This window comes from Cellulophaga sp. L1A9 (assembly GCF_009797025.1).
Classification (GTDB): domain Bacteria; phylum Bacteroidota; class Bacteroidia; order Flavobacteriales; family Flavobacteriaceae; genus Cellulophaga.
This window is the reverse complement of the sequence record NZ_CP047027.1, coordinates 3,402,616-3,460,286: the sequence shown is the minus strand read 5'-3', so window position 1 is coordinate 3,460,286 and position 57,671 is coordinate 3,402,616. Positions and strand designations below refer to the sequence as shown.

Below are 57,671 nucleotides of genomic sequence, written 5' to 3'. Positions count from 1 at the left end.
CTTTTAAAACAAGGCATCTCAAAAGAAACCTTAATTAAAGATATCCTTTCGGGATTAATTGTAGGGATTGTTGCGCTACCATTGGCTATTGCCTTTGCTATTGCCTCTGGTGTTTCTCCTGAAAAAGGAATCTTAACTGCAATTATAGCAGGTATCATTATTTCTACATTTGGAGGTAGCAGGGTACAAATAGGTGGGCCAACAGGTGCTTTTATTGTAATTGTTTATGGTATTGTGCAACAATACGGAACAGATGGCTTAACCATTGCTACTTTTATGGCTGGTTTTATCATTATTGGTTTTGGATTGGCACGGCTTGGAAATTTACTCAAATACATCCCTTATTCTCTTATTGTAGGTTTTACAAGTGGTATTGCCCTTATTATTTTTTCTACTCAAATCAATGATTTTTTTGGCCTCCATATCGCTAAAGTTCCCGCTGATTTTATAGCTAAATGGATGGTATATTTTAGCAATTTTGACCGTATAAACTGGTATGCTATTGCTATTGCTATCGCCACTATATTTATTACACTTTATTTCCAAAAATTAGTTAAAAAGGTCCCTGGATCTATCGTTGCCATATTATTATCTACTCTAGCTGTGGTATTGTTTGATATTCCTGTAGATACTATTGAAAGTAATTTTGGGACAATTCCTAATAAATTAGGGCTTCCTCATATTCCAGAGGTTAATTTCGAGACGATTAAAGCACTTATTCAACCGGCATTTGCCATTGCCATATTAGGGAGTATCGAGTCTCTCCTTTCTGCTGTAGTTTCAGATTCTATGATTGGAGGAAAACACCGTACAAATATGGAATTGGTAGCACAAGGAGCGGCAAATATAATGTCATCTCTCTTCGGTGGAATTCCCGCTACAGGCGCTATAGCGAGAACTGCAACCAATGTAAAAAATGGAGGACGAACACCTATTGCAGGGATCGTTCATGCTTTAGTGCTATTAGCTATTATGCTTTTATTTGCTCCCTATGCAAAATTAATACCTATGCCATGTCTTGCTGGGATTTTAATGGTTGTAGCCTACCACATGAGTGAGTGGAAACAATTTAAATCTATTCTAAAAGGCAATAGAATGGATGTCATTATTTTATTAACCACGTTCTTTCTTACGGTAATCTTTGATTTGGTTATTGCCATAGAAATTGGAATCGTATTATCCAGTTTTATGTTTATGAAAAGAATGAGTGAATCTGTTAAGATTAAAGGATTTTCATCCGAAATTGGTAGTGATGAACATCTTTTTGACGAAGAAATGCTAGATATCCCTAAGGGAGTTATTTTATATGAAATTAACGGACCTCTATTTTTTGGAGCAGCCAGACAATTTCAAGAAACCATTACCAATACACATTTTCAGCCTAAAGTAATTATTATAAGAATGCGCTACGTTCCATTAATAGATGCTACAGGATACCAGAGCATTAAAGAAATAATAAAAACCTATAAGGCACGGAAAATAAAAGTTATAATTTCCGGTATTGGAAAAGACTTGAGAAAAGATTTTGAAAAAAACGAGGTTTTTTTATGTATAGAAAGCGATCTTGTTGTTGAAGATATACATACCGCCATTAAAAAAGCTAAAGAAAATTTATAAGGAATTACATAAAATAAAAAGAGCAGGAAGGCTATATCATAAATAATAGTCTTCCTGCCTTATTTATTCATTATATTTTTTAAATAACACAGCGGCACAATGGCCTCCGAATCCAAAATTGTTACTCAAAGCATACTCCACAGTTTTACTTGTTTTCGCTCCAAGTGTCACCTTAAAATCTGGAGTGATTGCAGCATCCATTACTTTTGTATTCATGGTGGGTGGAATCAAATCTGTATGTATTGAGAGGCAAGTCGCTATTGCTTCAATGGCACCAGTACCCCCCAAGAGATGTCCTGTCATAGACTTTGTTCCGCTAATAGTAATAGTGTCCAAACTATCCTTAAAGAGCGTTTCAATGGCTTTTGCTTCCGATAAATCTCCAGGACCTGTAGAAGTAGCATGTGCATTAATATAAGTCACTTCTTTTGGTAAAATTCCGCCTTCTCTCAACGCTTCTTTCATAGCCAGATATGCACCTATTCCTTCAGGATGGGTATTGGTAATATGGTAAGCATCGGCCGTCTCCCCGCCACCAATAATTTCGGCGTATATTTTGGCATCTCGCTTTAGTGCGCTTTCCAAACTCTCTACCACTAATGCACCTGCACCCTCACCAAGAACAAAACCATCACGGGTCTTGTCAAATGGTCTAGATGCCGTTTTATAATTTTCATTGTTCGTAGATAAGGCTTTCATAGCATTAAACCCGCCAACGGCTGACTGGTTGATAGGCGCTTCGGAACCACCAGATATAATTATATCTGCTTTTCCCCATCTAATATAATTAAATGCCTGAATTAGGCCATTAGTCGAAGAAGAACAAGCGGTAACTGTACAAGTATTTACACCTCGTAAACCATATTTAATAGAAAGAGAACCCGCTAAACTATTAGCTATGATTTTAGTAATAAAAAAAGGATTAAATCTTGGATTAAATTGATCTTGACTAAATGCTATGATATCTTTCTCTATGGTTTCAAAGCCACCTATCCCACTTGAAAAAATGACGCCAATTCTATCGGTATCCAATTTCTCAAAACATAAATTAGCATCTTTTATCGCTTCATCTGCGGCTATCTGGCCATATTGATTAAATCGGTCTAATTTTCGACTTTGTTTTTTATCAAAATAATTTAAAGCATCATAATCCTTTAGCTCACAGGCAAAATCTGTTTTAAATTTTGTGGTATCAAATCGGGAAATTTTACCAGCTCCCGACACCCCATTAAGTAAATTATTCCAATAGCTTTTTACATCATTTCCTATAGGAGTGATAGCGCCTACTCCCGTTATTACTACTCGCCTCATCTTAAAATATTTTATAGATTATTAAATAGTCATCTCAACCTTTTGTTTGTAATGACCATCAACCAATTTTAATTTTATTTCACTGAAAACGCTTATGGTCCGTTCAACATCTTTTAAAGTATGTTCTGCGGTTGGAATTAATCGTAATATAATCATCCCTTTTGGTACCACAGGATACACAACCATAGAGCAAAAAATATGGTGATTTTCACGTAAATCACTCACCAAGGCTGTGGCTTCATCAATGGTTCCATTTAAATATACTGGAGTAATCGGCGAATTTGTATTGCCTATATCAAATCCTGCATTAGTTAATCCTTTTTGTAAGGCTTCTGTGGTTCGCCATAAACGTTCTCTTAATAGAGGTCGTGTACGTATTAATTCAAGTCGTTTTAAAGCCCCAAAAACCATAGGCATAGGCAATGCTTTCGCAAATATTTGAGACCGCATATTATATTTAAAGAACATAATTGCTTCTTTAGTACTTGCCATAAATGCGCCTATTCCCGCAAATGATTTCGCAAAGGTGCCAAAGTAAAAATCAATGCCGTCCTGCACACCTTGCGCTTCACCTGTTCCTGCACCTGTTTTTCCCATACAGCCAATGCCATGTGCATCATCTACCAATAATGAAAAGTTATACGTATCTTTTAAAGCTATAATTTCTTTAAGTTTCCCTTGATCACCACGCATGCCAAAAACTCCTTCGGTAATCACTAAAATTGCCCCATTGGTTTTTTCTACTATTTTTTGAGCACGACGTAATTGTTTTTCACAATCTTCAATATCGTTATGTTTAAAAACAAAACGTTTTCCCATATGCAACCGTGCACCATCAAGAATACAAGCATGAGATTCTGCATCATATACAATAACATCATTTCTATCTACCAAACTATCAATTATAGATACCATCCCTTGATACCCATAGTTTAAAAGGAAAGCATCTTCTTTACCTACGAACTCAGAAATTTCAGCTTCAAATTTTTCGTGGAGCTTTGTATTACCACTCATCATTCTCGCTCCCATAGGATAGGCTAGTCCATAACGTCTTGAACCTTCGTTATCGGCTATTCTTACTTCTGGATGGTTTGCTAAGCCTAGATAATTATTTAGACTCCATACTAATTTCTCTTCACCATTAAACATCATTTTATTACTTATTTCCCCTTCAAGTCTTGGGTACGCATAATACCCATGAGCATAGTGTGCATGTTCACCTAATGGGCCAAGTCGTGTTTGTAGTTTCTCAAGTATATTCATAAATTATATTTAAAAATTAATCGGAATGTTCTTATGTTATTTGATTTCAAATAAATGGGTAATCATGGCTTTTTAATAGCTAGTAATTAATCAAAACTTCTTTTCCCAAAAGTTAAGTTTACCGTCAAAAGCTGTTAGTTCTAAATCAAAACCTTCAGGAATTTCTAACCAATCACTCCAATACGTAACAAGGCGTGTTCCTACAGGAGTTTTTTTTAATTGATTTTTCACGTATTCTGAATACGTAAAATATAATTTTTCTTTAAGAGGTATCGCTGTATCAATGGCAAAAAAATTTCCCATATTTTCATAAAAAGAATTATAAAAATAAAAGGAATCATACTGCGAAAAAGAGATTTTTGTAATGTTAGAATGAATAAATTCCACATTTTTTATGTGATGTGTTTTCGCAATTCTTTGAGACAGCTTTACAAGTCCCTCTCTTTGTTCCACACCATAAAAAAGACCATGTGTGGAAGCAGCGCCTACCAAACAAAATTTTCCTGCCCCAGAGCCAATATCTAAAATTTTACACTTTGGTTTAACGACCAAATAATCGGCGGCCAATTTGGCTACTTCCACTGGTGTCCAATGACATTCAGAAAGCTTTTTTATGGGTAGAGGATAAAGCGTATTGAAAAGAGTATCTTCTATATCAATTTTTAATTGTAAATTTTTGAATATCATTTTGTCAACTGTATATACTCTTCAAAAGTTAATAAGGAAACAGTATCTATTTTTGCGGTTAAAATAGCAAACCAGTATTTATAAGGAGCCGTATTCACGTATGCGGTATACTTCTGTAAGCCGCTATTTTTCTCAATAATTTTACAATCAAAGGGAGCAATTAAATGAAACGTATCATTGGTTCCATAAACAACACCCCAAGTAGCTCCTTTTTTTAGAACGTTTTTATTCTTACTTAGTTCAATAATATCAATAACACCTATTTCTTTTTGACCAAAATCGGTTATCCCCACACAAAAATCATATAACCCTATCTTCTGTAACCAAAGATGATGTTTTGTATAATAGATATTTTTAGGAACCTGCATCATCGTTTCTATATTTTTGAAATAGTTTTTAGATCTAGGTAATTGATATTACTTTCGTTGGCTATTCTTTATTTTTTTTTGTGTTTTCGGACATAGAACGTCGCTATAGGTACAGTAAACACAGCAATCATTTGTATTATTTATTCCAAAAACAGTATTACAAGAAACACACTTACTATTAATATGCTTGCCTATCTGTGGCATTTTTTGCTTGTATTTAGAACCGCAAACAGGGCAGTTCAGAACAGCTTCTCTATTAATTTTTGACATTTTATATCCTTTAATTTTTTGTAACTATGTGCGGTATTCTAGAGCGGATTTCGTAGTTTACAAAAGATTGATACAATAGTTTATTTGTGGAGTACAAAAGTAGTCGACATAAAAACAACCCTGGTTGACTGAAGTCTTGATCAAAATTGATTTAAATCAATTTTCAGATTAAAAAGTAAATTAAGATTTAACTTTGTTGCTCATTTATGATAGCTAAATTCACATTCAATAGTCAATATATTTTAAGCGAATTACCTTCACAGGATAGGGATTTCCTTGAAAATATAATGGTTGATAAAAAGTATCGTAAAAACCAGCCTATATTTACGGAAGGTACATTGCCCTCTGGTATATTCTACTTACAGAAAGGTAAAGTCAAAAAATACAAAATGGATAATGATGGGAGAGAACAAATCATATACATTTATAATGCTGGCGAGTTTTTTGGTTATTCTTCGGTATTAAGTGAAAGTAGTTACGGAGATACAACAGTTGCCATAGAAAACGCTTTAATCTCATTTATAACCATAAATGATTTCAATGAAATATTAAAAGACTCTTCTTCATTTTCTCGATTATTATTAAAAAGCTTGAGCCATGAATTCAGTGTGTTAGCAAATCTTATGGCCGTTTTATCTCAACGTACTGTAAGGGAGCGTGTAGCTCTTAATCTACTAATCTTACACGACAAATATAAAGTTGATGATATGCCTAATACATACATTTCACTTTCTAGATCTGATTTAGCAAATATGGCTGGAACAGTAGTTGAAACTTTAGCTCGTGTACTTCATGATTTTAAACACGATAAACTCATTGCTACAAACGGACGTAAAATTCAGTTGCTAAATATTGAAAGCCTTGTTCAAGTGGCCAACTTTTATTGAGAAACTTCTTTTTTTTCTTAAAAAAAACCACATTAGAAGACAGCTATCTTTCATAGCGAATATAGTGCTGCTGATACTGTTTAATGTTTTTTACAAAGCAAATAGTTCAAAGCGTACTGATCGCTGGTGCCTAACTTCCCTTTTTTTTAGTATGACCTAAATCATATTTTTTGATAAATCATTGCAATACTTTTATAGCTTAATCACTGCAAAAAATCAAACCTACTAATACGTTGCACTATAGGTGATCTAAATTAAAATACGTTCTAATGAAAAATTTACATAACATCCTTAATGAGATTACTCAGCTCACAACCAATATTGAAACTAATTACCCAGAACTCTATCGCTCCTTGGATGAGAACCCGATGACCTTACCGAACAATGCTCATCCCCATATGGACAAAATAGTCATGCAGGAATATTTAGAAAGCCTTAAAGAGTTATTAGAACATTACATAGAAGAAGAAAAAACAAAAAATAACTAGTTTTAAAATCAAGATTATGGGTGAGATTGCTACGTCAAAAAGACAAATTACTTTATATTATAATCCAGAATCCACGCGAGGTAAACAAACCTTAGCCTACGCCAAATCTGAAGGCTTACAAATTCAAGAAGTAGATATCTTGAAAACAAAATTAACGGGCACACAATTAGTAGAACTTGCCGATCGTTTACATCTAAAGGTTGCTGATCTTGTAAATCAAGATCATACGGCCTATAAAAAACTCTTTGAGCACCATACTTTTTCTACAGATGATTGGATAAAAATGATCCAACACAATCCTGAAATTATGATGGAACCTATTGCTCTACGTGGCAATAAAACTATTTTTATAGAAACTCCCAGCGATATCATCAAGATATAAGAAAATAGTTTTAACGGTTCTGGAAATTAAAAATTTACTGGTACACATCAGGAATACATGTATCCTTATTAAGTTGAGTCTCTGGTTTGCATACATAACAATAGGTATTTAAAATACACCTGAAAAATGCTACCAAAAACATAACAGAGACTGGACACTGTGGAAATTACTTTTAAAAATGACTATCAAAAATATACCTCAAGAATCTGCAGCTCCTGGAGCACCGGGAATGGAATCTAAATGGAGCTCTAGCACCAAATCAGGTATTGGCAAGGCTCTAAATGCATCTTCTAATGTGACGTTAACTATTAGCCACGGTATTCTCAATGAAGCTTATTACCCACAAGAAGATATTGCATGTATGCGCGATATGGGATTCATTATCACGGATGGGCATGAATTTTTTTCTGAAGAGAAAAGGGATACAAGACAGACCATCTCCACTATTGAAAATGGCATTCCTGCGTATAAAATCATTAATTATGACACCTTTGATAAGTATCAGATAACCAAAGAAATTGTTGTGGATCCTTTTAGAAATAGCATTCTACAGCACGTAACTTTTGAACAAAAAGACAAGAATTTACCCTTAAAACTCTTCGCACTACTTGCCCCTCATCTGAACAATGAGGGGGCTAACAATACGGCTTGGCTGGGTGAATATAAAGGTGTCCCCATGTTATTTGCTAGAAATGGAGATATCGCTTTAGCCATGGCTTGTTCTGCAAAATTGCTAAAACGCTCCGCTGGATATGTAGGCACATCCGACGGGTGGACTGATATTCGGCAACACGGAATTATGAGGTGGGAGTTTGACCATGCCAAAGATGGAAATGTTGCATTAACAGGAGAAATTGATCTGTCTGATCAAGATTTTGTACTGGCGTTAAGCTTTGGAAGAACACATTTAGAAGCTGCCAACCACGCAAGAGCAAGTCTTTTAGACGGTTTTGAGACCGCAAAAAAAAGATATATTGAGGAATGGAAAAACTGGCAGGAATCGCTCTACAAACTACCTGCTCAGAATTTTATGATTAGCGCAGCGATGCTTCGGATGCATGAGGCTAAAAACTTTCCCGGTGGTATTATTGCCAGCCTTTCAATTCCTTGGGGAGAAACCAAGGGTGATGCGGATAAAAGTGGGTATCATGTCGTTTGGCCACGAGATTTGGTAGAGAGCGCAGGCGGATTTCATGCCCTAAAAACAAAAGCAGACGTTTCTCGTATCGTAAATTATTTAATGTCTACTCAAAATTCAGATGGCAGTTGGCCACAAAACATGTGGCTACATGGAGAACCCAACTGGAACGGCCTACAAATGGATCAGATTGCCCTACCAGTACTGGAAATGCTCAAAGGTTACTTACGGAATACCATAGGCGAACATCGGATGGCCAGATACTGGCCTTTAGCTAAAAAAGCCATCACATTTCTATTAGTAAATGGCCCATTTACACAACAAGACCGCTGGGAAGAAGAAAGTGGTTTTTCTCCCTTTACCATCGCCGCAGAAATAGCAGCTTTGCTAGCTGGTGCAAAACTGGCCGAAATTAATGGAGAAAATGACTTCGCTATATATTGTCGCGAAACAGCTGATTGTTGGAATGAAACTATAGAATTACGCACCTATGTAACGAATACACCCTTGGCAAGAGAAATTGGCGTGGAGGGTTATTACATCCGTATAAATCCATTTACTGATGTGCCTGCATCCGAACTTGGCGAAAGGACAATGGAATTAAAGAATCATCATTATGGAAAAGGAACAGTAAAAATTAATGAACTGATAAGTGTAGATACTTTAGCTCTAGTGCGCTTTGGGCTTCGTGACCCTAATGATCCAAAGATACTAAATACCATAAAGGTCATTGATGCGCAATTAAAAGTAAATACTCCCCATGGCCCTTGTTGGTACCGTTACAATAATGATGGCTATGGAGAACATGAAAATGGGGATCCATATGATGGCACAGGAATAGGGCGGCCATGGCCCTTGCTTTCTGGAGAAAGGGGACATTATGAAATAGCCGCAGGAAATATTGAATATGCCAATACGCTTTTACAGGCTATGGATGGCTTTGCAAACAACGGCCTTTTACCCGAACAGATTTGGGATACTCATGACATTCCCGAAAAAGGACTGTACTTTGGAGAACATACGGGGTCTGCAATGCCACTTACCTGGGCGCATGCAGAATATATAAAACTCTGCGTCTCCATACAGGATAAAAAAGTGTTTGACATGCCCGACCAGACACAGGAACGTTACCTCTTACAAAGGAAGGAATCAGAATTTCAAATATGGCGATTTGACAACGGAATAAAGATCATTCCCAAAGGAAAAACTTTGAGAATTGAGACCTTTGCCCCATGCACTATTCATTGGACGGACAACGATTGGAAAACAAAAGCTATTAAAGAATCTAAGAGTCTAAATATTGGCGTATTTGTAACAGATATTAAACCTGAAAATAAAGCGTCTAGCTCATTACAATTTACATTTTACTGGAAAGAAACGGCCAAATGGGAAGGAAAAAACTATTTGGTTAACATTACAAATAGTTAATTTTAAAATATTCTTAGCTTATCTAAATAAGCATTCTATTTCGTTAAAAATAGGTTTTAAAATAAACAGACAGCAGTAGTTATTATTTTTCTACTCCTGCCTGTATTGTGGAAACAATTAAAATAAACATAAAATATTAAACTCTTTTATGATGATTTAATATTTTGCCTTTAGCGTTGGTGTGAACTCTTATTTTCTTACCGTGGTTTTCTAGGATAACTCTATAGCGTTTTTTCGCTTTGCTATTTCCTAACTGAACCATGTCGTAAGAATCTTTTTCAAATTTCCATTCAGGATATTCTTTTGCAATAGCTTTACTTACGGCATAAGGTAGTGCTACATTTTTTAAATGCTCTGTAGTTTTAATAAGGTTACCATCACTATCATAGGTAGCCGTAAGTTCTTTTCCATGCTCTTTCAGAACTATTTGAAAAGTGTCGTAATCTGCATTAGAATCTATATTTGGGTTGATGTAAACATCTCCCTCTACATATTCTAAAGGTAACGCAAGGTACTCCACAATTAAGAAATCAGGAAAATCTTCTTCTACTGCGCTTACTACTAACTCTGGTACTTCTTCTACTTTTATTTTTGCTCGATAAAGCATGTCTTGTGCATAGGTTTGGAAGGCAAACCCTACCAGTACTATACTTAAAATTGTTGTTTTCATGGTTTTAAATTTTAAAATATTAATTTCAGTTAAAATAACATTGTTTAATACTTGTTTATGCTGATACACTTTCTCCTGAATGAACATGGACCTCTGTAGCAGATGAACCAGACATTATTTTCTTTGCGTGCTCCATATCTTCAGCAGTACCATGGGCAATTACTAAAAACTTATCTGCCTTTAAAGCCGTCTCATAGCGGATAACACTATCTTTTGGTATTCCAATCCCAACTAAAGCTGCACCTAAGGCAGACAAACCTCCAACAATGAGGGCTCCCTCCAGACCTCCAATCAATGAGGAAACAATAGGACCTGCCAGCATCACAGGACCAAGACCCGGTATTAGAAAAAATCCAGCTCCAAAAATAAGCCCCCAAATTCCTCCCCAAAAAGCACCAGCGGATCCCCAACTTTTCATTCTATCATCCGTATTATAGAACCCTATAACCTTGTCTTCTTCATGATAATCCTTACCAATGATCGATAATTTTTTCATATCAAAACCTGAATCTTGTAATTCCTTAACTACTTTTTCGGCTTCGTTATGTGATTCGCATATTGCGACAGTAACTCCATTTTTCATATTTATAAGTATTACTAGTTAAACTTAAATTCTTAGTAAAATTATAAATAGCCCATTTCGTGCTGTGCTACTTTTGTAACAGTTCTTATAAAATGCTTTGATTTTAATAATCAATTAATAGAAATAAGGTGATTACGCTGGGATGTTCAAAATGAAAACAAATTGATGATACAAAATCTGATCTTTAGAACGTAAGCCCCTTAGTCTACAAGGGATGACATCTTGTAAGTTAAAATGTAATTCTTGAAATTTCAAGTGCGGATTGCTATTCTGATAGTCTTTTCAGAAGACAGATTTTTTGTTAAACGTTTTCTTTTTTATTAATTATTCACGAAAAAAAATAGCCATAGAGTGCAACAAAAGTAGCACTGCCTTTCCTTTAACTTGCCTAATTTTAGTTGGGCATTAAGTCGTAGTTTGAAGAAATAATACAATTTATAAAATTCATTAGAGCACCAAGACTTAATAAAATTCAATTTACTAATTATTAAATAGTACTATTATGATTCATGGAATAAATGAGCGCGACCAGCTAGCAAGATTGCACGATCGCCACAAAAGACTATCACTTGACATATATGATCATTTAAATGCTCAAGAGGAAACAGAAATGTTAGAAGCTCACAAAGAGCTAAAGAAAACAGAAAAAGAATTGGAAGACTTACAGAAAAAATTATTTACCCATACCTAGAGGCTAGAGTTAATAAATACATTATTTAAAAAAGCGTTCTATTTACGTCTTTACTATTTTCTTATTCGTTTCTGATTTTAAACTAGACAAAGCATTGGCTTGATATTTCACCCAAAATAGCGGACGAATAGTTTAGTACTAATTACTTTGTTAACCGAACAATTACTTTCTCTAAGGTTAATCCTTGTATAATAATAGAAAATATCACCACTAAATAAGTAACAGGCACAATATAATCCCATGAAACTTCTTTCGGCAGGGATAGCGCCATTGCTATAGAAATACCACCTCTTAGTCCGCCCCAAGTCATTATCAACGATGTTTTTGCATCAAATGGTATCCATTTTTTCATTAATACAACCAGAGCCCCTACCGACAAAAAGCGAGATAATAACACAACAAACGCAGCCAATACACCTACAATTATAAGCTGGCGTGTAAACGGAATCAATACAATTTCTAAACCAATGAGTACGAATAGAATAGCGTTAGATAGAATATCAATCAACTCCCAAAATTTATCTACATAATCTACGGTATTTTCTTTTTTCTCTTGGCGATAGGTTTTATTTCCTAAAATAAGTCCCGCTACAACCATACTAATAGGCCCTGAAACCCCAATCTTTCCTGCCAAGGCATAGCCCCCCATTACCATACCTAGGGTAATAAGCACTTCCGTTTCGTAAGAGCTAATTTTTGAAATTGCTCTATGCGTAACACGGCCTAAAACATAACCAAACAATAAACCTCCACCAATTTCAATCAGGAAATTTTCTGCGATACCTAGCGGATCAACACCGTCTAAGTTACCTGTACTTGCAAATTGTAATAAAGTTAAGAAAACAACGACCCCTACTCCATCATTAAAAAGGCTTTCGCCAACTATGGTAGTTTCCATGGATTTTTTAATACCAATTTTCTTTAAAATGCCCATAACTGATATGGGATCTGTAGGAGAAATTAAGGCTCCAAATAGTAAACAATGTATCAATGGTAAGGGCATTCCTATTCGTTCTAACACCCAGAAAAAAATACCTCCAACTAAGGCCGTAGAAATTAACACACCTAAGCTAGAAAAAGCAACTATTTTCCACTTTTGTGATTTCAGTTCATTGAAATTTACGTGTATTGCTCCTGCAAAGAGCATAAAACTCAATAAGCCTTCCATCAACAATTTTTTAAAATCTATTGTTCCTACAATATTTTTTTCAAATTTGATTAAATCTGGAAATAGTTTTGATAACCCAAGTATTCCAATAGAAAAAAGAATGGAAATAATCATGGTGCCTATCGTAGTTTGTAATTTTAAGATCCGAGAATTGAGATAGGCAAAAAGGGAAACCAGTACCATGAGTATACTAATAATCGTAAATAAATCCATGTATTAAATCAATATAATAACATTCATACTAGACGAATTAAACTCCTTATTTAAATAGAGTTCTTAATGTTTTTTCGTTTTACTTAAAAAGTAAGAGTCCCACCAATGAACAGCGGTATTCAATTAAACTATTTTTTAAAACCAAAAGTAGTCCAACAGCACTAAATTCAACTATTATTACACATAATAATATAAATCATCCAGGTGTAAGGAAAGCTGGATGATTATGCAACTTTCCTTGCCCATGAACATACCAAGGAGAATTTCTTAGGATTTTTTAACTAGGCAAGAACCAAGCAATTATCCTTACTAGTTATTGTAGTGTTTTATTCCTTGTTACGCTACACTACCTTTTAATCATATGGTAATTACCTTTGTATTGTTGTTATGATTTATATATTTTCAAAATGTTTTTTGACAAAAGCATCTTTTTCGTTATCCGTCATTTTATCTGCTGCTGCGACATCTATTTTTATATCTTTAAAATGTGAATCTTTATTTAAGTAATTGTGCAATTCTACTTTTGCATTTGTTGGTCCAAATAAAAGCACATGCTTATATTTCAAAATTTCTGCTCCAATTTTTTCATAATATTCTTCCTGCATTTGTTGCCTCTTATTATGCATAAGACTTTCACTTTTAATCAAGGCATCTTCCTTTATTTCTGTAGTAAATTTTGAAACAATTAAGCTGCCTTTATTTTTTGAATTTAAATCAATTAGGTGTGCCGTTGAATGATCCATCCAAATTCCCAAGTTGTTATTTGTTTTCATAAGTATAAATTTTTAATATTTTTTACTTTTTTCAAGAATGCTGTCTACAGCGGTTTTTATTTTATGAATAGCACCTGTTAATGCTTGGTCTATAGTCTCTGATTGATTGGTAACAGCAATGGGTTGCCTCCCCTCAAGTCTAGCTTCTATTAAACATGAAATATCATTGAATCCGTCCTTCTTCCCATTTTCATCTTTAAAATGAACTTCTATTCTAGTAATATGAGATTCGAACCTTTTTAAGGCTTCTTCAATTTGAGAAGTGAAAAAATCTTCAGTTCTTTTTTCTCCAGAAATATTCTTGTCTGTGTTTATTTGAATTATCATTTATTATAGTTTTATAAAATTATTATTCTTATGTTTTTATGATACCATTTAAAGCATCTAAATATTCTTTGAGCTCCTTGTTAGTTATCTCTTTTTTTTCCATTGTTTGAGAAACTTCAAAGTATTTTATTCCTGTATTTAATTAATTCTAGATATTTCTCATGAGTTATTATGATTGTAAAACGAATCTTCTCGTTAAGACTATGTTGATATTCCATTTCCTCTATATGATTAAAAAAATTAAAGCATTTTCAATTTTAAACTGCCTCTAATAAGTACATAGTAAAATGACCAGACCAAGCGTGTTGTTTAATTTCTGATTTTTTTTTGAGGAGAACATTACTATGATTCGCAACTGAATATTACTCGGCTCTCTGATAATTTACATCTTGTTGACACGCTACTTCTGTTAAATGATTTTTTACAGCAGTCCATAAATAGCATAATGCTCTTGTGTGATATTTAGTACATTTCAAATTATGTCTATGGAACTTTTTTAAATAGTTATTTCCGTGTTCTTCCTTATTTGATGCGTTTTATTAATTGTTCATGTATAGTATAGGGCTTGAATGTTCAAACATCGCCAATATTGTCTTAAAAGAAATAACTTCTATTAAATTAGCTTAAAGCTTAACGCCTCTTTTAACCCTAGGTTTACCTATGTTTTTTTATTTAGAGACCTAGCTGGAGTATGGTCTGAACACTGCAGGTGCAACAGACAGCTGCTTAGAATGATATGGCTTTTTATAGGCTATTTAAATTTACATCTAACACCACATAAACTTATTTAGAAGTATCACCACTATATCCGTTACTTTTAAATGTAAGCAAAAATTCCGCAGCTATAACGATTCCTATCAACTAGATAAACCATACGGCTGTTTATATGACCTTCCAGAGAATAATATGCGCTCTACTTTACAGCTTTTTTATTACTCAACTTTTGTAGGCACCACCAGCAATGGTATTTTGGTATGCTTTACAATTTTCACAGCCGTACTGCCTAGCAACACATTCTCTAAGGAGCTTTGACTGTGCGTTCCTATTACCAACAAATCCATTTTATTCTCATCTAAGTATTCTAAAATAGCTACACCTGCTTCACCTTCTAAAACGGCTGTTTTTATCTTTCCTCCTCCTAAATGAGTTGCTGAATCTGACAGAAAATTTGATGCGCCCTCCATAAGTTCTTTTACCAATACTACAGAACCCGTATTGAAAGGACTAGTATAGCCCAAAAATGGCGAATAATCAATAGAATAATAAGGCGCATCCGAAATAACATGCACTAAAAAAATTTCAGCATTTAAGGCCTTAGCGTACTCATATCCTATTTTCCCTACTTTTTCCGCCGATGGATTATAATCTAAAGCAATACATATCCTTTTCATATTTTTTATTTTAAATAAATAGTAAACACCTTGTATTTTAAAAGGCAATTGATAAGTGTGATAAATTGCCTTTTAAGTTTTCACCAATAGGCAGCTATAAACGTTAATAGCAATTGGATGATTAAGAAACTTTGGAATCTTTCGCAAAAAAATTTGACCCACTCATTATTAAAAAGATCAACAATTTTTTTAAATTGAATTGCCTGATAACAATTTAAATTCTAAATGCGTAAGACCAAAAATAGCTACTCAAATAAGTATAAAACCATTATAAAATACTTATTAAATTATAGACTTAAATTATTTCTATGGCATCAACCTCTTCCTTTTATTTCAGTGAGCTGTAGGTCATACTTTAACAACCAATCCTTTATTTTTTTGGCAGAATCTTCATCGGTCATTGATGAATAATAATCTCCATCCGGAAGTTCTATCCATAAAGTTAACAATATTCCACTCTCTGAATAATTAGGAGAAAATCGAGTATGTAAGGTAACAGATTTATTATCTAACATTGGAAGAAGTACATGTTCACTCTCAAACTCTACATTGCCTTCTTTGGCAAAAACCAAATAAGTCTTGCCTTTATGTGATTCAATAAATTTCTGCCATTGATAATAGACATTGCTTTCATTCTGGCCAATTATATTGGCGGTAAAACTAGTTGCCATTTTATTATCAGGCATGCTCTGCTCCGTAATTTCGTAACTGTTTTGGGCGTGCCCCATGAACATGCAAAAAAGCATTAGCGTACCTACTAAAGATATTTTCATGATTCTTTCATTTTGTATTTATAATTTACCGCCTTGGGAGAGAACCTTTCAAGGTGTCCTCTTTCTAAAAAGAATGATACTTAAATTTTTGTCCGCCTACAGAAGCCTTTGCCATAAGTCCTGATTTAGGTACCGCAAAAACCGCAACACCTTCTTTATATTTAGCGTTTGCCGCTACACCAGATTTAAGAACTACTGCGGAAACTTGGGCTGAAAATTCAAATTTTCCTTCTTCAAAGGCGTTCACGTCTTCTTCTGTTTCAAAAAAGATAATTTCGATAATAGATTGACCTCCAGCTTGGAAACCAACATCCAATTTTTTAAGGTCGGCCATACCTTTCGCCTTGCCATTTTGATAAAGCACACCATTGCCTGATGCACCACCTATGATAAACCCACCTTCACCAACATTCGGAAATATGACATATCCAGCCGATTTTTCAAAAAAAGTATGAATTCCATCATCTGCCTTTATCAATTCCTTTTTAGCTTTGACGGCATCTTTTATAATTTTCTCATCTTTTCTTGTTTGAGCAGACATCATAAACATCATACTCAACATAAATACCAGTGTAATTGATTTCATTTTTTTTTAATTTAAAGTGTTATTAATCTTGTCTTTAGGATGAAGAACAGTTCCTATACCTTACGTTTTTAAAACTATTATAGTAGAAAAGACTTTTATTAATTTACACCATAAAAGTAAAAGATGTTGTACTCGTAAAGTGCTACTTTAGTAGCACTTGTTCACTAATTTATAACGCTGTTTGAGAGCCTAATTAAAATCTCTCGTTAATCCAATAAAACTGTGGTTATCATTATTAAGCAATCTCTTAACATCAAAAAATAGCTCCATTTTAAGGTGATTAAAACTCCTATCTCTAATTCGCTTCAATACGTCCCATGGTACCAATGATAATCCTTAACTCAAAAGATTTTTTAACAGCTGACCCATTCGTATATATCAATTTAAGGACATCCTCTCCAGTTCCCACCGTTTTAAATTCAAACGTGAATTCTGTGCTTATATCGTTATCATTTCTAACGATTGGTTCTGTAAGTTTAATATGGTTATTTTTTGAGACAATACTCCATTCATATTCTGATTGAACTGGCTCTTTTAGCTTGATGGTAAACACATCATCTTCACTCAATTCAATAGTACTACCATTGTCATTATTTGTAATTGATCGCTCACAACCTATAGCTACAAGACCAATTAAAAGGAATAAAAAAAAGCTTCTTTTTGGCATCACATAATTTAACTTAACTTAAATTGACCATCTGGTCTCAAATTGGAAAACCATGACGTTGCTGATATTTTTTCTCTAGAAGATATCGATACACTTTTTTCTTTAATTTTCGAACTTGCCTTTTTAGTTGGTTTAACATTTTGGCTAGCTTTTGGTGTCTTTCTAAGTATAAATCAGCGTTTGTTTTCGTATCACTCATAATAAAATTAGAGAGGTGTTTTTCATGTTTTACTAGTTTATCAATAAAGTCTCGACTCAATTGATCCAAGACGATACTGATTGTATGAGCTATATCTCTATGAAGTTGTTTTGCCAAATTGGTATGGTCTTCCTTGCGTTGTATTAATTCTTCAAGTACACGAAACTCATCCAAATAGAATTCTACTTCATGTATCCATTCCACGGTTTCAAAATGTAGCATGCCAATTTTGGGCTTCATCATATTACAACTGTTTATATCTATTACACTATTCTGAAATTGAAGTTAAGGAATTAAGCAAACTAAAACTGTAACTTAAGTAGCAGAAGACTACTATTCCCAATACATTTCTTCATATATAGCAGTGTCTCTTTTTTTCAGGTGTTCGCTTGTTTTTTTAGTATACTCTTTAACTCTTTTCTCCCATGCCTTGTATTCTTGATCTAATTTTTGTCCTTCTCTAAGCAAGGAATCTCCTTCTTTTTTAACCTCTACCTTCATCTTTCCTTCTTCTTTTTTTAAAGTAGAAAACGAGTGATAAAAATTTCTTTTTGTTTTATGACTTATAGTTTCATTTGAAGCTGCCAAAACATACGTATCCTCTGTAGAAAGATAATTATGTGCTATATTTATTTCGGCATTGGCTATAGTTTCTCTAAGTACATTTGTTGGTATCTTTTCACCATTCTTCAAATCAACCTCAATCCTATTCAGCACATCAATAGCTTTCTCGAGGTTAACTTTATAAAGACCAGTAACATTCATGCCCTCCATTTGTAATGCAACTAGACCCTTTTTTAATTGTACTGCTGCATCTTTTAAATTTTGCTTGTCTATACTAGCCAAAGCCTTAGAAAAATTTTCATCTGATTCATTTGGAAGCCTATGAACTATAGAACCTTCAATTATGCTTTCCACATCCTTTTTATGCTCTCTTTGACAACCAAACACAATTAGAATTAAAGACAGAATTATTCCAGATTTTATAGTTTTCATCTTATGAATTTTTAGAATTTATTTCAATTAAAAGTGATCTACTGTACGAGATCTCTACTATTACTTGGGTAGCATAAACTTACTATTTAACAAATACCTACGCTTTCTTTTCTCCATCAACACTGTAACGTGCTTTATACTCTTTATTTCCTAAACGTATTAAAAATTCATAAAAAACTTCTTCAGATTTTTTTAAAATAAAAATACCCTGGATCAAGTTTCTTGGATAATCCATATTAAACTTTTGTTGAATAATTTTAGGAACTTTACCTAATGGTAGATAAGTATGAGTCTCCATCCATAGTCCATTTTTTGTAAACAAAGCAGTATGTTCCTTTTTCTCCCAAAAAAAGGCTGCCTCCCAAATAGCATTATCCTTAAGTTGCCAAGTAGTATATAATGCTTTAGGATATTTTAACTCAAAAGATTCAAGTATTATCTTTCGCGGCAAATCCTGTTTGGATTCAATTGCGGCATAAAGTAGGTCTGCCAAACTATGTTTTAGACTTCTTTTCAACTTAAAAATATTTAGAATGATCGTAAACGTGAGGTAACACTAAAGCTCATTTCTCGTTTGATATAATGTATATCCTAAGGTAACCCTGTAGAGTCCCATAATAAAAAAGGAAAAGCTAACCGTGTAGATTAGCGTCAATTCACCAAAAAACGGATTGACCATTATGGTAATAGCAAACAATAAGGTAAATAGTGCGGCAACGAATGTCCACCAATTACTTTCATTAGATCTCTTTTTTAATTCACTATAAAAAAAAAATAATTGGAAGGATCTGAAAATAAGCCATATTCCTAGAAGTATTGGTAAAAGTTCCAGAGTTATCCATTCATGCAATAGTAAAATAAGCCCAAAAACCAAATCTATAAAGGCACCTGTAAGTTTTAGTGAAAATTTAGAAGATGCTTTTCGTATGCTTAATGCGTTGATTACTTCTACTAGCCCTGTAAATAACATCAGGAAGCTGAACACGAAAGTTAGCGACAGATAGGTTTCTATAGGCGTATCTAAAAACCAAAGAGCGCTGAAGATAAATATGATTCCTAATAGAATTTGTAACCACCAATATTTAGGATTATGAGAAGATTGTTCTGTTCTTGTAAAAACTTGTGTAGCCATTATTGTTTGTTTTAGGATGAACATTTAATGTATTACGCAACGTAAAATTAAATGTCAATAGCCACTAAGTCTGCTACCAAAGTAGCAGTTAAGACAATATAATTGCAAAAACTCATTTTTAAGAAATAAATCTTATGGCTCTAGTAATCGTATCGATTAAAAAATTCACCTCTTTTACGAGTCTCTTTTGATGCTAAGAAAAAAAATGAAAAATGAAAAAAACTTAAAAAATATATTTCTCTTCTGCAATGGAAACTAATAACAAGCGATTCTGAATATCTATATGTTTACGTCGTACAGAAATAGCTCCACATTTTTTTAATTGTTGAATATGTCTATTCACCACAGGCCTTGTGGTTCCAATCAAACGAGCAATTTCATCATTGGGAAGATTGTTTATAGTTTCCAATTTCTGACTTTCATCATTCATATACATTAAAAGCAGGCCCGAAAGTCGCACAAGGGTACTATGCAATGAAATGTCAGTAGCTACCTCCTCTAGCCTACGCATTCTCTTCGCCATATAATGCATTAATGTATTCACCATATTTGGGAGCGATACGATCCACGTACGAATCGTTTCTACATCAATTTTTAGAATTTCAAGTTCATCCATAGCTTCCCAATTAATATCGTGAGACTCTTCATCCATCAATTGGAGTACATCAAAAACATCTCCTTTTTTCAAGATAAAAATAGTATGCTCTCTACCACTATTGGGGTTAACTTTATATCCTTTAAGTCTTCCTGACACTATAAAATGAAAGGAATTTTTAAAATCGGAGCTATTTTTAAGTGTATTTAAACTCCACTTCTCAGGAACCATATGAGCCAATAGTGTTTTCAAGGAATTACATTGTACATCTAGAAAAAAAGAAGATGCTTTAAGTGATTCCAAATATCGTACAAAGTGAGTGTTCTCTGGGCTCATAACTAGGATTTTGAAATTATTTAATCAAAACTATGTTGTTTAAATTATGGATTCCCTGATATAGATCAGGTTCCTAAAATATTGTTATTTTTTTCTCAATTCTTTGATTGTTTTCTTGCTTCTCATCTTAAGCAGATATTATTTTTTTTCATTATCCAAAGTACGTTTCAACAAGGTCGCATATATAGGTGCATTGCCCAGCATTGTCGTACAAACGGATGCCGTTACCGCAGTAAAAATTAAAGGCAATATCAACTCATAATTTGCGGTCATTTCAACCGATAGTGCTAAACCTGTAAGTGGCGCCCTGATGGTTGAAGCAAAAATACCTGCCATACCGGCAACACCAAAAATAGCAGGATCAGGAACAAGGTCTGGAAAAAAATATTGTGCGATACCTCCAAAGAGCATCCCTAAAATTATTCCTAAGGTTATCAAAGGAGTAAAAATACCTCCAGGTACTCCTGAGCCGTAGCTAAGAATAGAAAGAATAAAACGCACAAGAAATAACCCAACAAGAAATTTCAAGGTAAAAGAATTATTATAAACATGTGTTATAGTCGTGTACCCTGCTCCAATCATATCTTCTGAATACATCCCTACCGCAGTAACAATCAAGGCCATACAGAAAGCAATAGTGACATAACTTACCTTCCAATTTTTAAATAAATCTAGCGCTTTAATTAATAGCTTATTAAACATAATTCCTACAACGCTAAGCACGAGTCCCAACAATACAAACAACCATATACCGGACAATTCTTCAAAAGTAAAAATTGTTGTTTTAAGGATAGGACCACTACCCACCAATAACCGCACTACCATATCGGCAGAACCTGCACCAATCATAAGCGCCGCCACTGAATAAAAATTGAATTTAAAATGCCCGTTCATCTCTTCAATAACGAAAATGATTCCTGCAAAAGGCGCGTTAAAAGCACTTGCTAAGCCCGATGCTGCACCTGCGGAAATTAAAGGATTATCTTCTTCTAAGGGTTGCTTAAAAATATCATCGGCCATTTTGCCCAAATTAGCACCTATCTGAACGGTTGGTCCTTCACGCCCCAATAACAATCCACTGCTTAGAGAAAATAGGGAAGCGATGAATTTAACAGGTAAAACCTTGCGCCATCTAATTGGTCTTAAACCATCTAAAGCTCCTTCAATTTCTTGAATACCACTACCCGCAGTTTCAGGAGCATATTTTTTTACTAAAAATATTGAAAACCATATACCGAAAAAAGTAAAAAGCATAGGCCATAACCAGTCTTGCCAGCCCCGATCAATCTCACCTATTTGAAACGTTGTTCTAAACGTAGCTAAACGAGCAAGAATAAGCCTAAAAAGCGAACTTAAAAGTCCTGTACCCAAACCCACTAAAAGTGCAATAAATAAAAGTCTATACTTACTAACATCTAGAGCTACAAACCTATACCGTGCACGGGTTACTTTTCTATTGTTCATGGGCTATCTTTAAACTAGTTTCTACTTAAGCATGGTGCGACAAAACTAAACAGTGCCCATTGAATTACGAATGACACAGATCAGTTCTTATAAACATTATTATTTATTTTTTAGGGATGACCCAAGTCATTCTAACTTCATTGGAGGTTCCTTAATTTTGGAATGACCCACAGCTCTAAATTCATAAAATAGATTTGAAACTCAAGACGCCAAAAAAAATAAAGCAAGCGCTCACCGAAGTCGGCGAACTCACCTATTTTGCAGGACGCTTCTTTAAGGAAGCAATACGCCCTCCCTTTGAATTCAATGAATTCTTACGGCAATGTTACCAAATTGGAAACCGGTCATTAACCTTGGTCTTGGTTACTGGATTCATTATAGGGCTGGTATTAGATTTACAATCACGCCCTACTATGGTTCAATTTGGGGCTGTTTCTTGGATGCCTAATATGGTAGGCATTTCCATTGTACGTGAGCTAGGACCTGTCATTACCGCCCTAGTCTGTGCAGGAAGAATATCATCAGGAATAGGGGCAGAATTAGGTTCCATGCGGGTAACCGAACAGATTGATGCCATGGAAGTCTCTGGTACCAACCCCTTTAAGTATTTAGTAGTTACACGGGTTTTGGCTGCTATATTAATGCTCCCCTTGCTGGTTGTATTAAGTGATGCTGTAGCTCTTTTTGGTTCGGCCTTAATTGAAAACATAAAAGGAAACGTTTCGTTTCAACTCTATTTCAATACTATTTTTGATGCTTTATCCTATACCGATTTAATACCTGCTATCATTAAAACATTCTTCTTTGGTTTTGCTATTGGATTAGTAGGTTGTTTTAAAGGATATTACAGTAAAAAAGGCACAGCAGGTGTTGGTATCGCTGCAAATACGGCAGTAGTAATGACCTCCTTGCTTTTATTTGTCATAGATTTTATAGCCGTTTTTATCTCCAATATTTTTTTTGATATATGAAAAAAGATGATAAAAAAACACCCTTAATGGAACAGGATATAGACCAAAAAGAAGTCATTATAGACATCAAAGATCTCTATAAAAGTTTTGGGGACCATATGGTGCTCAACGGGTTTCACATGAAGCTTTACAAGGGCGAAAACCTTGTTGTTATGGGCAAATCCGGCTCTGGAAAATCGGTAATGATAAAATGTTTGGTGGGTTTAATACAACCAGATAGCGGTTACATTTCTGTTTTGGGTAAAGAAATAAAAAACTTAGATCGGGAAACCTTAGATGTACTAAGGTCTGATATTGGCTTTTTGTTTCAAGGGAGTGCGCTTTATGATTCCATGACGGTACGGGAAAATTTAGAATTCCCAATGCGGCGACATAAAGAAAAGTTTGATAATATAAAAGATACCACTCCACTGGTAATAGATGCTTTAGAAAGTGTTGGTCTCGCAAATACAATTGACTTGATGCCTGAAGAATTATCTGGAGGAATGCAACGCAGGGTTGCTTTGGCCCGTACCTTAATTTTACAACCTAAGATTATTCTTTATGATGAACCTACAACTGGTTTGGACCCAATTACATCTAAAGAAATCATTGAGTTAATGCGCAACATACAGATAAAATATGGTACTTCTTCTCTGATCATTACGCATGACATGGATTGTGCTAGGGTCATCTCTGATCGGATGATTTTATTGGTAGATGGTATAAATTATGTCGAGGGTAAATACACAGATTTGATACAATCTAACGACCCTAAAGTAGAAGCTTTTTTTAAAAAATAAAATATGGAGAAATCAGCATCGGAAAAAATAAGATTAGGCCTTTTTGTTCTCATAGGATCGGTATTGTTAATACTCGTCATCTATATGATTGGAAACAAACAAAATATGTTTGGGAATACCTTTGACCTCAACGTTACTTTTGACAATGTACGTGGACTCCAGAATGGTAACAATGTTCGGTATGCAGGTATTAGCATCGGTACAGTAAAAGATATTGAAATGATCAATGATACGACTATTCTAGTTGGGCTGCTCATTGACAACAAGATGCAACAACATATCAAAAATAATTCAGTTGCCAATATTGGCTCAGATGGTTTAGTGGGGAGTATGATTATTAATATTGTTCCTGGAGTAGGCGAAGCGCCCTATGTTAAATCTGGTGATGAAATAAAGTCTTTTAGCAACGTTGCTACATCAGATATGTTGAACACCTTAAATGTAACCAATGAAAATGCCGCTGTATTAACAGCACAATTACTAACTATTACACGTTCTATAAATGAAGGAAAAGGGACCTTAGGTCGCTTACTTAATGATACCATTATGGGTGCCAATTTAAACCAAAGCTTAATCAACCTTAAATATACAAGTAATGATGCACAACAAACCATACGTAAACTAAATGCACTTGTAGAAAGTTTTGACTCCAAAGAAAGTGTGGTTGGAACCCTATTGAGTGATTCGCTCTCAGGCGCAAAAATTCGTAATGTTTTAAACCATCTCGAAAACTCATCTATAGACATTGAGAATACCGCTAAAAACCTCAACATTGTGGTAGATCGCATTAATAATGGAGATGGTGCTATTAACTACCTGGCTACAGACACCACCTTGGTTCGTCAACTTCAAAACTCCATGAAAAACGTTGACGAAGGAGTTCTAAAGTTTAATGAAAATATGGAGGCCTTAAAACATAATTTTTTAACCCGTGGCTATTTTAAAAAACAGGAAAAAAAGAAAGAGAAAGAGCAAAAAAATGAGTAAAACGCGATTCTTTCCCTTCAAATTAATGGGTTTATGATTTGTATCATGTCTCATTTTTAAATACCGCAATACCTTCATCGTATAAAACTTTGATGAAGGTAAAAACACGCCACTCTTGCTATTAATTATTTAGTTTTTCGGCACCATTCTTTTTAAAACATTTTCATCCAAGGAAAAAAGAAACTAACGTTAGATATCAGTAAAATGAATTCAAAAATAACAGCTATTTCTGCACTTGAAATTTTAGATTCCCGAGGAAATCCAACATTACGTGCCTATGTCACTTTAGAAGACGGAACAAAAACTTCAGCTTCTGTACCTTCGGGCGCTTCTACCGGTCTGAACGAAGCTTTAGAACTTCGTGATCATGAAAAACGTTACGATGGAAAAGGTGTTCAAAAGGCCGTAGAAAACGTGAATAAAAAAATAGCAAAAGCGCTTATAGGTATGAGTGCTTTGGATCAAAAAAATATTGATTACACCATGATTGAACTAGATGGTACCGAGAATAAATCTGAGCTCGGAGCCAATGCTATTTTGGGTGTTTCCATGGCAGTAGCCAAGGCCGCTGCTGTTTCATCCAACCTACCGCTATATCGTTATTTAGGCGGTTCTAATACGGTGCGTATACCTGTGCCTTGCATGAATATTCTTAACGGTGGCGAACATGCCGATAACAGCGTAGATTTTCAAGAATTTATGTTGGTACCTCATGGAGCTCCAAACTTTAAGGAAGGACTTCGTTACGTTGCGGAAACTTTTCACGTACTCAAAAAAATATTAAAAGCGAAAGGACTAGCCACCAGTGTTGGTGATGAAGGCGGATTTGCACCCAACTGCGGGAGCAATGAAATTGCTATAGAATTAATCATTGAAGCTGTCGAACAAGCGGGGTATGCTCCTGGAATAGATTTATCTGTTGCTATTGATAGTGCTGCCAATTCTTTTTCACCAAATTTAGACAATAAGTATGACCTTATTAAATCTGGTGCTGGAAAGATGACTACTGATCAGCTTATTGAGCTGTCTGGTGAATGGTTAAAAAAATACCCCATTATTTCTTGGGAAGACCCACTTTCTGAAGGCGATTGGGACGGATTTTCAAAATTTACTAAAAAATTTGGAGACAAAATAGAAGTAGTTGGTGATGATATTTTTGTGACCAACAGAAAATATATAAGTAAAGGTATCAAGGAAAAAACAGCGAATTCGGCACTTATAAAATTAAATCAGATCGGTTCAGTTACAGAAACCATAGAAGCGGTACGTATGTGCCGTGAAGCTGGGTGGCGTTATTTTCTATCACATCGCTCAGGGGAAACTGAAGATACTTTTTTAGCAGATTTTGCCGTAGCCATGGATGGCGGACATTTAAAATCAGGTTCCGCTTGTAGAGGCGAACGTGTTGCAAAATACAACCGGTTATTAGAAATAGAACATGAGCTTAAAGGGCGCTCCGAATACCGTTGGAAATAAAGCAAAAACACATTAAATTATCTACAACATGTTCCCATAGAAAAACGTTATTTTTCATATTTTAAACATGTTTTTATATAAAAAAATTATGATGGACATATCAGGCAGTGAAAGCATTACTATTCTTAGAAAAAATTATAAAGGGCACTTGGCCTATATCGTAGACGAAAAACCTTATGTGATTCCAATCACCTATTTTTTTGACCCTGAAGACAATAGTATTATAAGCTATACCGCAGAAGGGCACAAAATAGATGCTATGAGAAAAAATAAACATGTTGCTATAGTTGTGGAACAAATTGAATCTATGGTGAATTGGGAATCTGCGCAAGTACATGGTACTTTTGAAGAGCTTGAAGGTAGTTCTGCTAAGCAAAAATTACATCTATTTACAGAAGGTATAAAAGATATTATACAACGAAATGAACATAAAAATGTAGAATTTATTCATGAATTCTCAAGTAAATCATACACTAGAGGAAATCCTATAGTATATAAAATTAATATCCTTGAAATTACTGGGAAGCGTAGGGAGACTTAGTAAGTGGTTAAAGTTGATTTCCTCCTAATTAGCTGCTGTAATAATTAGAAAATATTATTTTAAAATTTGTTCTGAAAACTAGGGTTTGACTAATTTAAAACAGGTATTAAAATGTAATCTACCCTATTATTTTTTATCCTTCTTCAAGGCTGTAAAACCAGATACCACATCAAAAAGTTCTTCATCAATAGAGCTTTGTCTTAATCTGTGATAGGTATGCCCTATCTCGTCTAACAATTCTTCAATATTTTTCTCTGCACGTTGCATAGCATTCAACCTACTTAAATTTTCACTTGCTAACGATTCCGTGCAGGTTTTGTATAGAGTAACAAAAAGATACTCTCTAATTAAACGATGTATAAGCTTGCCGCTATCTCCAATCACTTCGGGTTGTTTTTGAGTTGGCCAATTTAACTGTGCTTGCTCCTGACGCCATTGAGCATCCAATGGAAATAGACGTGATTTTTCCTGCTCGTAAGAACCTTCATTTACCAAATGGTTATGAAAAAGGTAATACTCATCTATGTTACCGTTTTCGTGATTTTCTTCAACCTGTAACAAAATTGATCCTATAAGATTGGTAATGGCATTAATAGAATTTGGAAGGTTAAACTCTTTGGTTACGGTCATCCCCATATCCGCAAGCAATAAAGGTACCCGAACACCAACGGTCCAGATTTCTAATTTACCTCCATGAGTAGCTAGAGACTCTTGTACATTCTGCGATAAGGAATCATTAAACTGCCCAACAAAACCTTGATCTGATCCAAAAACAATAGCGCAAATAGATTTTTCACTTTTTTTGGTATTCTCCTTCTCTATAGTATCCGTATTGTCCAACCCAATATCTTTTAAATAGGCTACTAGTCCTAAAGATACGTTAGTCCAATAATCATCCAACGATTCCATAGCTCTTTCATATTGGCCAATATTAGCCGCAGCCATAGCCTTCATGGTACGCACTATCGAATTTAATTCTTTGGCTCCGGTAATCTGTCTTGTTAAGCTTTCCAGCGAATCCATAGTAATTATTTTTGGTGGTTATGTTGTCTTTTGAAATTCCTCAAGTGCCGTTTTTGCAGCCGTTAACATACTTTCTCTTCCTGCATCATTTACTCCTTCTGGATCATAAAAACTTTTTTGAATAGCTTCTGGTAACGTGGCTATACTTTTTATGACCGCCTTTTCTGCTTCACGCATATTTTCCAATGCTATACTATCAAAAAGACCATGAGTTAATGCTAGAAGAATCCCTATTTGTTCTGTTACAGATAAAGGTTGTAGTTCATTTTGTTTTAGAACCTCCCGAATACGTTTACCATGTTCAATAACATTTTTTGTCTCTTCGTCTAAATGAGAACCAAAACGAGCAAAAGTTTCCAATTCTTCAAATTGAGAAAATCCAAGTTTTAAATCGCCTGCAATCGCTCGGTAGGCAGGTAATTGGGCCTTACCACCAACACGAGAAACCGATTTACCAACCTCAACGGCAGGTAAAATCCCTAACTCAAATTGTTTAGGTGACAAATAAATTTGACCATCTGTAATTGAAATTAGGTTGGTAGGAATGTAAGCTGATATGTTCTGTGCCTCTGTTTCAATTATAGGGAGCGCTGTTAAGGACCCTCCGCCAAGTGCTGCACTCAAATGCGTAGAACGCTCCAACAATCGAGAATGGATATAGAAAATATCTCCAGGAAATGCTTCACGTCCGGGTGGTCTTTTTAGTAAAAGGGAAAGCTCACGATAGGCCCTAGCATGATTCGTTAAATCATCATAAACAATAAGAACATCCTTGCCTATTTGCATAAAATACTCAGCGATACTAGTTGCAGCGTAGGGAGCAATATATTGTAACCCTGGAGAATCGTTTCCTTCTGTAACCATAACAATGGTATACTCCATGGCTCCATTTTCTTTTAAGTCTGCAATTACTTTCGCCACTGCAGAAGCCCTTTGTCCAATAGCACAATAAACACATATAACATCTTTGTCTTTTTGGTTTACAATAGTATCCAAAGCAATGGCAGTTTTACCTGTTTGCCGGTCTCCTAAAATTAATTCTCTTTGTCCGCGCCCTATTGGGATTAATGCGTCTATAACTTTAATTCCCGTTTGTAATGGTACGCTTACCCCTGAACGATCCATAATGGGGGTTGCGCTCCGTTCAATTGGCAGTCTTTTTTCAAAAGAAATAGTCCCTTTATCATCCATAGGCTCACCCAAAGGCCCAATGACTCTTCCAAGAAGTGCTTTACCCACAGGAACATCCATTACCCGATTTGTTCGTTCAACAAGATCACCCGCATTTAAATCAGAATCTTCCCCTAAAAGGATAACTCCAATTTCATCCTCATCAATATTAAATGCAATACCATATAAATTGCCAGGAAATTTCAAAAGTTCCTCATACCCTGCATTAGGTAGCCCCGATACTTTTACCACTCCAGCAGAAACGCTAGTAACACGACCTACTTCTTTTGGGGCAAGCTTAAATTCGTGATTTTCTCTATGTTTTGCTAGTTTTTCAAACGTGTCGTTTACTAAACCCTTATAATCTGTTGCGCCCATTTCTTTTAGATTTTGGTTCTAATTTAAGCCTTTAGCTGTTTCAGCATTTTCTTCAAAAGACTTTAAATAATCAGAGATACTCCAAGAAAGTTTATACCCATTGGCCAAAATCTCAATCCCGTTGATCAATTCTGGTTGGGTTTTAAACTCAAATGAATTTTCTGTTTTCAACAACTCTTTTACAGTTTTCTCTATTGAAGTTTGTTGATTGGTAGATAATGCAAAAGCACTTTGTACCAAAATGGGTTCTCCTCCTTTGAGAGCTTCTGAAAAATTTACTTTTTCCGTATCTTTCAGTTCGTGAATTCTTTTTAAAAATACAGCTAAAGTTTGCGCTTCTAAACTGGCTGAGGAAAGATCTGTCAAAGCTTTTCTTGCAATATCAAGAACCTCATTTCCTATCCGTTTAGCCATATCATTGTTTTTTATAGCTTGATCCTCCGTAAATGCCTTTTCTAATTTTTGCTTAAGCGCAATAGCTTCTTTTCTCGCATTTTCCTTTAATGTATCACCTTCAATTTTGGCTTCTGAAGCTGCCTTTTGCATCAACTCATCCTTCTCTTTATTGAAAATTTCGTTTTTATGGTTGAATTCATCTTTAGCTTGAGCCGCTTCTTTTTTCTGAGATTCAGCATCCAAGAGTTGGTTCTTTATCTTCGTTTCTCGTTCATCTATAGAAGCTAATATGGGTTTATAAAGAAAACGTTTCAATAACCACATTAGCACCATGAAATTGATGATTTGGGCTATTACAGTAAACCAGTCGATTTTCATATTTTTAAGTATTAAGCGATGAAATGGTTCCAGAAAGGATTTGCGAAAATCAAGATCATTGAAATCACAAAACAATAGATTGCTAATGATTCAAGCATAGCAAGACCCACAAATAGTGTACGCGTAACGGTCTGACTTGCATCGGGCTGTTGGGCCATTGAACTTAACGCTGTTGAAATAGATTTACCCTGACCTAAAGCGGGTATCATACAGCCAATTCCTGTTGTTATTCCGGCAGTAATGATAGATACCATTGCGATTATTGTAGCATTGTCCATAATATTAAATTTTGTTGTTATACCAATTTTAGTGTTGAATATTTAAAAAAGAGGGCTTCTCACCCCTACTTATTTTGTCTCTGTTACTATTACAGATTTTTGTTTTATTTTCTTGATTCTTGCCTTCTTTTTGTCTGATTCTTCTGTCGCAGCGGCAATATAAACAGTTGCCAAAATGCTAAATATATACGCTTGTATAATCCCTGTTATAAGACCTAAAATAGTCATTAGTACCGGGAAAAATAAGGGAGCTATACTTAAAAGAATAGTCACAATAAGACCCCCGCTCATAATATTACCAAAGAGACGAACCGCAAGTGCCAACGTACGAGACAATTCACTAATTATATTAAAAGGAAGCATAATAAATGTTGGTTCTATATAGGTTTTTAAGTACCCTAGAATACCACTTTCTGAAATTCCGAAAAAAGGAGTTGCTAGAAAAACACAAATGGCCAAAGCTGCAGTTGTAGATAATGAACTCGTAGGAGGTTCATAACCCGGAAAAATAATACACAAATTGGCAAAGGCGATAAAAATAAATAAGGTTCCTATAAACCCAATAAATTTCTCAGACTTCTTTAACCCTACTTCTTTTATCTGTTGGTTCATTCCTGTTACCAGCATCTCCAAAATGCATTGCCACCGCGATATTTTTAAATCGGTACGCAGTTTTCTGGTTACCAAAACAGATGCTAGTACCAATACAAACATAAGTACCCAGGTGGTAACCAATGTAAGATTGATGGTTACAAAGCCATTTTGCCAAAAAATTGTTTCGTCAGGACTTAGTTCCATTTTAGTATTCTTTATCTAATTCAATCGGTTCTAAGTTTTCTGTTCTAGTCATCCGAAGGACAATGAATCTCATACTTATAAAACCCAAGAGACCTATTAACATAATTTTCCAATCATCTTGACCTATATAATAGAATCCCAAAAGCGTAAACCCTACCCTAAGAATCAAACTTCCCAGATACATTAATGCTGGCCATTTTGATGTCAACATTTTCTTTGTTGTAAACCAAAGACCACCAAAAAATAAAGCCCCGATGGCAGTTCCTCCAAAAAAACCCAATAAAACGCTTATTAAATTACTCATCTCTTTTCTTTTTATGTTCGTGCATTGCTGTATTTTCTTTGTCTATCCACTGCCAAGCCAGAGCGCAACCTGTAAATAGTCCTGCGATTAATAAGGTTAAGGTCCACGAAAAGGTTTGTGGATACCTATCATCCAACCACATTCCTAATACCGCCCCAAGTACTGTTGGGACAGCAACGGACCAACCTATCATACCAAAAGTCCCGAAGCCTCTCCATTCACTCCTTTTTTCCTCATCTCGAGCTTCTAACATTTGCCGTTCTTTACTTTCGACTTCCGCTAAAAAGCCCTTCTCTCTTTTCTTATCATCGCTATTATAACTCATGATTGATGCAGTTTTCTAATCCCTTGAATAAATTCGCTTTCTAATTTTGCAACCGCCTTACGCACCTCTCTTTCTTCTTCATCTAAATTCACAAACTGGCTTTCTACGGCATCTCTCAGCTTCCCTAAATTTGCTCCAGCAATTGCATTTCTAACGGATATTTCTACATTCTTATCTCTTTTCGTCAGTATCCCCTCATCTACGGCGATATAGTTTTCGTTGCCTTCCTTTGTCTCATACATCAAGATACCAGGAACCAAAGCGGCAACACAATCTAACCGCTGCGGTAAAAAACCGTACGAACCTGCATTCGTAGCTACCACAATGCGCCGTACTCCTGAAATTTTCAGAAATATCTTAAACGGAAGTAAAATATGTAACTCCATTGTTTTTAATTCTTTAGCTCTACTTTCTAAGTCTCTTTTTGAGTTGCACTTGTATTTGCCCCTTCAGGCCTCTTTTCTTCTTTCTTTGGTTCTTTTTTAGCCTTTTCTATAGCTTCTTCAATAGTACCTACCATATAAAAAGCACTTTCGGGTAAATCTTTAAATTCATCGTTGAGAATACGCTCACACCCCACAAGAGCATCTTCTAATTTTACTCCTTTTCCTTTAAGTCCGCTAAACTGCTCCGTTGTAAAGAAAGGCTGTGTAAAAAACCGTTCTAAACGTCTAGCGCGGTTTACAATAGCACGATCCGCGACAGAAAGCTGTTCTAAACCTAACATGGCTATAATATCTTTTAGCTCTTCATATTGAGCCAAGGTTTGCTTAATGTGTTGTAATAGGTGATAATGGCGTTCTCCAATAACACCTGGCGTAGCCATTTTAGAACTAGACTGCAATAAATCTATCGCTGGAAAAAGCCCTTCGCCTGCCCTTTTTCTAGATAACGTGATGGAGGCAGAAAGGTGCGAAAAAGTATGTACCGCAGCAGGATCCGTAAGGTCATCCGCAGGTACATAGACAGCCTGTATACTTGTAATTGCTCCTGTATCTGTATTGGCAATCCGTTCTTCTAATTTTGAAAGCTCCGTACCTAAAGTAGGCTGATAGCCTAATCTTGAAGGCATTTGCCCCATAAGACCCGAAACTTCCATTCCCGCTTGAATAAAACGAAACACATTGTCAATAAGCAAAAGCACATCACGATGTTCATCATCTCTAAAATATTCTGCCATAGTTAAAGCAGCATGACCCACTCGAAAACGAGCTCCGGGGGGTTCGTTCATTTGTCCAAACATCATCACCATATCTTTCAATACATCGGCCTTTTTCATATCATGGTACAGTTCATGCCCTTCACGGCAACGTTCTCCTATACCACAAAACATACTTATACCTTGGTGATATCCCACCATATTATGAATCATCTCTGTAAGTAATACTGTTTTACCAACACCCGCACCACCAAATAAACCTGCATTACCACCATGTTGTAAGGGTACCATTACGTCTATAGCTTTTATTCCTGTTTCAAAAATTTCAGATTTTGTAGATCGTTTTGATAAGGGTGGTGGCAATTGGTGTACACTTTTGCGTGGCAGTTCCGGCAGAGCCTCTCCATGGTCAATCGTATTCCCAAACACATCAAACATACGCCCCATGATCTCTTTACCTACCGGTACAGTTAATTCCCCACCATCTGTTTCGGCTTTCATTCCCCTTGCCAAACCTTGTGTTGGAGTTAAGGCTATCCCTCTAATCCTATGGTCGTCTAATTGCGATAAAACCTCAATAGCAATAGTATTATCCGGCCCTGTATATATTAACGTATTCACAGAAGGCAAATCCTTGTCGAACCAAATATCTACCACACTTCCACGTACGGCAACTACTTTACCTAAAATAGACCTACTATAATTATTTTTCAAGACCGTTGCCATATTTCTTTACTTGTATATCATAGCAAAAGTATTACCCAAAAGTTGTAGAAAGAATGATATAGGTCATGCCAGATATTTTTTATTCCATGACTTAGGTCATTTCTATTGGTATGAAAACATCGGAAATTCGTAATCAGAAATCTTGGTCGGGAACGACCTTCTAAATACTTAGTGATGAAAAATTACATACGGCACTTTAACGAAATTGACATTAATGATGTACCCATTGTAGGAGGTAAAAATGCTTCCCTAGGAGAAATGTTTCAAAAACTAACCTCCAAAGGAGTAAATATACCCGACGGTTTTGCTACTACAGCAGAAGCGTACTGGCACTTTTTGCAAAAAGTACACATACAAGATGAAATTTTTGGCTATTTATCAAAATTAGATACTAAAGATTTTTCAAATTTAAAAGAAATTGGAGCTAGTGTAAGAAAGACTATTCTTGACACAGAATTTCCTGAAGATATAAAAGAAGCTATTAAAGAAGGATATGATACCTTATCGAAAAAATACAAAGGTGATATCTCATTAGCAGTACGAAGTAGTGCAACGGCTGAAGATTTACCTACGGCAAGTTTTGCTGGTCAACAAGATAGCTACTTGAACATAAAAGGAAAAGATGAGCTTATTGATGCCTGTAAGAGATGTTACGCATCGCTATTCAATGACCGTGCTATAAAATACAGAGAAGACAACGGTTTTGACCATACGAAAGTAGCCTTATCCATTGGCATACAAATGATGGTTAGGTCTGATTTGGCCGCTTCTGGAGTAAACTTCACTTTAGATCCTGATACTGGTTTTGATCAAGTGGTAATGGTTTCTAGCATCTATGGATTAGGAGAGAATATTGTTCAGGGCAGCATTAACCCTGATGATTATTTTGTCTTTAAACCTAGCTTAAAAAATGGCATTGAACAACCGATTGTATCCAGACGTCTGGGTAGCAAGGAAAAGACGATGGTTTATGATAAATCAGGAAGTGGTATTGTTAATCTTGACACTCCAATGGAGAAACAAGAACAATATGTACTTACCGATGCCGAAGTAATAAAATTAGCCCAGTGGTCCTTAATTATTGAAGACCACTACAAACGCCCTATGGATATTGAATGGGCAAAAGACGGACAAACGAATGAGCTTTTCATTGTTCAAGCGAGACCAGAGACTGTTCAGAGTGCTAAAAAAGATAAGTTAAAAATAAACACGTATACCTTATTAAAAAAAGGTAAGGAAATTACTCATGGAATGGGCTTGGGTAATAAAATAGCATCAGGTAAAGCACGCATATTGCATAGCCCAGAAGAATCTGATAAACTGCAAGAAGGAGAAATATTAGTTACCGAACGTACCAATCCTGATTGGGATCCAATTCTTAAAAAAGCTGCAGGTATTGTCACAGACCAAGGTGGACGAACTAGCCATGCGGCTATCGTCGCGCGTGAAGTAGGAGCTGCTGCCATAGTAGGAAGTACCAATGCTACTAAAGTGATTAAAGATGGACAAGACATTACTATTTCTTGCGCAGAAGGTAATACTGGCGTAGTTTACGATGGTCTTTTAGAATGGAACGAAACCGAAATTGATCTCTCTACTTTAGGAAAACCTAAAACCCAACCAATGCTCATTTTGGCAGATCCAGAACAAGCCTTTAAATACTCGTTCTACCCTTCTGAAGGCGTTGGATTGATGCGAATGGAATTCGTTATCAATAATGCTATTCAAATTCACCCTATGGCCTTGAAGCATTTTGATACTTTGAAAGATCAAACCGTGAAGGATAAAATTCAGAAATTAACACACCATTATCCGGACAAGTCTGATTATTTTGTACATAAACTTGCCGAAGGTATTGCGACTATTGCTGCAGCCTTTTATCCAAAAGATGTTATTGTTCGCACCAGTGATTTTAAAACCAATGAATATGCAAGTTTGATAGGTGGAACCGAATTTGAACCCATAGAATCAAATCCAATGTTAGGTTTTAGAGGCGCCTCTAGATATTATAATCCTAAATACCAAGAAGCTTTTGCTTTAGAATGTAAAGCATTAAAAAGAGTACGGGAAACCATGGGATTGACCAACGTAAAAATCATGATTCCTTTTTGTCGCACATTAAAAGAAGCCGCGAAAATTGTAGAAGTTCTAGAGAAAAATGGCTTGAAACGAGGTGAAAATGGACTTCAACTTTATATGATGGCAGAAATACCAAACAACATCATCTTAGCAGAACAGTTTGCGGAGTACTTTGACGGGTTTTCAATTGGCTCCAATGACCTTACGCAATTAACCTTAGGTGTAGATAGAGATTCTGAACTGTTAAGTGACATCTTTGACATCAACGATATAGGAGTTAAAAAGATGATTGCAATGGTGATTGAATCTGCTCATAAAACAAACACTAAAATTGGACTTTGTGGCCAGGCACCAAGTGATTATCCTGAGTTTGCACAGTTTCTCGTAGAAAAAGGCATCAACTCGGTCTCATTTAATCCAGATGCTTTGATTTCAGGAATTAAAAATATTAATAGTGCAGAAAAAAACAAAACAGCTTTTGGTATGGTTGAAAGTAGCAATTAACTATTAATTAGCTATTTAGATCTTCATAATCAATCCTCTTAAAAATGATTATAAAGATTTAAATAGTTTTGTAACTTTCAATAAATAACCTTTTAAAACTTAAAAATGAAAATAGCAATATTTAATGTCCACAATTGGGAAAGGGACTATTTACAACGTGCCAATAATGACAAGCATACCCTAAAAATGTTTGATACTTATCTAACTTCGGATACCGTAGATTTGGCCAAAGATTGTGATGCCATATGTATTTTTACAGAAGATAATGCAGCTGCACCAATCTTAGATCGCTTGCATGAACTTGGTGTTAAGTATGTAGCCTTGCGTTCGGCTGGGTTTAATAATGTTGATGTGCCACATGCAAAAAAATTAGGCATACGCATGGCACGAGTTCCAGAATATTCACCCTATGCGATTGCCGAGTTTGCGGTAGGGGTTATGCTCGCTCTTAATCGAAAATTAATCCGAACCCATTACCGGATTATGGAAATGAATTTTTCATTAAATGGTTTGGTTGGTTTTGATATGAATGGAAAAACAGTAGGCATCATAGGTACCGGTAAAATTGGTCGTGTCGTAGCTAAGATTTTACATGGTTTTGGCTGTAAACTACTCGCCTATGATATTGTAGAAGACAACTCTTTAGTAGAAAAATATGGAGCCACCTACACAGATCTAGATACTTTGTGCAAGCAATCGGATATCATTACGCTTCATGCGCCTCTAAATGCAAAGACACATCATCTTATTGATGAAGCTAAAATCGCAGACATGAAGAAAGGCGTGATGTTAATCAATGCCGGTCGGGGTGGATTGGTAAACACCAAAGATGTTATAAACGGACTAAAATCTGGTCAAATAGGCTATTTTGGAATGGACGTTTATGAAGAGGAAAAAGGACTTTATTTTGAAGACCATTCCGATGATATCCTTCAAGATGATGACATGGCCCGTTTAATGACGCTTAGAAATGTACTCATCAGTAGTCACCAAGCATTTTTAACAGATACCGCTCTTACTAATATTTCACGAATAACCTTTGATAACTTGGAATGTATGGAAAAAGGAGATTCTTGTGAAAATGAAATAAAATAAAGCTACATGGGAAAATTAATATTGGTTAGACATGGAAAAAGTTTGTGGAATGTGAAAAATGTTTTTACAGGATGGACAGACATTGACTTGGCGCCAGAAGGAATTAATGAAGCAGAAGAAGCTGGAAAACTGATCAAATCAAATCTTATAGACATTGATATTTGCTTTTCCTCATACCTAAAAAGAGCGATCCGAACAGCATGGATTTTACTAGAAACTGCAGAAATGATGCATGTAGATTGCAAATATAGTTGGAAGTTGAATGAAAGACATTATGGTGATTGGCAAGGAAAGAATAAAGACGAAGTATTAAAAGAGGTTGGGGAAGAATTTTTTTTGAGTGTTCGAAGAGGTTACGATACTCCTCCCCCTAGCCTATCTATATACGATAAAAGAAATCCTGAATTTGATGCGAACTATAAGGCTTTAGATCCATCGGTACTCCCCTTGGGGGAATCTTTAAAAGATACTTCAAAAAGAGTAGTAAATTACTTTTTTGAAGCTATTGCTCCTGAACTCGCCAAGGGAAAAACTGTTTTGATAGCTGCACACGGAAATTCATTACGCGCACTTATTGAATACTTAGAGCATATCTCATCTGATGAAATTGCAAAGATAGAAGTGGCTACTGGCATTCCGCATATGTATGAGTTTGATGGTAAGTTAAATGTAATAGACCACTATCAATTAAAATAAAACAAATAATTAGTGCTAAATAAACGATTAAAATGGCTCGTATAATAACGCTTACCGTAAACCCAGCAATTGATAAAAGCACCACTGTAGATGGGATTGCCGCCGATACTAAATTACGTTGTACCCAACCCACCTTTGATGCAGGAGGCGGAGGAATTAACGTATCTAGGGCCATTCATAAACTAGGGGGTTCATCGCTTTGCAGCTATTTTGCTGGTGGACCTGCAGGAGAATTTTTAAAGAAACTCTTAGATGAACAACATATAGAACAATCGGTAATTCCAATTGAGGGGTGGACACGTGAAAACCTTGCGGTAACAGATACGAGTACCAACCAACAATACCGATTTGGAATGCCAGGTCCGGCTGTAAAGGAAGTAGAATGGCAAAACGCATTACAACAATTAGAACTTCAGCTCCAAAAAGGTGATTATCTAGTAGCTAGCGGAAAATTACCTCCCAATGTACCGGACGATTTTTATGTAAAAGTAAGCCGAGTCGCTGAAAAGAAAGAAGCATTATTTATTCTGGATACCTCAGGCGAAGCACTGATGAAAGCTGCCAAATCAAAAATTTATATGCTAAAACCTAACTTAGCAGAATTAGGTGCTTTGTGCGGAACTACCTCTATTACAGACTTAGATTTGAAATCATTAGCTACGCAATTTTTAAAAAATCATGATTGTCAAATTCTTGTAGTTTCTCTAGGTCCAAAAGGAGCATTATTAGCTACTAGCACAAAAATGGTACATGTACCCGCACCTGTAGTACACCAAAAAAGCACTATTGGCGCTGGAGACAGTATGGTCGCTGGTATGGTCATGAGCCTAATTTGGGACAGATCTTTAGCAGATATGGTTCGCTATGGCGTAGCCTGCGGAACGGCAGCCACAATGCATCACGGCACCCAATTATGTATTAAAAAAGATGCGGATAAACTGTACGATTGGATCAAAGATCAAAAACCGATTTAAGAAACAACTTAAAATACGAACTATGGAAATTGAAAAATATTTAAAAGAAGAAACTTCCTATTTACTAGACCACGTCTGCGGTACCATTTCCAAAGATAAAATTCACCTCCCTGGCCCTAATTTTACGGATCGGATTATGGCATCATCAGATAGATCTAACCGCGTATTAGGTAGTTTGCAACAGCTATTTGATCATGGCAGGCTTGGAGGTACAGGGCATCTTTCTCTTTTACCGGTTGATCAAGGTGTAGAACATTCTGCAGGAGCTAGCTTTGCACCAAACCCTGAGTATTTTGACCCAGAAAATATTGTAAAATTAGCTATTGAAGGTGGGTGTAATGCCGTAGCATCAACCCTAGGTGTTCTCGGTGCCGTTTCTAGAAAATATGCCCATAAAATTCCTTTTTTAGTAAAATTAAATCACAACGAATTACTATCATACCCAAATACCTTTGATCAGATTTATTTTGCGCAAGTAGAACAAGCTTGGAATATGGGGGCTAAAGCAGTGGGTGCTACAATTTATTTTGGCTCTCCTGAATCTGATAGACAAATACAAGAAACAACTAAAGCTTTTAAACGTGCACACGAATTAGGCATGGTTACGGTTCTATGGTGTTACCTGCGCAACGATGCCTTTAAAAAAGATAAAGATTATTCTCTAAGCGCAGATTTAACGGGACAAGCCAACCACCTTGGTGTGACAATCGAAGCGGATATTATCAAACAAAAACAACCCAGTAACAATGGTGGTTACCTTGCGCTGAAAGATTTTGGAAAAACTAGTGCTCTTGTCTATAGCCAACTGACTACCGATCATCCTATTGACTTAACCCGATACCAAGTTGCTAATTGCTATATGGGACGTGCCGGACTTATTAATTCTGGTGGTGCTTCTGGCAAAGATGATTTTGCTGCAGCGGTACGTACAGCTGTCATTAATAAACGCGCTGGTGGTATGGGATTAATCTCGGGAAGAAAGGCTTTTCAGCGCCCAATGAAAGAAGGTGTTAAGTTACTTCATCTTATACAAGATGTTTATTTAGACGCGTCCATTACCATAGCCTAAAAACACCATTATGAAAATGACGGAGAACTACAATTTACCGCTACTCACTAAACCGCTAATTCCTTTAGCTGTAGGGTTCAAAAAGAAAATAGGTTATAAAAACGGCACCGTATTGGCAGGTGATATCGGAGGAACTAAAACGAATCTTGCACTTTTTGAATTTAAAGAAGGTCAGCTTTTTATAATCAAACAAAATTCCTACAAAACAAAAAAACATACCTCCTTACTGGAAATCATAGAAGACTTTAAGGTTAAAGAAATACCAGAAATAGATAGTATCTGCTTTGGTGTTGCTGGCCCCATAACCAAAGGTAAAGTGCATGGCACTAATTTTCCTTGGGATATTGATACCGAAGAACTCATTAAAAAACTTCAATTAAAATCAATTTTTTTAATAAATGATATGCAAGCTAACGCATATGGTCTAGCTACACTTGAAAAAAAAGATTTAGATTGCTTAAAATATGGCTCAGAAATACCAGGGAACGCGGTTATTATTTCTCCAGGCACAGGTCTAGGAGAAGCGGGTTTGTTTTGGGATGGAACAGCATACCACCCTTTTGCCTCTGAAGGTGGTCATTGCGATTTTGGCCCGAGAAACGATTTTGATCTTGAAATTTGGAAATATTTTCAACAAAAATATGGACATGTAAGTTGGGAACGTTTATTATCAGGACAAGGCATACGGGACACCTACCAACTGATACGTAATGTAAGTGGCGAAAAGGAAACTGATGCCTTTAAAGCAAGAATAACAAAAGAAGATCCGGCTGCTGTTATTACAAAAATGGCCTTAGAAGGATCAGATGTAGTTTGTAGAGAAACACTAGATCTCTTTGTTCGGTTTTTGGCTATAGAAACTGCTCAACTTGCTTTAAAATTTAAGGCTACTGGAGGTATTTATATTGGTGGAGGAATTATGCCTAAGATTATCAAAGGGATGAACCGTGAAGTATTTACAGATAATTTTATGCAGTCTGGACGAATGAATTCACTCTTACAAATGGTACCCGTAAATGTTATTCTCAATGAGAACACCGCTTTACTCGGGGCAGCGTACTATGCTGCAATGTTACTAGAATAGAATGTCCTCATTTTTAAACATAAAAGCTAAAGTTCTTAACCCGTTAAGAACTTTAGCTTTTTAAGTAGTTTTACAACTAATTCTATACTTGTTTCAAGTTATAATTTAGCTGTTTCAACATCAAATTCGATAACTTTAAAAAGTTGCCTTCTATTTCCTCTCATATTTTCTATAAATTGGAAAATAGCTTCCTCTAGCTCCATATGTTCTGTCCTAAATTCTTTTTGATTATCGTTGTCTTTCGTACTCATTAATACAGATAGATGAACTAAATGTTTGTCTACACGCTCTAATAAATCATCACAATCTCTCGTGTCTTTTAAAATACTCTCCCCGACTTTGCGTATGTTTTCCAAATCTGTTTGTGCCTCTATCCATAAGAAATATTTATCCTCCAGATGCCTTAAAAACTTAAGGTCATCTTTGTAAAATAAAAGATCTGATTTCCAATGTTCTGTTAAAATATATAATTTTTGCCAATTGTCATTTTCTACAAAATCGCTTTTTGGTCTGTTGCTAAAAAATTTCATCTAGTATCTTATTTTAAGAAATAATAATTTTGCTTATATGTTGCATAGTACCTATTCCAAAACAAGTATGGGAACTTTAGAATTTAAAATTAACAATTCTGTTAGCTGCTTTTCTGTAGCGTTATGCTTCTTGTTTTTACTTTTAGGAAGAATGGTTACAAGATCAATTTCATTTTTTATACCATAGGTATTAATACCATCTAAAATATCATCGTTTTTAATAAATACACGCTCTTCATAGAATGACTCAAGATAGTATTCAATAGCGTTCTCATTCTTTTCTTCCTCTTTACTATACCCATAAACTACAGGCTCATTCTCAATAGTCAATACATGTACCTTTGCTTTACATTTACGAGCAATCATTAAGAGTGTTCCTAACTTTTTAGTATTATCAATCTCTTCTCTTCCTATAACTAAAGCTATATTGGCAAGATTATACGCTACATAATTATAAGGAATAACCATAACCGGACATGTACTTTTTAAAACAAGATTAATCGTTTTTTCATGTTGTCTATTCCCCTTTCTATCCGCACATCCCATTATGATAAGGTCTATCTTATTCTTTTTCCTAATTTCAAGTAACGTTGTAATAAGTGCTCCTTCTTGAATGATCCATTCTAATTTATTTTGCAAAACACCGCTATATTCCTTCTCTAACTTTTCGAAATTTCCAGGCTCCAACTCAAGATTACTATTTCCTGAAACATACGCCAATATAATTTTTATATCGTCAAACCTACCTACAAAGCTTATGGCATATTTTAGTGCCTTTTTTGATGCCTCCGTAAAATTGAATGGTACCAGTATTGTTGAAATTTTATCCATGCTGTGTGTCTTTACATATCGCTTTTAAAAGCCATATAATTAATTTTTAGATTTCGATTTTCACTTATTTAGTTCCTTAATTACCCGCTATTGAATAAAAAACTTCGTATAATCCATCTTAGGAGTTATTAAGCCCTGAAATATTAAAGTTTAGGCTTAACAATGTTCCACGTATTGGTTTTATCTTTCACCATTAATAGTTTGTCCGAAATCATAGAAGCATGTATTTCTGGTAATTCATACAGTTTTGTTGACATGACAATACCCTGTCTTTCCTGTATTGGCCATAACATTTCACCCTTTGTATTTACGACTACTTCTGTAAAGTCATATTCATAAATTCTCAATTGATAAGGATTCTTACCACGCAAGACTTTTTTCTCGTAGATACCTATGGTACGGCCATCATTAAATTGACTTACGTTTAAAAATTCTGCAGGTATCACTATAGTTCCTTTTTCATCTATAAAACCATACCGAGTTATACCATCTTCTTTCACTACTTTTATAGCGCAAAGTCCATTCTTAAATTGAGGATAACCAAGATTTTCTACGCCAAGCTTAGCTGTATTAGGGGTTTTGTTCCAAACTAAATCTCCTCTAAAATCAATAACCAATATGCCATCTTCATCAATAAAACCCCACTCATTTCCTTTTTTAACAGCTGTTAAACCCTCGCTAAAAGACCCTATTTGATCCAGTCCCGAAACCGTAGGTGTATTAATTTCTTCAAGTGTTTGTGAACTACCTATCATAGGTATTGACAACAATAACGTAATAATAAATAACCGTTTCATTTCTATTTGTTTTTTATATTCAACCAAAGGTATATTGCCCTTAGGAATTTTTAAATGACTTGGGTCAGTTGTTAGATTAAATTAAAAAATTCTTAAAACAAAAGCATTTTCTATAATCCATTATATATAGATAAACTACTAGAACTACTTTACCTTCTTCTTATATTTTATATCACTATAAATTTATTTAGGGCACTGATTTAAATCATGTTTACCCACGAGGATTTAAAATAACTTTGAATATGATTTAGGCATATTAGAAAGATTCTTCAAAACATTTTAAACTTTTAAAACATGAAATCATGATTAAAGACCATTCAAAAAATTATAATGACCTTACGCAACTTGTAAAAGAATTGGGAACAAATATACCCGAAACCATTGGAGGTTTTAACAGTCTGCATAAAGCCAGTACTGCAGAAGGTGTACTTTCTTCCAAAACAAAAGAACTCATTGCTTTAGGTATTGCCATTACGGTTCGCTGTGATGGATGTATTGCTTTTCATGTTCATGATGCAATACAAGCTGGTGCACTCTCAGAAGAAATTATAGAAACTATAGGTGTAGCGGTCATGATGGGTGGAGGTCCTGCATTAATGTACGGTTGTGAAGCATTAGAAGCATTAAATCAATTTGCAATATTAGAAGATAACTAGATATATAATTAAAACATACAGTATCATGAAAGAAGTAAAAGAAGTAATTAACAATTCAGATTTACATTTTGAACACAAACTATGGAAATCTGAACTTGAATTTTGGAATGATGAATTAAAATCTTTCAAAAACAGATTAGCGGAACTAGTAACACGTTGGACGGATAAAGACGTACTTGCAAAGTTAGAACATTATCAAAATGAATTTCTTCTTCATGAAGGGGTAATAGAAGATATGGAAGAGACGATTGAGGAGCATGAAATGAATATATCTGGCCATAGTGATGAAAATCACGAATCTATGGATGTAGCCATGGTGAAAAATCACCTAGAACTTCGTAAAAAAATGGAAACTCAACGACAAATTTATGCAGATCTAAAAAAAGATTTCTTTAAATTCTTATCTAAATACATGTAATTGATTCATACAAGATTACATGTAAAAATAGGCTCCTATAATTTTTAAATGTTTAACGTCCTCATAAACCTTGGTTTTGAGGACGTTTTTGGTATATAATGGTGTTTTAAGGTGCTAAATAATAATAATATATCAGGAACGTATTTTTTTAAAAAAATTACCAGTTGCTTTCTTGTAAAATACTTAGGTTTCTAAGAAGAATAGTAGTAACCATTATTTTAAATACACTATTAACGAAGCTAAGCTTAAGTTTATTGGCAGGCTCTAAAATTGCAAAAAAACTCATAACCTATACTTTTGTCTCCTTTATTTTAATCGGTATTATCTGCATTAGTATCAGTAAAGCCTAGTGCTAAAAAAATAAAAATTATTTTGCGCGATATGATTTAGGTCATCCAATTTCTTCTCAAAGCAAACCACCTTTGTATAGAATAAAGAGTAAACTTTCGTAAACGGATGAAAGATCTAGAAAATACAAGATGTAAAGTGCTATTTACAAGAATCATTTTTCTATTTATGATACTTCTTGTATCTCATGTAAATGCACAAAAACAACAAATAAGTATTGCTGAAGCATTGGAACTCAGCTATGGCAACAATGAAAAAATTAAGCAATACAATGAGCGGGTACAACAAAAAATATACGAAGACAAAGCAGCAAAAGGTAACTTTTTACCTTCATTAAATTTATTGGGAGGATATACCTACCTCAGCGAAAATTTAGAGGTGAACACCTCACAGATTTCAACCTCACTAGATGATTTGGGCGGCAAGTACGGAGCTGCTTTTATTGCTGCATATGGCGAACAAATTGGATTGTCTGGTGTGAGCACAGAAAGTGCTTATAGTACTTTGGTAAGCGTATTAGGCCAATTTCCTTCTTATCCGAATATGGAGATAGACAACCAGCAATTTCCTACTGCAGCACTAACGGCCACACAGCCACTATTTACTGGAGGCAAAATAATAGCCGCTAAAAAATATGCCAAAGCAGAATTAAACTCCGCAGATATAGAACTTAGACAGGTAAAATATGAAATTGCAAACGAACTTATTAAACGTTATTTAAATGTAGTTCTAATAAAGCAAGTTGTAAAAACTAGGCAAGAAGTTTATGAGGGAATGTTAAAACACGAAGAACAAGCCGCTCGAGCTATTGAATTAGAAATTCTACCTCAACATGTATTATTAAGAGCTAAGGTTGCTGTTGCTGATGCTCAGAAAGACTTGAATAATGATCTGAACCAAGAAGAATTAGCCACCATGGCTTTACGCACTACTATGAACTTAGCAGATAGTGTCCAATTCACGGTGATGGATAGTATTGCTTATAAAGACCTTTACCTAGATTTTGAAGAATTGTTGACTACAGCATATACCAAACAACCCATTTTAAATTTGATTGACCAAAAAGAGGAAATGGCCAAACAGGCATTGGCTTTAGAAAAATCCAAGTTTATGCCCAACATAGCAGCTTTTGGTACTTATAATATGTTCCGTGACGAACTTCCTATCGTTCCGCCAGAATTCATTGTAGGGGTTCAAGCCCAAATAAATCTCTTTAATGGATTTAAAGACATCAACCAACTGAAAGCAAAAAAACATTTAGAAAAAGAAGTAGAAAATGCAAAAAACTATGCCGTAAAGCAGATTCACTTGCTGGTACAGTCTAACTACGTTACGGCACGTAATCAACAAAAACTTTATAACAGCTTATCGGCTACAGTAGATTTGGCGAAAGAGAATTTACGAATCAACACCAGAAGGTTTGAGGAAGGTCTTGGCAAATCAATAGATGTAATCGATGCCTCCCTTTTGTACAAAAAATCTAAAATAGAACAAATAGTAGCCCTTAATGGATACTACCAAGCTATTGCCAACCTATATACGGCCGTAGGAGAACCAGAAAAAATGATACCGTTTATCACTAAATAAACCATTATGAAAAAAGCATACTTAACATTAGCTATACCTATACTGATTATCATCTTTGCTATTAGCTACTTTTTCATAAAAGCGAATAGTGTAGAAGAGACTGTATATTCAGGTATGCTAGAGACCACTGAGGTAAATGTTTCTTCAGAAATTTCAGGAAGAGTACTTAGTTTACTGGTAGAAAAAGGAAGCAATGTAGAAAAAGGAGAAATATTGGCCACTTTAGAACCCGATGTTTTAAATGCTAAAAAAGGTCAAGCAGAAGGTATGGTAAAAGCTGCACGTTCCTTATTTAATAAAGCTGAGTATGGTGCCAGAAAAGAAGAGATAAATGCGCTTCAAAACCAATATCAAATGGCTAAAAGTCAATTTGACTTTGCCGAAAAAACATATAAAAGATATCAAGCTCTTTATGCCGATAATATTATTTCAAAACAAGAAATGGATGAACTCCAGTTTAAATATGATGCTGCAAAAGAACAAATGAACGCTGCCAAATCTGTTTGGGAAATGGCAAAAAAAGGAGCACGAAAAGAAGACATAAGCGCTGCATACGGAAGTTATGAAAGCGCTAAAAGCGCTTATAATGAAGTAGAAGCTTTTTACGATGAACTAAAAATTGTTGCTCCTACGGCAGGTGTTATTAGTAATCAAATTGCCGAGGAAGGAGAAGTAATGGCTGCCGGTTATCCTATTGTAACCATACAAATTCCTGAAAAGGTCTATGCTATTTTTAATGTGAGGGAAGATGACCTTGCTGATTTTAAAATGAACCAAGTCTACAAAGCCACAGTTCCTGGCCTTAGCAACGAAAAAGTAGATTTTAAAGTAAGCTACATAGCACCAATGGCTGATTTTGCTACTTGGGTTCCTATTAAAGCTAAGGGAGAATATGACCTAAAGACTTTTGAAGTACATCTAAAGCCTCAAGACCGTATTTTGGAGTTAAGACCAGGTATGTCAATTCACATTCACAAATAATACTATGTTAAGCAACTGGGGTTTATATCGTGTTTTAAAGCGGGAAATGTTGCGATTAGCGCATCAAAAATCTACGCGAAACCTATTCATTATTATTCCTTTTATAGTATTTTTTCTTCTTGGAGCTATTTATTATAAAGGAGCGTTGAGAGAAGTACCTATTGCCGTTTATGATAACGACAACAGTACTATGAGTCGCACCTACATTAGACTTCTAGAAGCTTCAAGCACATTTAAGATTACCCATTACATGTCATCTGATGAGGATCTTAAAAACGCTTTCGTAAAAAATAACGTACAAGGCGTATTTTACATTCCAAAAGATTTTCACAAAAACGTATTAAAAAAAATACCGGTACAGATAAAAGTATATAGCAACGCTACAAATATTGTTTTTGGCAACCTTATTTATCGATCAGCCGTACAAGTTACACAATTAGTAAGTGGCTCCGTTGTAGTCAAAAGAATGGCTCCTTTGGGTATCGATTCCAGTAAAATATCAGGGACGGTTTTGCCTATACAGGTTAATTCACGAATTTTAGGAAATCCACAATACAATTATAGTTATTACTTAATTCCAGGTCTTGCCATTGTATTGTTGCAAATGATCGTATTTATTGCTGCGTCAAGAGCATTTAATAATGAATGGAAAAAGAACACGTATCAAGAGCTATTTACAGTTTCAAAAGGTAATTTTTTATCTATGCTATTTGGAAAATACATAGCATATCTCGTATATAGCCTTGGTTTATGTGGTATAGTCTTGGCTTTAATGTTTCCCTTTTTCGGAATTCCGATTTATGGAAATTTAGGAAGCTTATTGGTACTCCTTTTTCTTTTGATTACTACTAATATATTTCTAGGTTTCGGTGTGTCATTACTATTTAAAAGTGAACTTATAGCACTAGACCTAGCTATAATTTACAATTCACCAGCTTTTATATTTAGCGGATTTACTTTTCCTATTTGGGCCATGCCTTGGTTTAATTCTATGTACGCCCAAATTATGCCATTCACTCATTTTCTAACGGGTTTTCTCAAAATATTTCAGTTAAATACACCATTTCATTTCATCTGGCCGGAAATTTGGAAATTACTTGTATTTCTATTGGTTGGGTTTGTTTTGATTTTGGGAGGAGTAACACTTAATAGAAAACTAATTTTTCCTATTCATAAAACAGCTGCCATATGAACCTAAAAATCATCTGGAAATTAATAAAAAAGGAAGCGCTTCTCATTTTTAATGATAAGAGTATATTTCTAGTTTTATTTGCTGCTCCCCTATTCTACCTGTTTTTAGTGGGTACTACCTACATTAAAAAAGACGAAGAAAAAGTAAGTGTTGGTGTGGTTGATATGGACCATACAAAAAGCAGTAGCGACTTTTTGAATAAGCTAAATGCTACTCAAAAAATAGCATTAACCCATACATATACTAGTCTTCTAGAAGCTAATAATGGCATTTCTAGTTTTGAGGTGCAAGGCTACGTAAACATTCCCAACGGTTTTGAAAAAAAACTTCTAGAAAAGGAAAGCTCTGCTATTGGTCTTGTCCTGAACAATACACGTTTTTTACCTTCAAATGATATTAATAAGACCGTAAATATGGTCGCCTTGGATTATGCCGTAAAATCAAGAGAAAAATTCTTTGAATCAAAAATGATCACTCCAAAACTGGCACGCAGAAATTCAGACCCTGTAGCCATTCAAGTAAATGCCGTGTACAACCCAAATAATAATTATGGCGATTTTTTATTACCATTCTTGCTAATTTTAATTTTACATCAGATGTTACTTATAGGTTTATCTGAAAGTGTGGCATCAGATACTGAAAAAGGACTTATGCGAATCGGTTTTGATGAAAGCGAGAATAACTTTCTAAATTATATGATAGGAAAAACAGGAACGTATTTCTTATTATTTATGGCGTATATCATTCTGGTGTTTTTAGTACTATTTCCATTTTTTGATTTACCATTTCATGGAAATTTACTAGTACTCTTAAGTATCTCTTCTGTATTTCTTTTAGCTACTTTACTTTATAGTTGGTTTATAGCCTCCTTCTTCTCCTCAGAGACAGGTGCTATGGAAGTCATTGCTTTTTCCTCTTACCCCGTATTTCTAATTACAGGTATGACTTGGTCTATTGATGAAATGCCCTTATTTGTTCAATACTTATCAAACCTAATTCCATTAAGACCATTTTTTGTAATTATCAAGAAGTTGGTTATTATGGGTGTAGATAGCCATTTTTATCTGAATGAAATTATACAGCTTCTAGTTTTATTGATGGTAGGTTATGTGGTGGCTTACTTTAGATTTCGTTTTTTGCAAAAAAGAGAATTTAAAATAAAAAGCACTACTCCAATTGTAGTATCTAAAAACTAAGGAATCTTTATCAAAAAAAAACCCATCTGCCATTCCATAATTTCTTCTCAAAAAACAAGAGCATAAATAGCTATTTTGCTCGCTATTTTATTAAAAATAAATTGTGCTTTTTTTGTCCACCTGACCTAGGTCAGCTTATACCATAATGTCTTCCCATAACTTTGAATACGGATTTTTTGAGTAGTCTTTTGCTAAAGTACAATTGCAAACTTAAGAGCCGTATTAAAAATAAACATTTAAAAAAATAGTGGTTCTTAGGGTAGCAAGAAAAGGCAAACAAGGAGTTAATTATGTTAAATAATAGGTGCAGATAAACTAAGAAACACAGCAAATAACAATCTAAAATAATTTATTATGAATATTCAAAATAAAGATAGAAAAGCATACTTCATAGGTGGCGGAATAGGATCACTTGCTGGTGCTGCATTTTTAATTCGCGATGGCGGCGTAGCCGGAAATAATATTACAGTTTTTGAAAGTTTGCCTGTTTTAGGCGGTAGTTTAGATGCTGGAGGAAATGCTGAGCAAGGCTATACTTTACGTGGTTCTCGAATGTTAACCTTAAATATTTATGAATGCACATGGGCTTTGTTTGATTCCATTCCGTCACTTACAGATCCTAACACCTCCGTTTATAAAGAAACAGTTGCTTTTAATGAACGAATAAAATCAAACTCAAAAGCACGTCTCATTGACAAGAACCGTGCAATTGTAGATTCGTCTAAACTTGGCTTTTCTATGATCAACCGTGCAGAACTTCTTAAGCTTAGTGAGGCAAGTGAAGAAAAACTAGGAAATAGTTCTATTTACGATTGGTTTTCTCCTTCCTTTTTTGAAACCAACTTTTGGTTTATGTGGCGCACAAGTTTTGCATTCTCTCCATGGCACAGTGCTGTAGAGTTTAAACGATATCTACATAGGTTTATGCAGGAGTTTCCTAATGTAGAAACAATGACGGGAGTTAAGCGTACCATCTACAACCAATATGACTCAATGATTCTTCCTTTACAAGTTTGGCTTAAATCTCATGGTGTAAACTTTTTACGAGAAAGTACGGTAACAGATTTAGATACCGAATATGGTTTAGACAAAAATACAGGAACTGAAAAAGTAGTTGTAAAAAACCTTGCTTATGAAAACAAAGGAAATAAAGAAAGCATAAGAATCAATGATGGCGATTTAGTATTCTATCAAAATGGTTCAATGACCGATGCTTCTAGTTACGGATCCATGACAAGCGCACCAAAACACTTTACAAAAGAAGATAGCCAAGGATGGGTATTATGGGAAAAACTAGCAAATAAATATCCTGGATTTGGTAGACCTGAAGTGTTTAATTCTAACATAGCAGAATCTTTCTGGGAATCTTTTACAATTACTTTAAAAGATACTGCATTCTTTGATCAGATGGAAAAATTATCTGGAAACAAAGCAGGAACAGGGAGTCAGGTTACCCTTAAAGATTCTAATTGGTTTATGAGTTTTTCATTGAATCAACAGCCGCATTATAAAGATCAACCCTCCAATGTACAAGTGTTTTTTACCTACGGATTGCACCCTGATCGGGTTGGTAATTTTGTTGGTAAGCCAATGACAGAATGTACTGGAGAAGAAATTATGCGTGAATTATGTGGACATTTAAAATTCGATTATGAAATTGTGTTTGCAAATGCAACATGTATACCCTGTAGAATGCCGTATATCACCAGTATGTTCATGCCTCGTTTAAAAACAGACAGACCACTACCTGTACCAAAAAATTCAAAAAACTTAGCATTTATTAGTCAGTTTGTAGAGATTCCAGATGATGTAGTATTTACCGTGGAATATTCCGTTAGAGCTGCTCAGATGGCCGTGTATGAATTACTAGATCTTGATCTTGAAATTCCGCCAATAACCAAATTTGATAAAAGTGTTAAGGTAGAACTAGAAACAGTAATGAAAGCTTTTCATTAAATAATTAGAGGACTAATACTTAAGTCTTTAAAATCGATATACAAAATTACTAGTCTCAAAACTAAGATGACAAAATTCTAAAATCAATAGTGACTGGTAGAAAGCGTTAAGTATTAAGTTATTCATAATCATGGGGCTAAGAACCATTAGGACGCAACATAATACCTCGTTAAACATTTTATTATATAAAGATGAACACTAAAATTAACGGAACAATAGTATTGTCCCTCAAATAGAAACATTAAAAAATTATGAAAACAAAAATAAACATGTTATCAATGGCTTTAATAGCCCTTATGGCAGGAACGATAGTAACTAGTTGTGGCGAAAAATCTAAAAAAGAAATGAAATCTGCAAAGGAAAATATGGGCGAAGCAGGCCAAGACCTTAAAGAAGCTGCAAGTGATGCCACAAAGGAAAATAAGACCCTTGTAGAAGCAAATTGGAAGAAATTTGAAAGTGAATCGGAACTCGTTATTGCTAACACGGAAACACAAATTAAAAATCTTCGGGAAAAAATGGCTACATCAGCCAAAAACGAGCGTGAAAAAATGAACGCTGAACTAGATAAATTAGAGCAAAAAAATAATAATCTGAAAGAAAAGTTAGCTGAACGCAGTAAAAGGTTCAAAGAAAACCTAATTGAGTTCAACGAAGATGCTGAAGAAAGTGAAAAGTCATTTGAGCGAGAGTTTAAACATGATACAGATGAACTAGGTACTGCGCTTAAAGATATATTTAAAAATAATGTGAAATAATTTAATGAATAGACATTATGGCAACTACACTATTTAATTCAACACCAGCTACAGTAAAAAACTGGTGGATATCTATTTTAATAGGTATTCTATATGTACTCATAGGAGTATGGGTAATGCTTACGCCAATGGAAAGTTATATCTCTTTGAGTATTATTTTTAGCGTATTTATTCTTATTTCTGGAATATTTCAGATTGCTTTTTCTATTTCCAATAAAGATGAAATGAAAGATTGGGGCTGGTACTTGGTGGGAGGTATTTTAGACCTTATCATCGGTATCTTACTATTAACCCATCCATTGATGACCATGGCTATTTTACCACTCTATATCGGATTTTGGTTATTGTTCCAAAGTATTTTATCCATTGGACTTTCTTTTCAATTAAAAGCTGCTGGAACACCTGGTTGGGGCATGTTATTCTTTTGGAGCATTATTACCCTCTTATTTTCCTTTTTACTATTGGCAAATCCATTTATTGCAGGTTTAAGCATTGTGTACATGACGGCCTTTGCGTTAATAACGGCAGGAATTTTTCGAATATTTTTAGGTATTAACCTTAAAAAAATGAGTAAAAATCTATAATACGGCTTTACTAAAACACCTTAATTAGAGTGTTTCGGCATTACCTACAGGTTTGTCTTAAACCTAATTATTAATAAAATACAATCACTGCCAATAGCTTTACGGGCAGTATCACTTAAAATAAATAGAAAAAAAATGGGAAAAATAACAGAAAAATTCGATAAAGTATTAAATGCATCCCCATTCCCAGGGCAGGTAGATCACGCTCCAGATGCTAGCAAGGAAATAGTACATAATTCTAAAGATCAACCCATGCCTTTTGCAGATCTTACAGGAAATTACCAACGCAATAAAGGTATTCCTGCTAAATCCTATAAAGACAGTAAAGTTTACATTGTAGGTACTGGAATAGCTGGCCTATCTGCCGCATATTATTTTATTCGCGATGGGCACATCCCCGGTGAAAACATTGTTTTTCTTGAAAAAATAGCTGTAGAAGGAGGCTCTCTGGATGGTTCTGGAAATGCTAAAGACGGCTACCTTGTTAGAGGTGGTAGAGAAATGGAAATGACCTATGAAAACCTATGGGATATATTTCAGGATATTCCTGCTTTAGAAATGCCCGCTCCATATAGTGTATTGGATGAATTTCGTTTACTTAATGATAACGACCCTAATTATTCAAAAGCTAGATTAATTCATAATAATGGGGAAATACAAGATTTTAGCAAATTTGGCCTAGACAAATTAGATCAATTAGCAATTGTAAAGCTTTTACTAAAAAAGAAAGAAGAATTAGATGATATGACTGTTGAAGGGTATTTCAGCAACTCATTTTTAAAAAGTAATTTTTGGACTTTATTCCGAACCATGTTCGCTTTTGAAAACTGGCACAGTTTACTAGAGTGCAAATCATATATGCACCGTTTTTTACATCTTATAGATGGCTTTAAAGATCTATCATGCTTGGTATTTCCAAAATACAATCAGTACGATACCTTCGTTAAACCTTTAACAGAACATCTAAAATCTAAAGGCGTTAAAATTCAGTTCAACACCTTGGTTAAAGATTTGGACATACAGATCAATACAGAAGGAAAAGTTGTTAAAGGCATTATTACCCAACAAAAAGATAAAGAAGTAACAATCCCTGTAACTGAAAATGATTTTGTAATTGTGACCACGGCTTCCATGACAGAAGACACCCAATATGGGGATAATATAAATGCTCCTATTAAAGCTATTGATAACGCAACAAGTGGCGAGAGTTCCGGATGGCAACTATGGAAAAACTTAGCGGCAAAATCTACCGAATTTGGTAAACCGGAAAAATTCTGTAGCTCAATTGAAAAATCTTCTTGGGAATCTGCTACATTAACGTGTCGCCCTTCAGCTTTAACCGAAAAAATTAAGGAATACTGTGTAAACGATCCTTATTCTGGTAAAGCTGCTACTGGGGGAATAGTTTCTATCACCGATTCTAATTGGCTGATGAGTTTTACCATTAATCGTCAACCACACTTCCCTGATCAACCAGATGATGTTTTAGTTATATGGTTGTATGCTTTATATATGGATAAAGACGGTAATTATACTAAAAAAACAATGCCGCAAAGTACAGGAAATGAAATTTTATCTGAATTATGTTTTCACATTGGAGTAGAAGATCAAATAGATACTATTATAGAAAAAACCATAGTTAAAACAAGCTTCATGCCATACATAACGTCCATGTTTATGCCTAGAGCTGTAGGAGACAGACCAGAAATAGTGCCCCATGGCTCAAAAAATTTAGGCCTTGTAGGACAATTTGTAGAAACGCATAACGATGTTGTTTTTACCGTAGAAACTTCGGTAAGAACTGCGAGAATAGCTGTTTATAAATTACTGAATCTCAATAAACAGGTGCCAGATATTGCCGCTGGTCAATACGATATTCGTCAGCTATTAAAAGCTGCAAAGGCCTTAAACGATTACAAACCATTCCCAGGAGAAAGTGTTTTAAAACGAGTGCTAAAAAATACCTATTTTGAACATATTTTACCTGTAGGCGAAGAGGATGAAGAGCATCACGACTCCTTTTTTAATGAGCCATTAGAGAAACTTAAGGAATGGGCAAAAGGCTTTAACCGCTAACTTCTAAAGGGATTTGATTATTGAATACGAATTGGAGACCTCCTCCAATAGTGTTCCGCTCTTTTAAAACAATGTTATCGTTTACAAAAATAATCATGTAATCTAAGCAACGTATGAACACGTAAAATCTCTCACGAGGTAGCGATTTACTGGTCGTAAAACAATAAGCAAACTGAATAAAAATCATATTATGAAAAACGGAAAAAGAGTTTTGGTCCTTGGTTGCAATTTTGCTGGTTTAACAGTGGCCCGCTACCTTCATAGCGATGCTGGTAAACATATAAAGATTACGGTTATTGATCGTAAAAATTACATCAACTTTATACCTAATATCCCTATTGAAGTTTTTAATAATAACAATCCAGCAGATACGCTGGAGTTTCAATTTAAGAAATTCTTAAAATCAGATGGAAGTGAGTTCATTCAGGGTGAAGTTGAACATATTGATGCCACTCAAAAAAAGGTATATTTTACGCCTAACGAAAGAAAAGGTTCTGCTCAAGAACACATAGAATACGATTACTTAATTATAGCATTGGGTTGTAAACTGGCGTATGATAAAATTGAAGGATTTGCCGAATTTGGTCATACCTTTTCTGACACTTTTTACGGTAATGAAGTTCGTAATTATTTAAACAATGATTACAAAGGTGGCCACATTGCTATTGGGTCTGATCGTTTTATACAAGGTAAAAGTCCAAAACTTCCTAAAATACCTACTGCATTTGCTGCTTGTGAAGGACCTCCTGTAGAAATAGCATTCTCTATGGCAGATTGGTTAAAAGAACATAAAAAAGGAGACGCAAAGAATATTACGTTGTTTACTCCAGGTGATGTTATTGCAGAAGATGCTGGTAAAGGTATTCTTGACCAATTACTTCCAATGGTATCAGAAATGGGTTATGGTTATAAAACCAATACCGTAGGAATTAAAAGAATTTACAAAGAAGGTATTGCGTTTAAAGATGGAAGTAGCTTAGAAGCAGAAATGAAAATAATCTTTCCAAATTGGGAACCCCATAATTTCATGAAAGAACTTCCATTTGTAGATGATCAAGGCTTTGTTATTACCGATTTATTTATGAGAAATCCCGATTATCCAGAAATTTTTGCCGTAGGTGATGCAGCAGCCGTTACCATACCTAAAATAGGTTCTTTAGGACATATGGAGTGTGAAATTGCATCAAAAGTTATTGCGAATGAAATTCTTGGAAAAGAGGAAAAAATAGATCCATTACACCCTATGCTATTATGTTATGGAGATATGGGTAGCCACAAAGGGTTTTATATGCATACCGATGAATGGTGGGGCGGAAAAACCAGCATCTTAAAAATGGGCTATACCCCGTATATTTTAAAAATGGGTTTTAAAACAATGTATCAAACCTTAGGTGGGAAGGTGCCAAGCTGGGGCTTACCTTTATCTGAAATAGTTGGTGATCACTCCATAATATAAGGTTTAAATTAAGTAATTGATAAATGATACTTAATCGTGCTAAGACACACCCTCCAAACTAAAAAAAAAGTGATTTTATAAAAGATTTAGAGGGGATTTATGGAAAATTATTTGGCTATTAAATAGTCCTTAAAGAATAAAAAAAAATATGTTACAAAAAAACGATAGCGCCCCTAACTTCACATTGTATGCCACACCAGACCAAAAAATATCATTATCTGAAATGATTGGCAAAAATGTAATTCTTGCATTTTATCCAGCAGATTGGAGTCCGGTTTGTAGTGACCAAATGGCATTATATAATGAAACTTTAAAATATTTTAAACAATATGATGCCGAAATATTCGGTATATCGGTTGACAGCAAATGGTGCCATATGGCATTTGGTAAATCTCGGAATTTGCACTTTCCTTTATTGGCTGATTTTGAACCGAAAGGTGCTGTCGCGAAGGCCTATGGTGTTTACGATGAAGCTGAAGGCGAATGCAAACGAGCATTATTTGTAATCAATAAAAGGGGCATTGTTGAATGGAGTTACGTTTCGCCAGCCGCCATTAATCCTGGAGCCGATGGTATTTTAGATGCCCTCGAAAAAATAAAGAAATAAATACGAGTAAAATGAGTTTACATCCCGCAATTAATCATAGCGACCACATCAAAGGAAATTTAAACGCCAGGTTAGAAATTGTAGAATATGGCGATTTTGAAT

General features: G+C 35.0%; 62 protein-coding genes (2 of these 62 only partly in view). 30 read left to right on the top strand and 32 right to left on the bottom strand.

All coding sequences use genetic code 11. The features are described from left to right. A protein-coding gene (locus tag GQR94_RS15310) for a SulP family inorganic anion transporter (protein WP_158976585.1) crosses the window boundary here: on the top strand, positions 1-1,617 show its 3' portion. Its footprint begins 33 nt before the window's first position; 1,617 of the gene's 1,650 nt are visible here — the last part of the coding sequence; its start codon lies beyond the left edge, outside the window; its stop codon occupies positions 1,615-1,617. A gap of 63 nt (positions 1,618-1,680) precedes the next feature. Here GQR94_RS15310 and fabF read toward each other — a convergent pair whose 3' ends face one another. The 5 genes from fabF to GQR94_RS22955 form a co-directional block, all read right to left on the bottom strand. Beyond that, a complete protein-coding gene (fabF, locus tag GQR94_RS15305; protein WP_158976583.1) occupies positions 1,681-2,928 on the bottom strand; it encodes a beta-ketoacyl-ACP synthase II in 1,248 nt (415 codons plus the stop codon). Positions 2,929-2,949: 21 nt separating this feature from the next. After that, positions 2,950-4,191 (bottom strand): aminotransferase class I/II-fold pyridoxal phosphate-dependent enzyme, encoded by a 1,242-nt coding sequence (locus tag GQR94_RS15300; protein ID WP_158976581.1) that lies wholly within the window; start codon positions 4,189-4,191, stop codon positions 2,950-2,952. Between the two features lie 90 nt (positions 4,192-4,281). Continuing rightward, positions 4,282-4,878: a methyltransferase domain-containing protein gene (locus tag GQR94_RS15295; protein WP_013551738.1), complete on the bottom strand. Its 597-nt coding sequence runs from the start codon at positions 4,876-4,878 to the stop codon at positions 4,282-4,284. Next, the gene (locus GQR94_RS15290) at positions 4,875-5,249 is read right to left on the bottom strand and encodes a glycine cleavage system protein H (RefSeq protein ID WP_013551737.1); all 375 of its coding nucleotides are present in this window, start codon (positions 5,247-5,249) and stop codon (positions 4,875-4,877) included. The genes GQR94_RS15295 and GQR94_RS15290 overlap by 4 nt, the downstream gene beginning before the upstream one ends. 45 nt (positions 5,250-5,294) lie before the next feature. After that, a complete protein-coding gene (locus GQR94_RS22955) occupies positions 5,295-5,516 on the bottom strand; it encodes a GDCCVxC domain-containing (seleno)protein (RefSeq protein WP_013551736.1) in 222 nt (73 codons plus the stop codon). Between the two features lie 206 nt (positions 5,517-5,722). Here GQR94_RS22955 and GQR94_RS15285 point away from each other — a divergent pair, with 206 nt between their 5' ends. The 4 genes from GQR94_RS15285 to GQR94_RS15270 all read left to right on the top strand — a co-directional run bounded on the left by GQR94_RS15285 (position 5,723) and on the right by GQR94_RS15270 (position 9,839). After that, positions 5,723-6,403, top strand: a complete 681-nt coding sequence (locus GQR94_RS15285) for a Crp/Fnr family transcriptional regulator (RefSeq protein WP_158976579.1) — start codon at positions 5,723-5,725, stop codon at positions 6,401-6,403. A gap of 269 nt (positions 6,404-6,672) precedes the next feature. Continuing rightward, the gene (locus tag GQR94_RS15280; protein ID WP_158976577.1) at positions 6,673-6,891 is read left to right on the top strand and encodes a hypothetical protein; all 219 of its coding nucleotides are present in this window, start codon (positions 6,673-6,675) and stop codon (positions 6,889-6,891) included. Positions 6,892-6,907: 16 nt separating this feature from the next. After that, a complete protein-coding gene (locus GQR94_RS15275) occupies positions 6,908-7,273 on the top strand; it encodes an arsenate reductase family protein (protein ID WP_158976575.1) in 366 nt (121 codons plus the stop codon). Between the two features lie 178 nt (positions 7,274-7,451). Beyond that, positions 7,452-9,839 (top strand): glycoside hydrolase family 15 protein, encoded by a 2,388-nt coding sequence (locus GQR94_RS15270; protein ID WP_158976573.1) that lies wholly within the window; start codon positions 7,452-7,454, stop codon positions 9,837-9,839. 136 nt (positions 9,840-9,975) lie between these two features. Here the strand turns inward: GQR94_RS15270 and GQR94_RS15265 are convergent, their stop codons facing one another. Both GQR94_RS15265 and GQR94_RS15260 read right to left on the bottom strand, forming a co-directional pair. Continuing rightward, a complete protein-coding gene (locus tag GQR94_RS15265; protein ID WP_158976571.1) occupies positions 9,976-10,509 on the bottom strand; it encodes a hypothetical protein in 534 nt (177 codons plus the stop codon). Positions 10,510-10,564: 55 nt separating this feature from the next. Beyond that, positions 10,565-11,092: a general stress protein gene (locus tag GQR94_RS15260; protein WP_158976569.1), complete on the bottom strand. Its 528-nt coding sequence runs from the start codon at positions 11,090-11,092 to the stop codon at positions 10,565-10,567. A gap of 502 nt (positions 11,093-11,594) precedes the next feature. On the opposite strand from GQR94_RS15260, the gene GQR94_RS15255 reads away from it, so the two are divergent. Beyond that, the gene (locus GQR94_RS15255) at positions 11,595-11,783 is read left to right on the top strand and encodes a hypothetical protein (RefSeq protein ID WP_158976567.1); all 189 of its coding nucleotides are present in this window, start codon (positions 11,595-11,597) and stop codon (positions 11,781-11,783) included. A gap of 142 nt (positions 11,784-11,925) precedes the next feature. Here GQR94_RS15255 and GQR94_RS15250 read toward each other — a convergent pair whose 3' ends face one another. The 13 genes from GQR94_RS15250 to clcA form a co-directional block, all read right to left on the bottom strand. Then, positions 11,926-13,164, bottom strand: coding sequence for a sodium:proton antiporter (locus GQR94_RS15250; RefSeq protein ID WP_158976565.1), 1,239 nt, complete (start codon positions 13,162-13,164; stop codon positions 11,926-11,928). A gap of 392 nt (positions 13,165-13,556) precedes the next feature. Beyond that, entirely contained in the window at positions 13,557-13,937 is a 381-nt protein-coding gene (locus GQR94_RS15245) for a hypothetical protein (protein ID WP_158976563.1), read from the bottom strand. Positions 13,938-13,949: 12 nt separating this feature from the next. Further along, on the bottom strand, positions 13,950-14,264 hold the full coding sequence (locus GQR94_RS15240) for an HPF/RaiA family ribosome-associated protein (RefSeq protein ID WP_158976561.1): 315 nt from the start codon (positions 14,262-14,264) through the stop codon (positions 13,950-13,952). 932 nt (positions 14,265-15,196) lie between these two features. Continuing rightward, positions 15,197-15,655: a universal stress protein gene (locus GQR94_RS15235; RefSeq protein WP_158976559.1), complete on the bottom strand. Its 459-nt coding sequence runs from the start codon at positions 15,653-15,655 to the stop codon at positions 15,197-15,199. Positions 15,656-15,969: 314 nt separating this feature from the next. Next, entirely contained in the window at positions 15,970-16,428 is a 459-nt protein-coding gene (locus tag GQR94_RS15230; protein ID WP_158976557.1) for a hypothetical protein, read from the bottom strand. A 64-nt stretch (positions 16,429-16,492) separates the two neighbouring features. Continuing rightward, entirely contained in the window at positions 16,493-17,014 is a 522-nt protein-coding gene (locus GQR94_RS15225; RefSeq protein WP_158976555.1) for a YSC84-related protein, read from the bottom strand. A gap of 295 nt (positions 17,015-17,309) precedes the next feature. Beyond that, positions 17,310-17,681: a hypothetical protein gene (locus tag GQR94_RS15220; RefSeq protein ID WP_158976553.1), complete on the bottom strand. Its 372-nt coding sequence runs from the start codon at positions 17,679-17,681 to the stop codon at positions 17,310-17,312. A 37-nt stretch (positions 17,682-17,718) separates the two neighbouring features. Then, complete coding sequence (locus GQR94_RS15215) at positions 17,719-18,123, bottom strand: hypothetical protein (protein ID WP_158976551.1); 405 nt, start codon at positions 18,121-18,123, stop codon at positions 17,719-17,721. 90 nt (positions 18,124-18,213) lie between these two features. Then, positions 18,214-18,876, bottom strand: a complete 663-nt coding sequence (locus GQR94_RS15210; RefSeq protein ID WP_158976549.1) for a hypothetical protein — start codon at positions 18,874-18,876, stop codon at positions 18,214-18,216. Positions 18,877-18,973: 97 nt separating this feature from the next. Further along, a complete protein-coding gene (locus GQR94_RS15205; RefSeq protein WP_158976547.1) occupies positions 18,974-19,393 on the bottom strand; it encodes a PepSY-like domain-containing protein in 420 nt (139 codons plus the stop codon). A 39-nt stretch (positions 19,394-19,432) separates the two neighbouring features. After that, complete coding sequence (locus GQR94_RS15200) at positions 19,433-20,008, bottom strand: HdeD family acid-resistance protein (RefSeq protein ID WP_158976545.1); 576 nt, start codon at positions 20,006-20,008, stop codon at positions 19,433-19,435. A 223-nt stretch (positions 20,009-20,231) separates the two neighbouring features. Further along, entirely contained in the window at positions 20,232-20,939 is a 708-nt protein-coding gene (locus GQR94_RS15195; protein ID WP_158976543.1) for a Crp/Fnr family transcriptional regulator, read from the bottom strand. 138 nt (positions 20,940-21,077) lie between these two features. After that, positions 21,078-22,403, bottom strand: a complete 1,326-nt coding sequence (gene clcA / locus GQR94_RS15190; protein WP_158976541.1) for a H(+)/Cl(-) exchange transporter ClcA — start codon at positions 22,401-22,403, stop codon at positions 21,078-21,080. Positions 22,404-22,597: 194 nt separating this feature from the next. Between clcA and GQR94_RS15185 the strand changes: the two genes are divergently transcribed. The 5 genes from GQR94_RS15185 to GQR94_RS15165 all read left to right on the top strand — a co-directional run bounded on the left by GQR94_RS15185 (position 22,598) and on the right by GQR94_RS15165 (position 27,160). Continuing rightward, positions 22,598-23,374, top strand: a complete 777-nt coding sequence (locus GQR94_RS15185) for an ABC transporter permease (protein WP_158976539.1) — start codon at positions 22,598-22,600, stop codon at positions 23,372-23,374. Between the two features lie 26 nt (positions 23,375-23,400). Beyond that, positions 23,401-24,156 carry an ATP-binding cassette domain-containing protein gene (locus GQR94_RS15180; protein WP_158979637.1) on the top strand — a complete coding sequence of 252 codons (756 nt, stop codon included), beginning with the start codon at positions 23,401-23,403 and terminating at the stop codon, positions 24,154-24,156. A 3-nt stretch (positions 24,157-24,159) separates the two neighbouring features. Next, on the top strand, positions 24,160-25,143 hold the full coding sequence (locus tag GQR94_RS15175; protein ID WP_158976537.1) for an MlaD family protein: 984 nt from the start codon (positions 24,160-24,162) through the stop codon (positions 25,141-25,143). A 204-nt stretch (positions 25,144-25,347) separates the two neighbouring features. After that, the gene (gene eno, locus GQR94_RS15170) at positions 25,348-26,619 is read left to right on the top strand and encodes a phosphopyruvate hydratase (protein WP_158976535.1); all 1,272 of its coding nucleotides are present in this window, start codon (positions 25,348-25,350) and stop codon (positions 26,617-26,619) included. Positions 26,620-26,707: 88 nt separating this feature from the next. Beyond that, positions 26,708-27,160, top strand: a complete 453-nt coding sequence (locus tag GQR94_RS15165; protein ID WP_233268333.1) for a pyridoxamine 5'-phosphate oxidase family protein — start codon at positions 26,708-26,710, stop codon at positions 27,158-27,160. A 126-nt stretch (positions 27,161-27,286) separates the two neighbouring features. Here the strand turns inward: GQR94_RS15165 and GQR94_RS15160 are convergent, their stop codons facing one another. The 9 genes from GQR94_RS15160 to atpD all read right to left on the bottom strand — a co-directional run bounded on the left by GQR94_RS15160 (position 27,287) and on the right by atpD (position 34,095). After that, the gene (locus tag GQR94_RS15160) at positions 27,287-28,183 is read right to left on the bottom strand and encodes a F0F1 ATP synthase subunit gamma (protein WP_158976533.1); all 897 of its coding nucleotides are present in this window, start codon (positions 28,181-28,183) and stop codon (positions 27,287-27,289) included. Positions 28,184-28,201: 18 nt separating this feature from the next. Further along, a complete protein-coding gene (locus tag GQR94_RS15155; RefSeq protein WP_158976530.1) occupies positions 28,202-29,731 on the bottom strand; it encodes an alternate F1F0 ATPase, F1 subunit alpha in 1,530 nt (509 codons plus the stop codon). 18 nt (positions 29,732-29,749) lie between these two features. Continuing rightward, positions 29,750-30,505, bottom strand: a complete 756-nt coding sequence (locus GQR94_RS15150) for a F0F1 ATP synthase subunit B (RefSeq protein WP_158976528.1) — start codon at positions 30,503-30,505, stop codon at positions 29,750-29,752. Positions 30,506-30,516: 11 nt separating this feature from the next. Then, positions 30,517-30,783, bottom strand: a complete 267-nt coding sequence (locus tag GQR94_RS15145; protein ID WP_158976526.1) for a F0F1 ATP synthase subunit C — start codon at positions 30,781-30,783, stop codon at positions 30,517-30,519. 69 nt (positions 30,784-30,852) lie between these two features. Continuing rightward, positions 30,853-31,581, bottom strand: coding sequence for a F0F1 ATP synthase subunit A (locus GQR94_RS15140; protein WP_158976524.1), 729 nt, complete (start codon positions 31,579-31,581; stop codon positions 30,853-30,855). 1 nt (position 31,582) lies between these two features. Continuing rightward, a complete protein-coding gene (locus GQR94_RS15135; protein ID WP_158976522.1) occupies positions 31,583-31,885 on the bottom strand; it encodes an ATP synthase subunit I in 303 nt (100 codons plus the stop codon). Further along, entirely contained in the window at positions 31,878-32,210 is a 333-nt protein-coding gene (locus GQR94_RS15130) for an AtpZ/AtpI family protein (RefSeq protein WP_158976520.1), read from the bottom strand. The genes GQR94_RS15135 and GQR94_RS15130 overlap by 8 nt, the downstream gene beginning before the upstream one ends. Next, on the bottom strand, positions 32,207-32,596 hold the full coding sequence (locus tag GQR94_RS15125; protein ID WP_158976518.1) for a F0F1 ATP synthase subunit epsilon: 390 nt from the start codon (positions 32,594-32,596) through the stop codon (positions 32,207-32,209). Before GQR94_RS15125 ends, GQR94_RS15130 begins: the two co-directional genes overlap by 4 nt. A 26-nt stretch (positions 32,597-32,622) precedes the next feature. Beyond that, a complete protein-coding gene (gene atpD / locus GQR94_RS15120) occupies positions 32,623-34,095 on the bottom strand; it encodes a F0F1 ATP synthase subunit beta (RefSeq protein ID WP_158976516.1) in 1,473 nt (490 codons plus the stop codon). A gap of 174 nt (positions 34,096-34,269) precedes the next feature. On the opposite strand from atpD, the gene ppsA reads away from it, so the two are divergent. The 6 genes from ppsA to glk all read left to right on the top strand — a co-directional run bounded on the left by ppsA (position 34,270) and on the right by glk (position 41,596). After that, positions 34,270-36,678, top strand: a complete 2,409-nt coding sequence (ppsA, locus tag GQR94_RS15115) for a phosphoenolpyruvate synthase (RefSeq protein ID WP_158976514.1) — start codon at positions 34,270-34,272, stop codon at positions 36,676-36,678. 105 nt (positions 36,679-36,783) lie between these two features. Then, entirely contained in the window at positions 36,784-37,773 is a 990-nt protein-coding gene (locus GQR94_RS15110) for a 2-hydroxyacid dehydrogenase (protein ID WP_158976512.1), read from the top strand. Between the two features lie 6 nt (positions 37,774-37,779). Continuing rightward, entirely contained in the window at positions 37,780-38,469 is a 690-nt protein-coding gene (locus GQR94_RS15105; RefSeq protein WP_158976510.1) for a 2,3-diphosphoglycerate-dependent phosphoglycerate mutase, read from the top strand. Between the two features lie 32 nt (positions 38,470-38,501). Continuing rightward, positions 38,502-39,443, top strand: a complete 942-nt coding sequence (locus GQR94_RS15100) for a 1-phosphofructokinase family hexose kinase (RefSeq protein WP_158976508.1) — start codon at positions 38,502-38,504, stop codon at positions 39,441-39,443. A 22-nt stretch (positions 39,444-39,465) separates the two neighbouring features. Continuing rightward, the gene (locus GQR94_RS15095; RefSeq protein WP_158976506.1) at positions 39,466-40,512 is read left to right on the top strand and encodes a class I fructose-bisphosphate aldolase; all 1,047 of its coding nucleotides are present in this window, start codon (positions 39,466-39,468) and stop codon (positions 40,510-40,512) included. 10 nt (positions 40,513-40,522) lie between these two features. Further along, complete coding sequence (gene glk, locus GQR94_RS15090) at positions 40,523-41,596, top strand: glucokinase (protein ID WP_199271485.1); 1,074 nt, start codon at positions 40,523-40,525, stop codon at positions 41,594-41,596. Positions 41,597-41,694: 98 nt separating this feature from the next. On the opposite strand, the gene GQR94_RS15085 is transcribed toward glk, so the two are convergent. The 3 genes from GQR94_RS15085 to GQR94_RS15075 form a co-directional block, all read right to left on the bottom strand. Continuing rightward, positions 41,695-42,126 (bottom strand): hypothetical protein, encoded by a 432-nt coding sequence (locus tag GQR94_RS15085; RefSeq protein WP_158976504.1) that lies wholly within the window; start codon positions 42,124-42,126, stop codon positions 41,695-41,697. A 51-nt stretch (positions 42,127-42,177) separates the two neighbouring features. Further along, positions 42,178-42,957: a universal stress protein gene (locus tag GQR94_RS15080; RefSeq protein ID WP_158976502.1), complete on the bottom strand. Its 780-nt coding sequence runs from the start codon at positions 42,955-42,957 to the stop codon at positions 42,178-42,180. Between the two features lie 143 nt (positions 42,958-43,100). Then, entirely contained in the window at positions 43,101-43,754 is a 654-nt protein-coding gene (locus GQR94_RS15075) for a WG repeat-containing protein (protein ID WP_158976500.1), read from the bottom strand. Positions 43,755-44,056: 302 nt separating this feature from the next. Between GQR94_RS15075 and GQR94_RS15070 the strand changes: the two genes are divergently transcribed. The 13 genes from GQR94_RS15070 to GQR94_RS15010 all read left to right on the top strand — a co-directional run. Then, positions 44,057-44,410: a carboxymuconolactone decarboxylase family protein gene (locus tag GQR94_RS15070; RefSeq protein WP_158976498.1), complete on the top strand. Its 354-nt coding sequence runs from the start codon at positions 44,057-44,059 to the stop codon at positions 44,408-44,410. A 25-nt stretch (positions 44,411-44,435) separates the two neighbouring features. Next, the gene (locus tag GQR94_RS15065; protein WP_158976496.1) at positions 44,436-44,828 is read left to right on the top strand and encodes a hypothetical protein; all 393 of its coding nucleotides are present in this window, start codon (positions 44,436-44,438) and stop codon (positions 44,826-44,828) included. A gap of 456 nt (positions 44,829-45,284) precedes the next feature. Beyond that, positions 45,285-46,763 (top strand): TolC family protein, encoded by a 1,479-nt coding sequence (locus GQR94_RS15060; RefSeq protein WP_158976494.1) that lies wholly within the window; start codon positions 45,285-45,287, stop codon positions 46,761-46,763. A 6-nt stretch (positions 46,764-46,769) separates the two neighbouring features. Further along, positions 46,770-47,744, top strand: a complete 975-nt coding sequence (locus GQR94_RS15055; protein WP_158976492.1) for an HlyD family secretion protein — start codon at positions 46,770-46,772, stop codon at positions 47,742-47,744. Between the two features lie 4 nt (positions 47,745-47,748). Next, positions 47,749-48,936: an ABC transporter permease gene (locus tag GQR94_RS15050; RefSeq protein WP_158976490.1), complete on the top strand. Its 1,188-nt coding sequence runs from the start codon at positions 47,749-47,751 to the stop codon at positions 48,934-48,936. Next, positions 48,933-50,132, top strand: a complete 1,200-nt coding sequence (locus GQR94_RS15045) for an ABC transporter permease (RefSeq protein WP_158976488.1) — start codon at positions 48,933-48,935, stop codon at positions 50,130-50,132. Before GQR94_RS15050 ends, GQR94_RS15045 begins: the two co-directional genes overlap by 4 nt. 354 nt (positions 50,133-50,486) lie before the next feature. Further along, positions 50,487-52,088, top strand: coding sequence for an oleate hydratase (locus GQR94_RS15040; RefSeq protein WP_158976486.1), 1,602 nt, complete (start codon positions 50,487-50,489; stop codon positions 52,086-52,088). A gap of 251 nt (positions 52,089-52,339) precedes the next feature. Continuing rightward, on the top strand, positions 52,340-52,846 hold the full coding sequence (locus GQR94_RS15035; protein ID WP_158976484.1) for a hypothetical protein: 507 nt from the start codon (positions 52,340-52,342) through the stop codon (positions 52,844-52,846). Between the two features lie 17 nt (positions 52,847-52,863). Next, positions 52,864-53,430 (top strand): HdeD family acid-resistance protein, encoded by a 567-nt coding sequence (locus tag GQR94_RS15030; RefSeq protein ID WP_158976482.1) that lies wholly within the window; start codon positions 52,864-52,866, stop codon positions 53,428-53,430. Positions 53,431-53,565: 135 nt separating this feature from the next. Then, complete coding sequence (locus GQR94_RS15025) at positions 53,566-55,506, top strand: oleate hydratase (protein ID WP_158976480.1); 1,941 nt, start codon at positions 53,566-53,568, stop codon at positions 55,504-55,506. 190 nt (positions 55,507-55,696) lie between these two features. Continuing rightward, on the top strand, positions 55,697-56,962 hold the full coding sequence (locus tag GQR94_RS15020) for an NAD(P)/FAD-dependent oxidoreductase (RefSeq protein ID WP_158976478.1): 1,266 nt from the start codon (positions 55,697-55,699) through the stop codon (positions 56,960-56,962). A gap of 148 nt (positions 56,963-57,110) precedes the next feature. Beyond that, on the top strand, positions 57,111-57,569 hold the full coding sequence (locus GQR94_RS15015) for a redoxin domain-containing protein (protein WP_158976476.1): 459 nt from the start codon (positions 57,111-57,113) through the stop codon (positions 57,567-57,569). A gap of 11 nt (positions 57,570-57,580) precedes the next feature. Further along, positions 57,581-57,671, top strand: the beginning of a protein-coding gene (locus GQR94_RS15010; RefSeq protein ID WP_158976474.1) for a DsbA family protein. 425 nt of this gene lie beyond the right edge of the window; the window shows 91 of its 516 coding nt (coding positions 1-91); it begins with the start codon at positions 57,581-57,583; its stop codon lies off the right edge, out of view.

Excerpts from the sequence above, each read along its gene's own strand:
- GQR94_RS15275 (WP_158976575.1), top strand. The coding sequence starts at position 6,908 with ATGGGTGAGATTGCTACGTCAAAAAGACAAATTACTTTATATTATAAT.
- ppsA (WP_158976514.1), top strand. The coding sequence starts at position 34,270 with ATGAAAAATTACATACGGCACTTTAACGAAATTGACATTAATGATGTA.
- GQR94_RS15300 (WP_158976581.1), bottom strand. The coding sequence starts at position 4,191 with ATGAATATACTTGAGAAACTACAAACACGACTTGGCCCATTAGGTGAA.
- clcA (WP_158976541.1), bottom strand. The coding sequence starts at position 22,403 with ATGAACAATAGAAAAGTAACCCGTGCACGGTATAGGTTTGTAGCTCTA.
- GQR94_RS15045 (WP_158976488.1), top strand. The coding sequence starts at position 48,933 with ATGAACCTAAAAATCATCTGGAAATTAATAAAAAAGGAAGCGCTTCTC.
- GQR94_RS15065 (WP_158976496.1), top strand. The coding sequence starts at position 44,436 with ATGAAAGAAGTAAAAGAAGTAATTAACAATTCAGATTTACATTTTGAA.
- GQR94_RS15210 (WP_158976549.1), bottom strand. The coding sequence starts at position 18,876 with ATGAAAACTATAAAATCTGGAATAATTCTGTCTTTAATTCTAATTGTG.
- GQR94_RS15180 (WP_158979637.1), top strand. The coding sequence starts at position 23,401 with ATGGAACAGGATATAGACCAAAAAGAAGTCATTATAGACATCAAAGAT.
- eno (WP_158976535.1), top strand. The coding sequence starts at position 25,348 with ATGAATTCAAAAATAACAGCTATTTCTGCACTTGAAATTTTAGATTCC.
- GQR94_RS15255 (WP_158976567.1), top strand. The coding sequence starts at position 11,595 with ATGATTCATGGAATAAATGAGCGCGACCAGCTAGCAAGATTGCACGAT.
- GQR94_RS15060 (WP_158976494.1), top strand. The coding sequence starts at position 45,285 with ATGAAAGATCTAGAAAATACAAGATGTAAAGTGCTATTTACAAGAATC.
- GQR94_RS15165 (WP_233268333.1), top strand. The coding sequence starts at position 26,708 with ATGATGGACATATCAGGCAGTGAAAGCATTACTATTCTTAGAAAAAAT.
- GQR94_RS15095 (WP_158976506.1), top strand. The coding sequence starts at position 39,466 with ATGGAAATTGAAAAATATTTAAAAGAAGAAACTTCCTATTTACTAGAC.
- GQR94_RS15260 (WP_158976569.1), bottom strand. The coding sequence starts at position 11,092 with ATGAAAAATGGAGTTACTGTCGCAATATGCGAATCACATAACGAAGCC.
- GQR94_RS15265 (WP_158976571.1), bottom strand. The coding sequence starts at position 10,509 with ATGAAAACAACAATTTTAAGTATAGTACTGGTAGGGTTTGCCTTCCAA.
- GQR94_RS15075 (WP_158976500.1), bottom strand. The coding sequence starts at position 43,754 with ATGAAACGGTTATTTATTATTACGTTATTGTTGTCAATACCTATGATA.
- GQR94_RS15145 (WP_158976526.1), bottom strand. The coding sequence starts at position 30,783 with ATGGACAATGCTACAATAATCGCAATGGTATCTATCATTACTGCCGGA.
- GQR94_RS15245 (WP_158976563.1), bottom strand. The coding sequence starts at position 13,937 with ATGAAAACAAATAACAACTTGGGAATTTGGATGGATCATTCAACGGCA.
- GQR94_RS15195 (WP_158976543.1), bottom strand. The coding sequence starts at position 20,939 with ATGAGCCCAGAGAACACTCACTTTGTACGATATTTGGAATCACTTAAA.
- GQR94_RS15250 (WP_158976565.1), bottom strand. The coding sequence starts at position 13,164 with ATGGATTTATTTACGATTATTAGTATACTCATGGTACTGGTTTCCCTT.
- GQR94_RS15130 (WP_158976520.1), bottom strand. The coding sequence starts at position 32,210 with ATGAGTTATAATAGCGATGATAAGAAAAGAGAGAAGGGCTTTTTAGCG.
- GQR94_RS15135 (WP_158976522.1), bottom strand. The coding sequence starts at position 31,885 with ATGAGTAATTTAATAAGCGTTTTATTGGGTTTTTTTGGAGGAACTGCC.
- GQR94_RS15085 (WP_158976504.1), bottom strand. The coding sequence starts at position 42,126 with ATGAAATTTTTTAGCAACAGACCAAAAAGCGATTTTGTAGAAAATGAC.
- GQR94_RS15280 (WP_158976577.1), top strand. The coding sequence starts at position 6,673 with ATGAAAAATTTACATAACATCCTTAATGAGATTACTCAGCTCACAACC.
- GQR94_RS15055 (WP_158976492.1), top strand. The coding sequence starts at position 46,770 with ATGAAAAAAGCATACTTAACATTAGCTATACCTATACTGATTATCATC.
- GQR94_RS15230 (WP_158976557.1), bottom strand. The coding sequence starts at position 16,428 with ATGAAAATATCTTTAGTAGGTACGCTAATGCTTTTTTGCATGTTCATG.
- GQR94_RS15240 (WP_158976561.1), bottom strand. The coding sequence starts at position 14,264 with ATGATAATTCAAATAAACACAGACAAGAATATTTCTGGAGAAAAAAGA.
- GQR94_RS15235 (WP_158976559.1), bottom strand. The coding sequence starts at position 15,655 with ATGAAAAGGATATGTATTGCTTTAGATTATAATCCATCGGCGGAAAAA.
- GQR94_RS15295 (WP_013551738.1), bottom strand. The coding sequence starts at position 4,878 with ATGATATTCAAAAATTTACAATTAAAAATTGATATAGAAGATACTCTT.
- GQR94_RS15105 (WP_158976510.1), top strand. The coding sequence starts at position 37,780 with ATGGGAAAATTAATATTGGTTAGACATGGAAAAAGTTTGTGGAATGTG.
- GQR94_RS15155 (WP_158976530.1), bottom strand. The coding sequence starts at position 29,731 with ATGGGCGCAACAGATTATAAGGGTTTAGTAAACGACACGTTTGAAAAA.
- GQR94_RS15225 (WP_158976555.1), bottom strand. The coding sequence starts at position 17,014 with ATGAAATCAATTACACTGGTATTTATGTTGAGTATGATGTTTATGATG.
- GQR94_RS15015 (WP_158976476.1), top strand. The coding sequence starts at position 57,111 with ATGTTACAAAAAAACGATAGCGCCCCTAACTTCACATTGTATGCCACA.
- GQR94_RS15140 (WP_158976524.1), bottom strand. The coding sequence starts at position 31,581 with ATGGAACTAAGTCCTGACGAAACAATTTTTTGGCAAAATGGCTTTGTA.
- GQR94_RS15270 (WP_158976573.1), top strand. The coding sequence starts at position 7,452 with ATGACTATCAAAAATATACCTCAAGAATCTGCAGCTCCTGGAGCACCG.
- GQR94_RS15040 (WP_158976486.1), top strand. The coding sequence starts at position 50,487 with ATGAATATTCAAAATAAAGATAGAAAAGCATACTTCATAGGTGGCGGA.
- GQR94_RS15285 (WP_158976579.1), top strand. The coding sequence starts at position 5,723 with ATGATAGCTAAATTCACATTCAATAGTCAATATATTTTAAGCGAATTA.
- GQR94_RS15025 (WP_158976480.1), top strand. The coding sequence starts at position 53,566 with ATGGGAAAAATAACAGAAAAATTCGATAAAGTATTAAATGCATCCCCA.
- GQR94_RS15050 (WP_158976490.1), top strand. The coding sequence starts at position 47,749 with ATGTTAAGCAACTGGGGTTTATATCGTGTTTTAAAGCGGGAAATGTTG.
- GQR94_RS15070 (WP_158976498.1), top strand. The coding sequence starts at position 44,057 with ATGATTAAAGACCATTCAAAAAATTATAATGACCTTACGCAACTTGTA.
- GQR94_RS15110 (WP_158976512.1), top strand. The coding sequence starts at position 36,784 with ATGAAAATAGCAATATTTAATGTCCACAATTGGGAAAGGGACTATTTA.
- GQR94_RS15035 (WP_158976484.1), top strand. The coding sequence starts at position 52,340 with ATGAAAACAAAAATAAACATGTTATCAATGGCTTTAATAGCCCTTATG.
- GQR94_RS15215 (WP_158976551.1), bottom strand. The coding sequence starts at position 18,123 with ATGATGAAGCCCAAAATTGGCATGCTACATTTTGAAACCGTGGAATGG.
- GQR94_RS15160 (WP_158976533.1), bottom strand. The coding sequence starts at position 28,183 with ATGGATTCGCTGGAAAGCTTAACAAGACAGATTACCGGAGCCAAAGAA.
- GQR94_RS15030 (WP_158976482.1), top strand. The coding sequence starts at position 52,864 with ATGGCAACTACACTATTTAATTCAACACCAGCTACAGTAAAAAACTGG.
- GQR94_RS15020 (WP_158976478.1), top strand. The coding sequence starts at position 55,697 with ATGAAAAACGGAAAAAGAGTTTTGGTCCTTGGTTGCAATTTTGCTGGT.
- GQR94_RS15100 (WP_158976508.1), top strand. The coding sequence starts at position 38,502 with ATGGCTCGTATAATAACGCTTACCGTAAACCCAGCAATTGATAAAAGC.
- GQR94_RS15125 (WP_158976518.1), bottom strand. The coding sequence starts at position 32,596 with ATGGAGTTACATATTTTACTTCCGTTTAAGATATTTCTGAAAATTTCA.
- GQR94_RS15080 (WP_158976502.1), bottom strand. The coding sequence starts at position 42,957 with ATGGATAAAATTTCAACAATACTGGTACCATTCAATTTTACGGAGGCA.
- glk (WP_199271485.1), top strand. The coding sequence starts at position 40,523 with ATGAAAATGACGGAGAACTACAATTTACCGCTACTCACTAAACCGCTA.
- GQR94_RS15150 (WP_158976528.1), bottom strand. The coding sequence starts at position 30,505 with ATGAAAATCGACTGGTTTACTGTAATAGCCCAAATCATCAATTTCATG.
- GQR94_RS15200 (WP_158976545.1), bottom strand. The coding sequence starts at position 20,008 with ATGGCTACACAAGTTTTTACAAGAACAGAACAATCTTCTCATAATCCT.
- atpD (WP_158976516.1), bottom strand. The coding sequence starts at position 34,095 with ATGGCAACGGTCTTGAAAAATAATTATAGTAGGTCTATTTTAGGTAAA.
- GQR94_RS15175 (WP_158976537.1), top strand. The coding sequence starts at position 24,160 with ATGGAGAAATCAGCATCGGAAAAAATAAGATTAGGCCTTTTTGTTCTC.
- fabF (WP_158976583.1), bottom strand. The coding sequence starts at position 2,928 with ATGAGGCGAGTAGTAATAACGGGAGTAGGCGCTATCACTCCTATAGGA.
- GQR94_RS15290 (WP_013551737.1), bottom strand. The coding sequence starts at position 5,249 with ATGATGCAGGTTCCTAAAAATATCTATTATACAAAACATCATCTTTGG.
- GQR94_RS22955 (WP_013551736.1), bottom strand. The coding sequence starts at position 5,516 with ATGTCAAAAATTAATAGAGAAGCTGTTCTGAACTGCCCTGTTTGCGGT.
- GQR94_RS15220 (WP_158976553.1), bottom strand. The coding sequence starts at position 17,681 with ATGCCAAAAAGAAGCTTTTTTTTATTCCTTTTAATTGGTCTTGTAGCT.